This window comes from Nisaea sp., assembly GCF_039990255.1.
Lineage (GTDB): Bacteria > Pseudomonadota > Alphaproteobacteria > Thalassobaculales > Thalassobaculaceae > Nisaea.
Map to the genome: position 1 here is coordinate 113,244 of NZ_JBDXGG010000016.1, position 48,038 is coordinate 161,281.

The window sequence follows — 48,038 nt, forward strand, 5'->3', positions numbered from 1 at the left end:
CCTGCTTGCCGTCATGGCGGCGGCCTATGCCTGCTATCACGGGCCGGTCGGCCTGATGAAAATCGGCCGCCGGGTGCACCGCCGGACTGCGATCCTGGCGCAGGGCCTGCGCGAGCTTGGCTACACAATTGCGCACGAGAATTTCTTCGACACCATTATCGTGCAGACCGACGACTGGACCGGCTCCGTCATCGAGGCCGCCCGCATCGAAGGCGTCAATCTGCGCATTTTCGAGAACAGTGTCGGCATCTCTCTGGACGAGACCTGCACCCGTGAGCTGGTCGAGCGTCTCTGGGCCATGATGGCCTTCGACAGCATGAAGGAACTGACCTACGAGGCCGTCGCCGAACGCACCCCTGACGCCATTCCGTCGAAGCTGGAACGCAGCTCCGAGTTTCTGACCCACCCCGCCTTCAACAGCTATCACTCCGAGACCGAAATGCTGCGCTACCTGCGCCGTCTTGCGGACAAGGACGTGGCTCTGGACCGGTCCATGATCCCGCTCGGCTCCTGCACCATGAAGCTGAACGCGACCACGGAAATGATCCCGGTTACCTGGGCATCCTTCTCCGATATCCATCCGTTTGCGCCGCGCGATCAGGTCGAAGGCTATCACCTGATGATTGCCGAGCTGGAGCGTATGCTGGCGGAAATCACCGGCTACGCCGCCGTCTCCCTGCAACCGAATGCAGGCTCACAGGGTGAATATGCCGGTCTTCTGGTAATCAGCGCCTATCATGAGAGCCGGGGCGAGGGGCATCGCAATATCTGCCTGATTCCAAGTTCCGCGCACGGCACCAATCCAGCTTCCGCCGCGATGGCTGGCATGAAAGTCGTGGTCGTGAAATGCGACGATGACGGCAATATCGATATGGGCGACCTGAAAGCCAAGGTAGAGCAGCACAGCGACACTCTCGCCGCTCTGATGATCACCTATCCCTCAACCCACGGTGTGTTCGAAGAGACCGTGACCGAGATCTGCGATCTGATTCACGAGCATGGTGGTCAGGTCTATATGGACGGCGCCAATCTCAATGCCATGGTCGGCATCTGCAAACCGGGCCAGTTCGGCTCCGACGTCAGCCACCTCAACCTGCACAAGACCTTCTGCATTCCGCATGGCGGCGGCGGCCCCGGCGTCGGCCCGATTGGCGTCGGCGCGCATCTGGCGCCGTTCCTGCCCGGCCACCGGAACATGAACGCCCAGGAAACCGCCATCGGGCCGGTCAGCGCCGCGCCATATGGCAGTGCCGGAATCCTGCCGATCTCCTGGAGCTATATTGAGCTGATGGGGGCGAACGGACTGAAGCAGGCAACCGAGGTCGCGATCCTGTCGGCCAACTATCTGGCCCACCGCCTCGAAGACCATTTCCCGGTGCTCTACAAGGGCAAGAACGGCTTGGTGGCGCATGAATGCATCATCGACCTGCGCCCGCTGAAGGACGAAACCGGCGTTACCGTCGACGATGTCGCCAAGCGCCTGATGGATTACGGTTTCCACGCACCGACCATGTCCTTCCCGGTGCCCGGCACGCTGATGATCGAGCCGACCGAAAGCGAGCCGCTGGCCGAGCTGGAACGGTTCTGCGCAGCGATGATCGCCATCCGGCAGGAGGTACGGGAGATCGAGCAAGGCAAACTAACCCGCGATGAAAGCCCGCTGGCCCATGCCCCGCATACGGCAGGCGATCTCATGGCGGATGACTGGGACCGGAAATATTCCCGCGCCCAGGGCGCCTTCCCGGTCGACAGCCTGCGGGCCAACAAATACTGGCCACCGGTCGCCCGCATCGATCAGGCCTACGGCGACAAGCACCTGATCTGCTCCTGCCCGCCACTGGAGGATTATCAAGAAGCGGCGGAGTAGTGAGCAAGAGCGTCAACCGGGTCAAAGCTGCGGCCGAAGCGGCCGGGTTGAGCGTCGAGATCCTGCGCATGCCGGACTCGACACGGACCGCCGCCGAAGCCACGGCCGCCTGTGGCTGCGATGTGACACAGATCGTCAAATCGCTGATCTTCAAGGGTGGCGAGACAGGCGCGCTGAAACTGCTGCTGGTCTCCGGCGCCAATCAGGTGGATCTGGAAAAGGCGGCCGCGCTGGTTGGCGAGCCGCTGGAGCGTGCCGACCTGAAGGAGGTTCGCAAGATCACCGGCTTTGCGATCGGCGGTGTCTCGCCGCTCGGGCATCTGACTCCGGTTGAGACATGGATGGACGAGAGCTTGCTCAGCTTCGAAACGGTCTGGGCGGCAGCGGGTGCGCCCAACGCGGTCTTTGAGACTACCGGTGACGCACTTAAGAATGCTGCCGGTGCGACTGTGGCTGCTCTCAGCTAACGACGAAACCTGCGTCCACCATGCGCTGACAGCTCAGAGCTTAAGGCCCTTGGCGTCTCCATCGTCTCCGCCCTGCTTGCCCGCAGCTCCATTCTTCGGATTGACCCGGCGGATGATGATGTCCCCGTTCGGCAGGACTTCAGGTGCTTCATATTGCGGGATTGAGGAGAAGAAAGCGCGCAGGCCGTCGAGCACCATCTGCGCCCCGCGTTCAATGGTATCCGCAGGCGGCTCTTCGGCAGCTCTGGCAGGACTTGTGGCAACAGCCAGGGACAAGGACAGGCCAAGCAGTGCAGATAAAGGCAGTTTGGTCTTCATGTACGACTCCTTTGTCAGGACGTCCTATCATAGACATGATTTAGCCGACAAAAAGGCGGGCACAGGCTCGGCTTACCGCCCGGCAACAACCGCGCTGGTCACGCCGTTCACTTCCGTGACCAGCGCGCGAAGCTCCTCCCGTGTCATACCGACGGTATCGAACAGGCAAGCAGAGACATCTCTAGACTTTTTACGCAGCGTTCGCCCCGCCTCGGTCAGGGTCACCTGAACCTGCCGCTCGTCATTGGCGGCCCGGCGGCGCTGCACGAGCCCCGCCTGCTCAAGCCGTTTCAGCAGCGGTGTCAGGGTGTTAGATTCCAGATGCAGAAGCTCTCCGAGCTGACCGACATTCTGATTGTCATGCTCCCACAGAGCCATCAGCACGAGATATTGCGGATAGGTTAGCCCGAGTTCTCCCAGCAGCGGTTTGTAGAACCGGTTCATGGCGTGATGCGCCTTGTAGAGAGCGAAGCACAGGAGCTCGTTCAGCTGCGGTTGGCCGGCAAGTTCGTCTGACACAAATAGTCTCCCATACGACACCGCCCACAACATGCGAGGAAATTTAATCGCACGCGATAAAATCGCAAGCCCTTGACAGTTTATTACGGGTGATTACTTATGTCGCACACGATTTAATCGTCTACATCAAATCAATCAAGGAACTATTTTATGTCAGTCAATGTTCTCTACACCATCGGTGCGACCGCAACCGGCGGCCGGGACGGCAGCGCCAAGACCAGCGACGGCGCACTCGACGTCACCCTCTCGACGCCGAAGGAACTCGGCGGGGCCGGCGGCGCCGGAAACAATCCGGAACAACTTTTCGCGGCGGGCTATGCAGCCTGTTTCCTCGGCGCGATGAAGTTTGTCGCTTCCCAGGGGGAGTCTTCGGTCGAGATCACCCCGGAAACCACCGTCTCCTCCGAAGTCGGCATCGGCCCACGCTCTGAAGGTGGCTTCGGTCTTGAGGTGTCGCTCACTGTTTCCGTTCCCGGCGCGGACAAGGACGCTGTGCAGGACCTGATCGAGAAAGCCCACCAGGTCTGCCCGTACTCGAACGCCACGCGGAACAATATCGACGTGAAACTGTCGGTCGACTAAGGCTAAGCCGGAACATCAACGAAAACGGGCCGCCCAATTGGCGGCCCGCTGCATTTGAGTTTCTATTCCGCTGCCATGATCCGGGCCTGCCCCGACACTCGGATCGAACTTCCCGGCTCGGACGAAAATTCGGCGTGCAGACGCGAGAGCATACCCATGTCTTCGCCCTGAATGACCTCAATAGCCCCTGAATGCGGCCAGCCGATATCCCGGAGATAGCCTGCGAAGGCAGCTGTCGCTGCACCCGTGGCCGGGTCTTCATAAACACCACCCGAAGCAAACGGGTTCCGTGTGTGAAACAATTGCGGGCTTTCCGGAAAGACCAGCAGGATTGTCACCAGACCGTGCCGCCTCATCAGCGCCTGACCCTCACCCAGATCATATTTCATATCGGCAAGGGCCTGACGCGAATTGAGCGCCAGCACGAAATGATCTGCCCCGCCATGGATCAGTGCGGGCGGGATGTCCTTATGCAGATCGTCCGTTGAATAGCCGAACAGATCCATCACCTCGGATAAGAGCGCGGCTGATGCTTTTTCGCTGCGGGTCGGAGGCGACTGCAATGCGGCCGTCAACGCTCCAGCTTTGTTCGTCCCTTCAACGGTGATGTTCGCATTGTTGAGTGTGAGGCCAAAAACGCCGTCTCCCTCTTTCAGGGCAAGCGCGGCCCCGAGGGCGATCGTAGCGTGGCCGCAGAACGGAACCTCCGACTCGGGGGAGAAATAACGCACCCGCCAGCTCTCACCTTCAGGCGCGGCAAAAGCGGTTTCCGAGAAACCCACTTCGGCGGCGATGCGCCGCATGTCTTCCACCGTGGGTAAGCTATCCGCAATCAGGACACCTGCGGGATTGCCACCTGCATCCGCATGCGAAAATGCCGCTATTCGTTCCACATTTACTTTATTCATGTTTTTTCCACATCATTGACGAAAAATCGAAACTAATGTGACTAGAAATGGGCGCAACAGCGTAGCCTCACAACGGAAGTTTTCAGGCACGGTGGAAATTGATCTGTTCTGAAAGGTCACCAGTATTGCCGGACAATGAAAGCTGCTTCCGGACACGTGGGAGCAGCATAACCCACGCGCCAGAGAACACCGGTCACCTTGCAATCTTTATGAGAAGGGACTTGCAGGTTATCCGGCCCCGGCGCCCTTCTCACAGCCTCATTCGTTCCTGAGCAGCGGAGCGGCTTTCTGTGACAAGGCGCTCCAGGTGCCGATCAGCCCCAGTGTGATGGTGATCATCGTCGAGAAAGCAGCCGTCAGCACCACCGATGGCGCGTCGAAGGCAAAGTCGCCCCGCATCAGCTGGGTGATGACGACATAGCCGATGATCGTGCCGATAAGGGCGGCGACCAGCGACGTTGCAAGACCGAGCAGGCCATATTCCAATATATAGGCAGCCAGCACCTTACGCCGGGTTGCTCCCAGTACCTTCAGCACAACCGCATCGTAGATCCGCCTCTGGTGGCCGGAGATCACCGCCCCGGCCAAAACGAGGACACCCGCGAGCAGCGTCACTGACGCAGTTATCCGGATGGCGATGCCGACCGCGTCCATGATGCGCCCGGCATTGTCGAGCGCGTCCTTCACCCGGATGGCGGAGACATTGGCGAACCGGTCCGTGACCGCCCGCTGCACAGCCTCTTCCCCATCCGGGCTATCAGCATAGACCGTGGAAATAATGCTGTGCGGTGCCGCCTCAAGCGTGCCGGGAGCAAAGACGAAGACGAAATTCATCCCCAGCGACTGCCACTCGATGTTCCGCAGATTATGAACTGTCGCGGTGATCTCCCGGCCGAGAACATTCAGGGTGATGGTATCCCCGATGCCGATTCCGTAACCACGCGCGATTTCCGCATCGAAAGAGAGCAGCGGTGGCCCGCTGTAATCCTCCGGCCACCAGTCGCCTTCAACCAGGTCGGTGCCGGGCGGTGGCGTCGCGGCGTAAGTCAGGCCGCGATCCCCGTTTATGGTCCATTGCACGTCCGGGTCGACCTTGCGCTCCGACGCAGGCACCCCGGCGATCTTGACGATCCGGCCTCGCACGAGCGGCGTGCGCTCCATCTTGGTGATACCGGGCACGCTTTCCACAGTCTCAATGAAGCCCTCGACCTGGTGCGGTTGGATATCGATGAAGAAATAGGACGGTGCGATCTCCGGGATCTGTTCTTTCAGTTGGCGAGACAGGTTGGCCTCGATCAGGGCAATAGCGACCAGCACGGTGAGGCCAAGTCCAAGAGATAGGATCACGCTCGCCGTCGGCGCGCCGGGCCTGTGCAGATTGGCCACGGCAAGCCGCAGGTCCGGGCGCTTTGGCGTCGGGACCATACGGGCGCCCCGGACAATAAGCTGGGCTCCACCGCCGAAGAGTAACAGAACACCCACCGCCCCAGCGATGAAGCCGCCCGCCAATTTCGGATCATCCGTCGCGACCACGGCAAGGCCAGCCAGGATCAGAGCGCTGACCGCACTGGCGATAATGTACTTTCCGGCAGGCCGTCCGGACGGCGGCACGATCAGGGCGCGGAAAAGCTGCGCCGCGCGTACCCCCCCTGCCCGCCCTAGCGGCCAGAGCGAGAAGGCGATGGTGGTGAGATAGCCGAACGCCCCGGCAGTCAGCAGGGGTTTCCAGTAAAGTCCACCCGGCACCTCGAAAGGCAGCATGCCGCTGATCAGCGTACCCGCAATCAACGGCGCCAGCGCGCCGATGGCAAGCCCGGCACCGATGCCGACGGTGGCAACCGCCAGGATCTGCACAAAATAGGCGGTGAAAACGGTCCCGGTCGTGGCGCCGAGGCATTTCAGAGTTGCGATGGTTGCCATCCGGCGATCAAGGAAAGCCCGTACCGCATTGGCGATACCAACACCGCCAACCAGGAGTGCCGTCAGCCCAACAAGGGTCAGGAATTGTGTCACCCGGTTGATGAACCGGTCGAAGCCTGGCGCGGCACGATCCACCCCGCGCAGCCGCCAACCCGCATCCGGGAATTTCTCATTCGCTTGTTCGATCCAGTCAGCCCCTACGAGACCCTGCTTCAAACCAATCAGGTAATGAAAGCGGATCATGCTGCCGCGCTGGACCAGACCCGTTTCCGGCAGGGAAGCTGCCGGGATCATCACGCGAGGGCCGAAGGAGGCAAAACTGACGGAGCGATCCGGCTCTTTCACGATAACATCGCGCACTTCAAAGGTGGCCTCGCCGATCTTCAGCGTGTCTCCCGGCACAAGTTCGAGCCGGGTTGCGAGAGCAGCATCCACCACAGCGCCGAAGATGCCGTCGCGCAGTGCCAGTTCGGTCTGAATGTCGTCGCCTTTTTCCAGATCGAGGGAGCCGAACAACGGATAGACATCGCTTACCGCTTTCAGTTCGACCAGGGTGCGCCGGTCCGCGTCGGTCTTGCGAGCCATAGCCCGCATCTCGACGGTTTCAGCCACAGTGCCGGACTGTCGGAACCAATCCACCTGCTCAGGTGCTGCCTCGCGATGAGTGTAGCGAATCTCGATATCACCGCCGAGGATCTCCCGTGCGTCCCGCTCGACCCCCGCCATCATGGCTGAAGAAACGGAGCCGACACCGGCCATCGCCGCCACGCCAAGGGCAAGGCAGGCTAAAAACACGCGGAAAGAGGAGACCGCGCCGCGCAGCTCCCGGCGGGCGATCGTCAGGGCAATGAGAAAATTTTGCATCAAGCGTGCTGCCGTTCAGCTGCCGCATTATCATCAGGTTCGGCTGGTGCACTCGGTGCCGCGCGCCGGAGATCACTCACAATCTTGCCGTCAGCCATGGAAATCACCCGGCTGCTATGCTCGGCCAACGCCATGTCATGGGTGATCAGCACTAGGGTAGTGCCGTGCGTCTCGCTCAACTCGAAAAGCAGTTCCATGATATTGTCGCCGGTAGCACCGTCGAGATTCCCCGTCGGCTCGTCCGCCAGCAACAGTTTCGGCCGGGTGACGAAAGCACGGGCAATGGCCACGCGCTGCTGCTCACCACCGGAAAGCTGGTCCGGGTAGTGCGTCACTCGGTGTGCCAGTCCTACCCGTCCTAGGCTCTCCTCGGCGAGGGCGAAGGCATCGCGTGACCCTGCCAACTCGAGCGGTATGGCCACGTTCTCGAGCGCCGTCATGGTCGGCACCAGACGGAAGGCCTGAAAGACGATCCCCACAGTGTCTCGCCGAAATATGGCAAGTGCATCCTCGCTCATAGCAGAGAGGTTGTGATCCGCAACGGAGACACCGCCGGAGCTGGCTTGCTCCAACCCGCCCATCACCATCATCAGGGTCGACTTGCCGGCGCCGGACGGTCCGACGATGCTGACCGTCTCACCGGCTGTTACTTCAAGATCAATCCCGCGGAGGATATTGACCTCGCCCGCCCCGCTCCTCAGGTTAAGGTGCAAGTCAGACAACCGGATCAATGCCATGAGTGAGTCTTCCCAGATTAAACAGCGGTGGAGCCCGGCGACGCCAGACGCCTCGGAATTGTGCGCACCTCCGCCATATAGGGTTACCATAGTGCATTGCAACGCTGTCAGACGTGCTTTCCGTCGTTGTGCCGCGGTTGTTCTCTCCGCATTATTATTGATTTTCCTCGCGTTCAGCACTTCCGCAGAAGCCGAACTCCGGATTCTCGGCCTCGGAGACAGCCTGATGGCCGGGTATGGCCTCCCGCCGGGAGATAGCTTTCCTGACCAGCTACAGGAAGTCCTTCGGGCAACAGGGATCGACGCCACCGTGACCAACGCCGGTGTCTCCGGAGATACCAGCGCCGGCGGGCGGGCCCGGCTGGACTGGGCCCTGGCCTCCGATCCCCACGCGGTGATCCTGGAGCTCGGAGCCAATGACGGGCTGCGCGGGTTGGAGCCGTCGGAAACGAGGCGCAACCTTGATGCCATCCTGACCGTCCTCGGCGAGAAAGGCCTCCCAGTCCTGCTCGCGGGCATGCTGGCGCCGCCCAATCTTGGTCAGGAATATGGCGTCGAGTTCGAAGCCGTATATCGCGACCTCGCCGAAAAACACGGTGTGTTGTTCTATCCGTTTTTCCTCGACGGTGTCGTCGGAGACCCGGCACTCAATCAACAGGACGGAATCCATCCGACAAAAGAGGGCGTCGCCATCATCGTCGAGCGCATTCTGCCGAAGGTGCGGGAACTCATCGATCACCAGACCAACTGATCCGCACCTTTCCGCAAACCGGATATCGGACGCGCCTTCACCCGGCATGACGCATCATGCATATCGACATTTTATCTTGTTTTACACTTTTTACGTGTATATATTTTGAATATCATATTACTCAACCCGCTTTGCCGTTCCGGAAAAGGAGATTTGGCATGCTGGACTGGATTTCAGAGAGAAAACATCCACTCGCCTGCATCATCGGCGGACTCTTTGCAGTAGCAATCTTGTTGATCTCAACCCTCCCTGTACTTGCCCAGGACACCTCTACCCACCCACGCCTCAAGATCATCAACGGATGCAGCAAAGCCATCTCCATCAATCACGTCGTCGGCGCCGGCGGGGGGACATTGACCGCCCCGAATCCGGCCATTCTGCAACCAAGCGGCCAGACCGGGGATTCCGTAACATTCAACATTCCGGACAAGGGTCTTGCCGGTACGCGGTTCTGGCCGAGCATGAAGGTACAATGCGCCGACGGCAGCTCGGGCTGCTCTATCGGGGAAAGCGGCGGCCCCGGTCTCGCATGTCCCGGCGGGATCGGCTGCGCGCCTCCGGTCGACTCAAAATTCGAGGGAACCTTCGGCTGCTTCGCGGCGGAAGCGGCTAAAGGCAATTGCCAGGTCAACCCGTCCGGAAACGGCGCCCCTCTTCCGGAGACGGATGGCTGGGACACCAGCATGGTCGATGGATATACGCTGCCCTACAAGGTCGAGATCAAGGGAAGCTGTCCGAACGGCCCGAAGAAAAACAAGATCGATTGCAGCGGCCTCAGCCTCTCCCAATGCCCTGTGAATGAAGATCTCAGCACCAACGGAGCCTATCCTGCACTCGCCAACGAGGATCTGACCCTCACCTTCCCAACATCGAGCGGCGGCGCGACCGACACCCAGACAGGCTGCTACTCCCCGTGCTCCAAGCTCACTACCGGGAACTGGCAGAACATCCCGAACCCACCATTCTCCGACGGGCCGACCACTTACCAACCCTCCGATCCCCAGGCCGACTATTACTGCTGCGGCGGGTCGGTCGGCGTTGAAGCCTGCCGGAACGGCCCGGTGGTGAAGACCAGCTACGTGAAGATGATTCACGAGGTCTGCCCGCAGACCTACGCCTACGCCTATGACGACGGAACCGGCAATTTCTCCTGCCCGGCCACCGCCGAGACGATCTACGAAGTCACGTTCTTCTGCCCGCTGCAAGACAGTTAGACCGCCCGGACGGGATACCCTGCTCGTCCGATGCTCCCCACTCAGGATCAGGCCCCTCTCCGGGTCCTGATCCTTCTTTCCGTTCCTCCCCGTTGATCCCGGACGCGCGCCGCGCTTAAACTCCGCGCCTTCGGGCCTCATGGCTCGAAACCTATCGCCCATCTGCTAATCAACGGAAGAGAGTTGCCAATGGAATATCGCCCGCTAGGACGAACGGACCTGCGCGTCAGCGTCATCTGCCTCGGAACCATGACCTATGGCGAGCAGAACAGCGAAGCCGAAGGCCACGAGCAGATGGATTACGCGCTGGAGCGCGGCGTGAACTTCTTCGACACGGCGGAGATGTATTCCGTGCCGCCACGGGCCGAGACTTACGGTCGTACAGAGGAAGTCATCGGCACCTGGGTCAAGGCTAGCGGCAAGCGGGACAAGGTGATCCTGGCGACCAAGGTGGTCGGCCCGGGAGAGCGCTTCGCCCATGTCCGCGACGGCAATCCGAAATTCAACCGCGAACACATCACGGCCGCTGTCGATGCCAGCCTGAAGCGGCTGCAGACGGACTATATCGACCTCTATCAGCTACACTGGCCGGAGCGCTCCACGAACACTTTTGGCAAGCTCAACTATGTGCATGCTGAGGAACAGGACTGGACCCCGCTGGAAGAGACCTTCGCCGTGCTGGCCGACCTGATCAAGGAAGGCAAGATCCGGCATGTCGGCCTCTCGAACGAGACGCCGTGGGGCACGATGAAATGCATCGCGCTGTCCGACGCCATGGGCCTGCCGCGTCCGGTCTCCGTTCAGAACCCGTACAACCTGCTGAACCGGAGCTTCGAGGTCGGTCTGGCCGAAGTGGCAATCCGCGAGGATTGTGGTCTGCTGGCCTACTCGCCCATCGCCGGCGGCGTGCTCAGCGGCAAGTATCTTGATGGTGCCCAGCCGGAAGGCGCCCGGATGACTCTCTTCCCGGGCAATTTCTCGCGCTATCTGAAGCCGAACGCCGAGGAAGCCACGATCGCCTATGCAAAGCTCGCCAAGGAGTACGGATTCGCGCCCGCAGACCTCGCCAACACCTTCGTTAACACCCGCCAGTTCACCACCTCGAACATCATTGGCGCAACGACGATGAAGCAGCTCGAAAGCAATATAGACACTGCCGAAATGGTGCTTCCGGAAGTCCTTCTGGAAGAGATCGAGAAGGTTAACCAACTGTACTCAAATCCCTGTCCTTGACAGCCTGCGCGAGCGTGATAGCCAATTATGTATGAACAGGTTGTTCGTCGCGCTCGCGCTACCCGACCATGTCCGCGCCGCACTCTCCCGGCTGCGCTGCGGTTTTCCCGGCGCCCGTTGGGTCGCGGAAGAAAACTTTCACCTGACATTGAGATTCATCGGCGCCGTCGATAACCGTGCGATGGACGACATCGCCGCGCAGCTTGATCGCGTCCGGGAGCCAGGTTTCGACCTTGAACTTGACGGTTTTGGATGCTTCGAGACCAAGGGCCGGGCCCGCGCGCTCTGGGCCCGGGTCCTGGCCAGCGAAGAATTGCTCCATCTCCAGCGCAAGGTCGATACCGCTCTCGATGCCGCCGGCGTTGAGCGGGAAACACGCAGGTTCAAGCCTCATGTCACACTGGCCCGCTTCAAGGATGCGCCACTCGGCCCGGTGAACGACTTCATCTGCGAAGCAAGCCCTTTCGGCACCGGACTGTTTCCCGTCGGCTCCTTCACGCTTTATCGCAGTTTTCTGCACCGGGACGGACCGATATACCGCCCGGAAGTGGTCTATCCTCTGGATGGCGACGCCTTTTCCGATCCCTATTTTGACGAATTCAGGGACGAGGAGGATTACGAAATCACGGACGGCGTCACCATTCCGTCGCATTGAGGCGGCATCGACACGGTTTTTTCACAAAGACCTGCAAGGATAGCTGCCCGTCAGGAAGGCTTTGGTGAACCATGCTACGTCTCGTTTGTTTTATCCTCGTGTTCGTCTGTTCAATTCCGCGCAGCGGTGCGGCCGACATCCCGGTCGATATGGAGCTGGTCCTTGCGATCGACTGTTCCTCCAGCGTGGATGACGAGGAATTCGCCCTGCAGGTATCCGGCATGGCCAACGCATTCCGCGACCCGATGATCCAGGACGCCATCCAGAACGGTGTTGAGGGCGCCGTCGGAATCTCCATCATCCAGTGGTCCAGCGAGCGCTTCCAGAATGTGGCTGTCCGCTGGCGCCTGCTGACCGGCCCCGCCGATGCGGACAATCTGGCGAACGAGATCGAGGCGATGCCGCGCACCATCGGCACCGGCGCAACGTCGATTGCCAATGCCCTGCTTTTCTCCGCGAACAGCTTCAACGGGAACGGCATGGAGGGATACCGCCGGGTTATCGACATGTCGGCGGACGGCGAGAACAATCAGGGCCTCGATATTCATATCGCACGGGCGCAGGTTCTGGCTCGCGGCATCACCATCAACGGACTGGCAATCCGGAATGAGTTCCCCAATCTCGACATGTATTTCGAGGACCGGGTGATCGGGGGCGAGAGAGCTTTTACCGAAGTGGCGAAAGATTACGAAGACTACCGAAACGCCATCTTCAGAAAACTTTTCCGCGAATTACGGGACGTCCCGGTTGCAGATGGGTCCGGCCTTGACCCATCATGGAAAGAGGCACTGCTGATGCAGCAGCCTGAGGAGCGGCTTCAAACGCGGTAATCAGGGTGATGGTTTGAAAATTCTGAAAACGGTTCTGGGCCTGCTCCTGCTCTGCGTCGGGCCATCTTCCGTTGCCCAGAGTGAATATCCCGTAGATGTCGAACTGGTGCTCGCCATCGATTCTTCCGCCAGCGTCGACCGCGATGAATTCGATCTGCAACTGCGCGGCCTCGCTCTCGCTTTCAACGACCCAGAAGTGCAGCAAGCCATCCGGGACGGCGCCTTTCAGGCCATCGCGGTAACCTTGGTCGAATGGTCAAGCGTCGACCGTCAGGCGGTCAACATTCCTTGGCGCCTGATCAATAGCACCGAAAGCGCAGAAGCCTTCGCTGCGGATGTCGCCGCCTCGGCCCGCATGGTCGATACCGGCGCCACCTCGATCTCGGCCGCTATCGCCTACAGTGTGCCCATGTTCGCCGTGAACGGTTTCGCCGGCCAGCGCCAGGTGATCGATATTTCTGGCGACGGCTTTAACAATTCCGGCCGGTTGATGCAGGAAGGCCGCGAGATCGCAAGCAATGCCCGCGTCACCGTCAACGGGCTGGCTATCCAGAATCAGGTGCTGGATCTCGGCGGCTATTTCGAGGAAACCGTCATCACCGGCCCCGGCGCCTTCGTCATCACGGCCGAGGACTACGAGGATTACATCAAGGCGATCCGGCAGAAATTACTGCGGGAAATCAAGGCGGCGCCGATTTCCTAACGGCATACGTTGTTATAGACAACGCCTCCGCCCTGCACCAATAGATATTGAAATTGCAAGCCTCTCATTCTATTAGTGTATTTTTACCTTAACAAGATTGCCAAAAATGTCCGAAATGACAAAGACGCATTACGACATAATCGTTATTATCCCACTAGAAGAGGAACTAGTTTCTTTCTTAGAGGTTTTTCCGTCAATTAGAAATTTAAGCACTGAAATAGAATTTCGACATGAAGTAGATTCTAGAGAATCTGGACTTCGGATACTTGCAGTGCAGCAATTAGATATGGGCCGAACAAGCGCAATGACAGCAACAATTGGAGCCCTTACTGATTTTACAACTGATCTAATAGTAAATATTGGGATCGCCGGCGGAATAACAAATGATTATGTTCTTGGCGATATTTGCTACAGTGGAAACATAATTGACTTATATGATAACTCAAAAATATCTGATACTGATACTGGCGAACAAGTCACAGAATATTCCCCAAACAATTTTGAGACCCCACAATGCATAACATCCGCGCTTAATTTTTCTAGGGTTCAGCCAGATTTCTTGGCTAAATATAAAGAATGGCAATCTGAGAGAGAAGTTTTTGTAAAATCGTTAGTAAGTACGAAAATTACAAATAGAGATGGCGACGATATTGAAATTGGGAAACCCACTACGAAAAACGGTAAAATAACATGCGGCATCGTCAGCAAGAGCGACTTCTACAATAATAAAATCAAAGGAATTGATAGGCGCTCGCTCGCAATTGACACTGAATCTGGCGGAATATTTGAAATTGCAAAAAAATATAAAGTATCATGCCTAGCTATAAGAGGAATTTCTGACTACGCAGATAAATCAAAAAACAAACTGGAAAAAGCAACGGGTGGACAAATTCGTCGTATTGCGGCAACGAATGCCGCGTCGTTTTTCCGACTTCAGTTAATTAATCCATATTTTTTAAATGCCATTCATATCGTCCACACACAGAATCACCCAGAACACTCTCTTAATTCATATGAACAAAAAAATGACCCGCTCATCAATCTAATCGCGTCGTCGAGCCAAGAAATTAAGAACCACCTGGAAAGAACATGCCCCGAGTATAGGTTACATGAAAAAGGGTACAGCCTACCTGTACCGCGCGTCATTCCAATGAACTTAAAAACGAAGGAAGAAAAAAGCAGCTCTCCTATCGAATTAAAGAAAACATTACAAACAAACGATCGTGTAATTATTAAAATACCTCATACATTTCCAGAAAAAAGCTTACCCTGGATTATAGCTGATTCACTAATTTCGAGCGAAATTGACGAACGACAAACCGTTCCCATCATCATTAATGCAGACAACATTAGAGGAGCCTCTGATACCATTGAGAAACTCTCATCAAAAGAAGCTATTGAATTAGCGGAAAGTAAAAAAATAACTTTAGTCGTTGTTTTGTACGACTTTAATCCAAAAACAAAACACAGAGCCAATCTTGTTATCGATCAAATTAATAAATTTTCAAATATAAAATTTATTATAATATCAAGTGGGGAAGGCGATATTTATACTGAATCAAATTTTGAAGATTTAATCAATGCTAAACCATTCAAAATGTGTGGAATTTCCTTCAATGAAGTGACATTTTTTGTCGAAAAGCATTTCGATATGTCGATCAACGAGGCAGAAGTTGTAGCACTTCGACTTCGAGATACATTTAGAAAATATGCACTTGATGCTCATCCAACATATTTCGCGGGCATTTCTCGAGAAACACTTGCAACATTATTACAAGCAAACCGTCGTTCTGAACTTATCGAGCTCGCCGTTGCTGGATATCTATCTTTTGTTGTTGCTGGAGACAAAGAAAGCATACGATTAAGTCGCACGACTCGCGCTCGTTTTTTGACAAATCTGCTGATTAAAATGAAAGTAAACGGGGAGACGTTCACACACTCTGAGCTAGTAAAATTTGCAGAAGATTTCGCTGTGGAAAGTGACTTCAACATAAATCCACTTCAATTCATAAAATCATTTGAAGATTTCGGCATATTACACTTTAATGGAAATGGAGTACAGATATCACTTCCATTTATTGAATCATATTTATTAGCAAATGCCCTTAGTAAAGATAGCACTCTTTCTGCCAGATATATAAAATTTGATAATAGCTTCGTTGATTACGCGACACTTGATATATACTCAGAAATAGGACCTTCAACAGAGATAATAGAAAAACTGGTTACAGCAGTTGATGGATGTATTAGTAAGCTTACAACGAACACTCCGGATAACGATTACTTATTGAGTGACGAAGCAACCGCAGCAGGATTAAAACACCCCAAGCGTCTAGAGGCACTGCAAAACAACCTAGAGGCGGCCTCTAAGTCTGTCCTAAGTGGTGCTAGAAACGCCGAAGAAAAACAGAAAATACTTGATGCTCAAGATTTCGTACGCCGCTCCGTATCTCATTCATCTCACGAAAAACAAGATAATTATGATGATGACGGGTTCGAAGCAGAAGCCGCTGAATTTGTCGAATGTGTCACAATTTGGGGAATTTCAGTAGTTGTACTAGGTGCTGGGGCCGAACACCTAAAAGCACCGATTAAAAGAAAATTAGGAAAAAAATAATAGAACTTTCCGCACGCATAATAGATAAATGGACCTCATATTCTTTGAGAATAAATTTCGACCGTTTTAGGGAAGAATTTTCAGACGAGGCTTTTCTACAGAAACTCCCCGGAGATGAAAGCATTGAGCAAAAGAGAAAATTCACGCTAAATTTGGTTGACCTTATGGAGATCGAGTCAAAGTCCTATCCGTTTAAAAAAATCTTAGGCTATGTATGTGAGCAGGCTCGACAAAATGTCCTAGCCGAGAGCCTTAGAAAAATTGACGTCTCCGGCAAAGTCGAAAAAATTATTCACGGGTCTTGGCTTACTGATATTGAAGCAGATCAAGGAAAACACTTACTAAAAGATGCGATAAAAAATCTCCCACATGCAGCCCTTCTTCGAATGACTTTATGTTCTCTTTATCTACATCGTATCTATTGGTCGCATTGGAAAAAAGACCATAAAATAACATTACTTGAAGCAGCAAACGATGCGATTCGACCGCTCGGGCGAGAAATTAGTGCTTCAGAAATGAAAAAATTGATTAAAAGCGAACCTTCAGAAGATGATTAACTTCTATAATTCCACATGCAGAAAACGTTTAACTCTCTGATCCCATACTTCAACCGCGCACGCCTTCGAACCCATCCAGAAATGCCGCCAGATTATCCCCGAGCTGATCGGAGATATAACCGCCCTCCTGCACCAGCAGGCTCGGATACCCGGCCTCCGAGATCGTACGGCCCATGCGGCGGAAGCCTTCCGTGGTGATCTTGCAGAAAGCCAACGGGTCTGCCTCTGAAGCGTCGAGGCCGAGGGCGACGACCAGCACGTCCGGCTTGAAGGCGGCCACGCTTTCCAGCGCGTCGGCGAGAATTTCGATATAGGCATCGTCGCCGGTGCCCTGGGGCAGTGGGTAATTCACGTTGCACCCGGCCCCCTCGCCTTCGCCCGTCTCGTGGCCGAAGCCGGTGAAGAAAGGATAATAGGTTGCCGGATCGCCATGCAGGGAGACGGTCTGCACGTCGCCGCGCTCATAGAAGATGCCTTGCGTGCCGTTGCCGTGATGCACATCCACATCGAGGATCGCGACCTTTGCCGCTCCCTTGTCCCGCAAGCGCTGGGCCGCGATGGCGGAATTGTTCAGGAAGCAGAAGCCGCCGGCCTGGTCCGCATAGGCATGGTGCCCCGGAGGACGGCAAAGAGCGTAGAGATAGGCTCCCCTGTTCCCACCGTCGATATCCTGCACCAAAATGTCAGCAGCGGTTACCGCGACATCTGACGAGGCCAGAGCGCCTTTCCAGGTCCCCTCTCCGATCGGGCAAGCCGTGTCCGCCTGATAATGGCCTGACTGGGCGACGATATGCTGAGGCGGCTGCGCCATGTTGCGGCCGGAATGCACGTTCGGGATAATCTCGTCCGCATGGTCCGGCAGCGCGCACCAGCGCTCCCAGGCATTCTCCAGAAAGTCGAGATAACCCGCATCGTGAATCCGGGCCACCGGGCTGGCGCCGTGCGTGCTGGCCGGGGTCAGATCATGGCCGGCATCCGTCGCCGCCTTGAAGAGGATCTCCGCCCGTTCCGGACGCTCCGGACTCTGCACGATGGCGCCCCGCGTTATGAAGCGTTTCGGGGCATGCACCACATGCCCGTCTGTATAAATCACTCGCATCTTGTCTACTGCCGCCAGAAAGGAACGTTAGAGAGGGATGTTGTCGTGCTTCTTCCAGGGATTTTCGAGCTGCTTGTTCTTCAGCATCGAGAGCCCCCGGCAAATCCGCCGACGCGTGTTATGCGGCAGGATCACGTCGTCGATATATCCGCGCGCACCGGCAACGAAAGGATTGGCGAATTTTTGCCGGTATTCCTCAGTCCGCTCAGCGATTTTCTCCTCATCCCCGAGATCTGCCCGAAAGATGATCTCAACCGCGCCCTTTGGCCCCATTACGGCAATTTCCGCCGTCGGCCAGGCGAAGTTCAGGTCGCCCCGCAGATGCTTGGAGCTCATTACGTCATAGGCGCCGCCATAGGCCTTGCGGGTGATCACCGTGATCTTCGGCACCGTGGCTTCCGCATAGGCATAGAGCAACTTGGCACCATGCTTGATGATGCCGTTGTACTCCTGCGAGGTTCCCGGCAGGAAGCCAGGCACGTCGACGAAAGTGACGATCGGAATATTGAAGCAGTCACAGAATCGCACGAAACGCGCCGCCTTCTTCGAGCTTTCGATATCGAGGCACCCAGCCAGCACCATCGGCTGGTTGGCGACAATGCCCACCGTCGAGCCCATCATGCGCGCGAAACCAACGATGATATTGCCCGCATAATTCGGCTGGATCTCGAAGAAATCGCCCTCGTCGACGACCTTCTCGATCAGCTCTTTCATATCGTAAGGCTTGTTCGGGTTGGCCGGGATCAGTGTATCGAGGGAAATCTCCGGACGGTCCATCGTGTCGGCGGTTGGCCGTACCGGCGGTTTTTCACGATTGTTCAACGGCAGAAAATCAATGAAGCGGCGGAGCTGCAGCAGCGCCTCGACATCGTTTTCGAACGCCATGTCGGCGACGCCAGACTTGGTGGAATGCGTGATTGCGCCACCCAGTTCTTCCTGGGTGACCGTCTCATGCGTCACGGTCTTGACCACGTCCGGGCCGGTGACGAACATGTAGGAGCTGTCCTTCACCATAAAGATGAAGTCTGTCATGGCCGGAGAATAAACGGCGCCGCCGGCGCACGGGCCCATGATCATGGAAATCTGCGGTACCACGCCCGACGCCAGCACGTTGCGCTGGAAAACTTCGGCATAACCGCCGAGGGAAGCGACGCCTTCCTGGATGCGGGCGCCGCCACTGTCATTCAGCCCAATGACCGGCGCGCCGACCTTCATGGCCTGATCCATCAGCTTGCAGATCTTTTCCGCGTGGGCTTCCGAAAGAGAGCCGCCGAAAACGGTAAAGTCCTGGCTGAAGACGAAAATCATGCGGCCGTTAACGGTGCCGTATCCGGTCACTACGCCATCGCCCGGCACCTTGTTCTCGGCCATGCCGAAATCGGTGCAGCGATGCTCGACGAACATGTCCCATTCCTCGAACGAGCCTTCGTCGAGCAACAGTTCTATCCGTTCCCGCGCTGTCAACTTGCCTTTGGCATGCTGCGCCGCGACCCGCTTCTCTCCACCGCCCGCACGCGCGCCGTCGCGCATTTCACCGAGCCGCTGAATGATTTCCTGCATTCGTCTAATCTCCCTGAACCGCGCCACGATAGGCGCAGCCCGCGCGGCGCGTCAAACCCGGCAGAAAGTAATGAAACGGGCGGCGTTCGTCATGTCCGCCGCCATGCCTTTACGGCGGGCCAGCGCTTCACTGTCTTCGCCCCAGCGCTCAGCCTGGAACAACTCGTCAAGCAACGCGTATTCAATGCCTTTTTCGACCTCAATACGGCCTTCCAGAACCGCTAGCGCGATCACCAGAGAGCCGAATCCGGTTGTCAGCTGGTAGAGCCCGGACAGAACCAGATCATTGTGTTCAGCGATCCCAACACGCAGCGCGGCAAGCGATTCCTGGCTCTGGGTCAAGGGCATGATTCCGGCGGTGACGGCAAGTTCTGCGCCGAATCGCTCCCGGCACCAATCCAGCAGCGGCTGCCAGGATTTGGCCTGCCGGATCACCAGATCGTCCGGATCTTCTGCCCGGTAGCACAACAGATCTGAGCCACCGTAAGCGACGATCTGGTCGATCACGTCATCTCGCTGCGGCGTTACCCGGTCGATCCCGGTAGCAGACAGCGACATGAAGGGCATTGAGTCCGGGAGGATTTTCTCTCCCTGAGCATTCCATTCGGCGGCGATTTTCGCCGCCAGCTCTTCAACCGGCAACAGCAGCGGCGCTTTCGCCGGAGTGCGGACGGGACGATCATCGAGTAAAACCTGATAGCCGCCGTCCGCCTTCTCAACCGAAGCCGCCTCATAGAACCGTTTCACACACTCACTCCAAGACTTTCTTGATCCCGCCGAACAGACCGTCCACCGCTTTACCCGGCAACTTCAGAACATCCTTGCCGGTCTCGATGGCGCCGTCGGTCTTGCTGGAGTTCTTATTCGCTGCCTGCCCTATTTCGGCCGCTTCTTCAGGGCTTTTGCCTTCTGCCAGTGCGAGCGCCGCCGGGCAAGGATCTTCCGTCTCTCCGGCAGAAACCAGCGGCAAAACGAGCGCTAGCGGGTTGATGGCTGTCAAGGCAACGGCACCGGCGCCAATCACCGCCGTCTTCGCCGCCCCCGCTGCATCAGGAAGGATAGAGGGATCGGATAGCGGGCCCGAAATTCTGATCGGCGTTGCCAAGCTGACAAAGCTGAAATCCTTGGGCTTCGGATGCAGCAAAAAATCCACCTGCTCGTCCCTCAGGTCCACTGTGCCGGCACCGCCAACTGTTACCCGTGCACTGTCGACAAGAAACACCGTGGAGTTCGCCATGCCGTCAGCGATATCGAACCGGGTCGCCATGCAGTTCAGACGTGCTTCCTCTTCGGCTGTCTTGCCGATGGACGGTAACAGGCTGCTGACAAGATCAGCCGCGATCAACTCCCAATAAGTATTCGAGACCATACCGTCTTTCAGATAGAGCGCGGCATGGCCATTGACCGTGTCCATCGCCTCGCGAGGGGTGCGGCCGCTGGCGGTCAACTTGACCGACGAGCTGCCATATCCACTGAATACATCAGTCTGGAAATACTCTCGAAGAACGAGACCGAAATGAGCGTCGGTCCAGGTGCCGTCGATTGCGAAATCGGAAAGCGGGGCTTTACGACCATCAATCTTGGCCTTCAACTTAACCAAACCTTCGTTGAAGACTCCCTCGGAAGGAAGGACGGAGAGGACCCGGTCCTGCAAGGTCGCATTCAGATGCATGTCATCAACGGCGAGACCCGGCAGACGAAGTGCGGCAACCGTGAGTTTGATCGAGCCATCGGCACGGTCCAGCACGTCCACCGGAAAGGGCTTGTCTAGCGCCTCTTCCGACGGAGCATCCGCCTTCACCTTCTCTGCCGGCTTGTCCGTGGAAACCCCGTTCCCATCATCGAGATAAGGCTCTAGATCAAGAAGCGTACTAACCAGATCAATTGACGCATTCGGCCGATCGCCTTCCAGACCGAGCCTAACGGAACCGGTCAGATCCGAGCGCCCGATATGAGCATCGAGGCCTGTGAGCATGACGCTGGTGAACCGGTCACCCACCTGAACCAATGTCAGAGCGCCCTTGATCGCAACTGTCTCACCGACCGCTGTCCCACTAAAATCGAAGGGCAGAGCTTGACCTTGTTCAACCAGAGCCTTGATCGATGGAAACCGGCCCACAATGTCGAGGCCGCGTTCGCCGAGACGCCCGACGATGCGACCTTCGAACGGCTCTGCCATGGACACGGCTTTCAGGGAAAGCGTGTCGATTTCTACCCGCTCGTCATGACCGGAAGAGGCCGAAGTGTAACGGACATTATCTAGTTTGATGCCGAAAGTGCCATCGACCGAAGACAGCATGGAGGCAAGGGTCCGCCCCTCGCCGACCAGGTCAACGTCTATATCCGCCCGTCCGGATGCATCACCGTCAATACCGAAACGTTCCGCAGCAACTCCGACATCAATGTCATTCCAGGCCAGCCGGGAGGAAATCTTGGTCTGAGCGCCAAGTGCCTCGACCCGAGCCGAGGCAGAAAGTTTTGCCTTTGCCAGCATCATTTCCGGGACGGAGAGCGACAGCACCTCGTCCTGCAGGCTCAGCGCAATATCTAGATCCTTTACCTTGTCCTGTGCCGTTGTCACTTCGGCGGCCCGAATGTGGGCCTCACCGGAAATGCCCTTAAGAACAAGTCTCTTCAACGGCGTATCGAGACGGATACCGGCAACATTCTCGACCAGTTCCAAGACGGCTTCCGGGTCGGTGCCGCTAGCATCAAGCTGGATGTCGAGTTTCGAGACGGAGAAATCCCGCCCCGCGGCCGAGCCAGCCGGGGCGTTGTAACGTACCAGCGGCAACGCCGCCTTCGCATTAACGGTGGCGCCTGCCATCAGCTCGCCGATAGTCTTGCCTGCTGTCTTTACGGAAACGCTCAGATTACCTCCAGCCTCAAGCCCCGTCGTTTCGACGGCTATCCCGGCAAGTCTGTCGAAATCCGCGCCTTTAATGGAAAGGTCAGCTGCAACCAAAAGGGCGCGGCCGTCTTTCTCTACTTCCGCCTGCAATTTGATCGGCGAACCTGCATAGACTGCCCAGAACGGAGAGACCGACAGCTTGCCGTTCTTCATCGAGAGGGTCAGCGCGATGTCTGAGGCCTCGGTGGCGCTTGACTTGAGGGCCTTCACGTTCAGCGATAGATCCACATCGGCCTGCTCCAGCCAATCCGTGGAGATACGCACGTCTAGAATGTCACGGACATCGCCCGCCCGAGAATTGCTGCCTTTACTCTTCGAGGAACCGACGGCGCTCGTCAGCGCCTCAATCTGGCGCAAATCCATGAGCTGGGATTTGAGAGTACCGGAAAGACTGGGAACGCGGCCGGCTGTATCGAGTTTCAGATCGCCCGCTATATCGGAGGAAAACAACCGGGCCTCCAGCCCCTGAACGGCAACATTGGCGGGAACGCCATCCTCATAAGCGAAGAGTAATTTGCCCGCGACGCGGAACGGCTGCCCCAAGGCCTCGCCACTGATATCGAAGGGCTGCGGCGCGCTGGCATCGCCGAGCGCCACGGCGGGCGGCAACGTACCGGCGATGTCGATGCGCTTGCCGTTAATGGACATTTTAACGATCGCCTCGACCGGATTTTCGAAATCCGGCGCGTCCAGATCGATGGAGTCGATTTCGACGAGGTGTTGCTGCCCCTCAACCTCGTCGCTGTAAACCACATCGACGTTGATCAGGGTGACGCTTTCGATGATCGGGAAAATGCTGCTGTGGGACGGCCCGGATTCATCGCCCTTTTCCTCATCCGTCTTACCGGAATCAAACAGCCAGTTCGCTCGGCCGTCGGCTTCCCGGTGCAGGTTCAGCCTGGCATGTTCGATGAACAGATTCTCGACAACCAGAATGCCGTCGAACACCCGGTTGAGATCAAGTTTCAGCTCCAGTGCCCCGAGCGAGACCATGTCCTCATCGCCTGCCCAGATCGCGTTCTGGAAACGGACATCCTCGACCCGGACCCTCGGATTCCAGGACAGCTCATAGGTCAGCGGCCCAGCGATGGTCAGGGTGCGGCCTGTGGCTTTCTGGACCTGTTCAGCGATGATCTGCTTCACATCCTCCTCATCGAGGGAGGCCAGATAGACCGAAAGGCCAACCCCAAGGACAACGAGCAGTCCAAGGAGTGACAACAGGGAAATCTTCAGAATGCGCATAATGCCGCTCCTATCAGGATGCGAGAAGCCGCGCGACCTCCACATCCAGATCATCGAAATGATCGATCACCGCACCGGGACCGAAATTCTCAAGGTCCGCACGCTCGTGATAGCCCCAAGTTACCACGACCGATGCCACCGAGGCGTTCCGAGCTGTTTCCAGATCATACACCGTATCGCCGACCATGATTGTGGCAGATGCCTCAACTCCGGCTTCATTCATCGCCTGAATAATCATCCCGGGATGTGGCTTTCCCGGCGCTGTGTCAGATGTCTGGATACTGACGAAGCGATCAATCAGCCCATGCACTTCCAAAGCATGTCTTGCGCCCCGGCTTCCTTTTCCAGTCGCCAGCGCGATCAAATATCCCGCCGCGTCCAGCCGCTCCACCACTTCCCGCGCGCCGGGCATCAAGGGTTCGTGCCGCTCTCCGCGATCCTGGGTGGCACGGACATCTTCGCGATAATCCTGTGCCAGCTGCACGCAGCGCTCCGGTAAAAGGTCCGGCAACAGCGATGCGATAATGACTTCCAGCGGCAAACCGACCCCGGCCCGCACGGATGCCGGGTCAGGAGCGGCAAACCCGTTTCTCTCAAAAGACCGGGTCATTGAGGCGACAATAAGGTGCTGGCTGTCGATCAGCGTTCCGTCCATGTCGAAAACGACCAGCTTCAATGGATCGGATGACGGCATCAGACGTCCTCTCGCAACGCGTCCGCACCACCTTCCGGATCGAAGCCGAAGAAATCCCAAGCCTTCAGCATATGCTCCGGCAAGGGCGCTGTGACTTTCAAAAACTTGCCGTTCGGCCGCTTCACCTCGATCTCGCGGGCGTGCAGATGCAGTTTGCGGGACAGGCCTTCGGCCACCAGGAAGGCTTCCTGGCCGCCATACTTTCCGTCGCCAAGGATCGGCGCCCGCCGTTCCATCATGTGAACGCGGAGCTGGTGAGTCCGGCCCGTGATCGGGCTGAGCGCAACCCAGGCGACGCGTTTGCCGAGCTGCTCGACCACCTCGTAGTCCGTCTGGGCCTTTTGACCCGTTTCGTAATCAACCGCCATCTTCTCGCCAGCCTTGCCGGGCAACTTGGAGATGGGAATGTCGATCCGGGCCACCCTGGGCTTCACCTCGCCGAGCACCAGCGCCCAGTAGATCTTGCGCGTGGTCTTTTCCCGAAACGCCGCTGTCAGCCAGCGGGCCGCCGGGGTCGAGCGGGCGATCAGCAGAATGCCGGAAGTATCCTTATCGAGCCGGTGCACCAGCTTCGGCCGTTCGGAACGGCCAAAGCGGAAACCGTCCAGCATACCGTCGACATGTACCTTCTGACCGGTTCCGCCTTGGGTGGCGATGCCGGCCGGCTTGTCCAGCACGATCACATCGTCATCCATGAACAGGATCCGCTCGCGCATTTCCTCCAGAAGGGCCTCGTCGATCCGGGATTCCTTGCCGGGCCGGCTCTCGGCTGTCGGCGGACTGGTTTCCTTCTCGCCGAGCGGCGGCAGGCGCAGATACTGGCCTGCTTCAAGGCGCTGGTTCGCCTTCACCCGCTTGCCGTCGACCCGGACCTGACCGGTCCGCAGCAGCTTTTCCAACCGGCCATGGCCGAGGCCCGGATAATGTTTCTTGAACCAGCGGTCGACGCGGATATCCGCATCGTCGCTCTTTACCTGAATTGTCTGAACGCCGCTCATGCGAAGAGTCCTCTCATCACGGCGAGACCGCCGAACATAGCAAGAATGGCACCGGCTACCGACAGTGCGACATAGAAGCCCGCGAGCATCAGATTGCCGCGTTCCGTCAGAGTCGCAAAATCAAGCGCAAATGTGGAGAAAGTGGTGAAAGCGCCGCAAAAACCAACCATCAGAAAGGCACGCGCTTCCAGCGGTAAACTGAACCTGAAGGCCAACCCGCCAGCCAGCAGGCCGAGCAGGAAAGAGCCCACAATATTCACCGCGATTGTGCCGTAAGGAAACCCGGTGCCAAACAGATGCATGGCAACGGAACCGACTTTATGGCGGGCGAGCGCGCCGAGCGCGCCACCGCACGCAATGGCAAGGAGCAGTTTCATCAGCGCTTGCTAGCCTAAGCCGCGCCGAATATCCAGCCCTCCTTGGAGGCACCAGCCCTGCGTGCCTGTTTCCAGAGCGCGGCTTCGGCCTGCAACTCCCGTAATGCAGCCGCCGATATCAGGGCGTCAGCCTCATCTTCTGCGCGGATTTCAGGAATCTCGCCAAGGGTGACACCGAAGTGACGACAGACAGAACCAAGATTCCCTTGATCCCCCCAGGCCCGGGGATCTCCACCGGCTAGCTTGTAGTAAAACCTGGGAAAGATCTCGACGACAGTGAGTGCCCCGCCCGGCTCCGGATCGAACGGCCAGATCCGGATATCCTGATCCAGCCCGCGCAGCCTGTGCAGCAAACGCATACCGGCAAGCGAGCCAGTGCCGACATTGGCCGCGCCGATGCATTTGAAGACCGGGTGCGGCGTGGTCACGGAAGCGGCCGCCTGTTCCACCAACCTCTGCCGGTATCGGTACTTCTCCCCGCGCCAGCCCGGCGCCATGAAATAATCCCTGTAGGGCAAGTCCGCGCGCTTGTAGAGGGCGGCGCCGTATAAATCGGGATCATCCTGAGCCGTCTGCTCAACAAGCGCCCAGACAGCCTCCGGAGAGGATGGAGCGTCCGGCAGGCCCGGGAAATAGGCTGCTTCGTCCTCGAAGGCGTAGCAAAAGGCAAAGTCAAAGCCTGCCAGCACACGGCAGCCTTCATCGACTTTGGCGACCAGAAAAGACAGCACGTCCGGCCGAGACCAAATGCCATGCTCTCGATAGGGATTGGCGATCAGAAGGGGCAGCGCCCCACCCGGCCGGGTGGCAGCAACCTGAATGCCTCTAGTGCGCGCGCCCTTTGCCCCGGACCAGTCGATGCCGAGGAAAAGATCGAAGCCGGGATCAGCTGTCACCGTCCGGACCGCCTGTCGCGCGCTGCCGGCGCAGCTTGTCCCAATAAGCGAGACGCTTCTGGATATCCCGCTCGAAACCACGCTCGACCGGCTGATAGAATTGCTCCCGGCGCATGTCTTCGGGGAAATAATCGGCTCCGCTGAAGCCGTCCGGCGCGTCGTGATCGTAGGCATAGCCCTTGCCGTAACCGAGATCCTTCATCAGGTTCGTCGGCGCATTCAGGATATGCGCGGGCGGGGCCAGCGAGCCGGTCGTCTTGGCGGCACGCGCAGCCGCCTTACTGGCCTTGTAGGCGGCGTTCGATTTCGGCGCTGTGGCGAGATAGATGACGCATTGCGCCAACATCAGATCGCCCTCGGGAGAGCCAATGCGCTCATAAGCATCCCAGCAAGCCAAAGCCTGCGGAAGTGCGGCCGGATCGGCCAAGCCGATATCCTCCGCCGCGAACCGGGTCAGGCGGCGCATGATGTAGCCGGCATCCTCCCCGCCGACCAACATCCGCGAAAGCCAATAGAGTGCGGCATCCGCGTCCGAGCCCCGCAGGGACTTATGCAAGGCACTGATCAGATTGTAATGCTCTTCCCGGTTCTTGTCGTAGACCGGCGCCCGATGCTGCACCGTCTTGGCCAGTCCGGCACCGTCCAGCAACGGCTCCGATGGCAGCAGGAAAATCTCCTCGGTCAGATTGAGCAGATAGCGCCCATCCCCGTCCGCCATCGCTTTCAGCGCTTCGCGGCCGTCCGGCGTCAATGGCAGGGCACGGCCCTCGATTTCCTCCGCGCGGGTCAGCAACAGATCCAGCGCTGTATCGTCCAGCCGCCGCAGCACCAGCACCTGACACCGGGAGAGCAACGCCGCGTTCAGCTCGAATGACGGGTTCTCCGTCGTCGCGCCGACCAGCACGACCGTGCCGTCCTCCACATAGGGCAGAAAGCCGTCCTGCTGGGCCCGGTTGAAACGGTGGATCTCGTCGATGAACAGCAGCGTGCCGCACCCCATCTGCCGCCGTTCCTTGGCCTTCTCGAAGACCTTGCGCAGGTCGGCAACACCTGAGAACACCGCAGACAGCGGCTCGAACTCCATGTCCGTGCCGTCCGCCAGCAGTCGGGCGATAGTGGTCTTGCCGCAGCCCGGCGGTCCCCAGAGCAGGATCGAAGCAACCCGCTGACGCGCCAGCATCCGGCCTAGCGGCGCTTCCGGTCCGAGCAGATGATCCTGCCCGACCACTTCGGAGAGGGTTTTCGGGCGCAGACGGTCTGCCAGCGGCCTCGGTGCGTCGGCTTCAAACAGACTTGCCACCGTTCAGCCCTTGATTTCCGTGGTCAGTACCTGGCCTTCGCGGCGGATTGAAATGCGCCAGGCATTCTTCGCTGACATCAGCGCAGGCTCGAGCTTTGAGACCATATCGATCGTGTCATCATTGATCTTCAGCACAACATCGCCCGGCCTGAGTCCCACACGGGCAGCAGGGGATCGCCGCGCAACCTTGAGCACTACGACTCCCCGCGACATATCGTCGAGCCCGTGCTCAAGGGCGAAAGCCGGCGACAGGTTTGCAACCTGGGCTCCCAACATCGGGTGCTGGCCGCGCATATCCGTCAGATCAGGTTCCGGCTGGGTAAGAGGGGCTCGCATAGGGACATCTATCGTTTGATGCGTTCCTCCCCGCAGAATCTCGATCTGCGCCTCACTACCGAGCGGACGCGTAGCCACACGGTATCGCAGAGCCTGCTCGTCCACGATCTCCCTGTCGCTGACCTTCAGGATAACATCGCCAATCCGTATCCCTGCATTGGCTGCCGGCCCATCAGGATAGACATCCGTCACAGCAACACCGACCGGCCGAGGCAAGCCGAACTGCTCCGCCAAATCAGGTGTCATGGTCTGACCGGACACACCGATCCAGGGCCGCACCACATTGCCCTTCTCCACTCCATCAAGAATGGTGCTGACCATATTTGACGGTACGGCAAAGCCGATTCCGACTGACCCGCCGCTGCCTTTCTGGTTGCTGTAGATCGCTGTATTCACGCCCACCAGTCGACCATCCATGGAAATCAGCGCACCGCCCGAATTCCCCGGGTTGATGGCCGCGTCGGTCTGGATAAAAAAACTGTAATCGGTGATGCCGAGGGCGGTTCGGGCGAGAGCAGAGACAATCCCGCTGGTCACCGTCTGGCCGACCCCGAACGGATTGCCGATGGCCAGAACGAGATCGCCAACCTCCAGCTCGTCGCTGTCGCGGATCGCAAGATATGGAAGGTTCTCTCCTTCCGTTTCGATTTTCAGTACGGCAAGGTCGGTGCGCTCCTCCTCGAGCAGGATCTTCGCATCGAACTCACGTCGGTCTGACAATACAACGGTGATCTCATCCGCGCCCTTGATGACGTGATAATTGGTCACGACCAACCCGTCCTCACGCATGATGACCCCGGAGCCGAGAGACTGAGCCGTACGCTTGCGCGCTTCCCCCGGAAACACATCACCGAAGAACCGGCGGAAGAAGGGATCGTCGAACAATGGCGATGCCCGGCGCTCGGTGACTTCTGCCCGGGCATAAATATTCACCACGGCAGGACCGACTTTCCGCACCAGAGGAGCGAAGGAATACTGGATCTCTGCCCGCGACCCAGGCACCTCTTTCACGGCTTGCGCTGTCGCCGACCCCGCCACAGCAAACACCAGCAGAAACCCGCCAAGACACCCCATCACCACCATATGGCGAATCGTGTCAGCGACTGGCAGAGAGAAAAACCGAGAAGAATCAGGGCGCCGCATCGGTTGCTTTTCCGTTTGTTGTCACAAAATTAAGTCGAAGGTAGGCTATCCTATATGGGTTGGCGGTGCATGGGGCAAAAGGGACGCACCAACAACACCGGACCGGAAATGGAGGGGTCAATGCCAGGCGCCCAGAACACCGGGAAAGCCACGATTTCCAGAGCCGGGGAGTTGGCCGATACGATCAGCTCACTCGGCGACAGCGACGGCGAGATCAAACGTGCCCGCGCCTGCTACGATTCCCTCTACACGCTCGCCAGCACCCATGCCAACTCCGCAGACATACGAGATCGCTTGATATGCGGTGCCCTCAGGCTCGCTGCCTGCCATGCCCGGCGCAGCGAGCTGAATGCGATCCATGACGTGCGCACCCATCTGGAGCGCTATGCTCTGGGCCATCCGGAGGATCCCGGCATGCGGCGAGGCTATTGCGAATTATCGGTTACTCTTTGCCTGGAATATTCCCGTCAGGGAAAGAGTGCCGAGGCTGACGCCACCTTCGAGGAAATCCAGGCCATAGCCACCCGTCACCCGACGGACCGCCTGTTGCGCTCCACCCTAGCCAAAGCCATTGCGAACAGGATCGCCACCCATTGCGACGCGGGCCGAACCCGCGAGGCCCATCATCTGCACCGTTCGCTCTGCGCCTTGGCCGAGGTATCGAACAGCCAGCCGGATACGATGCAGCATAGAGCGAATGGCAGCTTCAATCTGGCGACACATCTGGCCCAGACCGGTGCATCCCAAAAGGCCATCGACCTCTATTTCAGTCTGGCGATCTTCGTGGATAGCAGAAGCCAGACTGCAGGCCTTCTTGATGCGCTGGCCGATGCGGGTTTCGGTCTCATTACCGTGTTCGGCGACAAGGGCAAGTTGGCCGAAGCCGAAACCATCTATGTCGATTTAAACCGGCGCGCAGCAATTGACGAAGAGATGCGCGAGAAGGCCATGCTTGCAGCCTTTAACCTGATGACCGACTTCTGCCGCGACGGTGCTATCGGAAAAGCTCGTCACATTTATGACGACATTCTTGCCCTTTCAGCCGCGCGTCCGGAAAGCAGGACAGCAGCGTTGCTCCATGCCAAGGCTTGCACCAATCTTCTACTGACAGCCGAGGCCTTGGAAGACGCGGCACATGCGGACTTGCTAAGTCAGGAACTCGACCAACTCGTCGCCGCCTGGCCTGATGACGAGCAAATCTGGAGTATTGCCGCAAGTTTGATGCCGCTTGGTTCCGATTGATATCATGCGCTGCTCAAAGCGGTTTCGGGTCCCGAAATTCGCGGAGATCGCTCAGCTTGACCACGGGCTTTTTGAATGTATTGTCGAAACTGATGGTTTTCCTTAGGCGAGCGCCAAAGGAAATGAAAAGAGAACATGGTGCGGTGTACCCATTAGGGGCCAAATCCATGGCTGCCCCCGCAACTGTAGGCGGATAGCGGACGTCGACGACACCACTGACTGGAAACAGTCGGGAAGGTAGACGAACTGCTGATATCCGTGAGCCAGGAGACCTGCCATCGCAAGAACTTGCAACCGGACGGGGTGCTTCGGGCGACGCAATGAAAGACATCACAGTTTTTCATTACGAAAGCGGTGGCGGAAATACGCCACGCTGTCCCAGCGCCTCGGCAGTGGAGATGGGACATGGACGTGCGTCTGCCGGACGAGTTGGCCGCAACTCCAGAGAAGCTTATCGTTGAAGCCAATGGCCTCAGCTATTCCGGTGACAACGGACAGGCAATTCTGAGTGGGGTATCGCTGACGATTCGCTCCGGCGAGACGGTTGCCATAGCAGGACCCAATGGTGCCGGAAAATCCACACTTGCCCGAATCCTCGCAGGCATTGAGCAGCCGTCTTCCGGTGAAATTCGCCTCGGTGCAGTCCCGATCTCCGGAATTTCCTCTTCAGAACGCTCGCGACGGATCGCATATGTCGGGCAACTCTCCGAGCCGGACAGGCGGCTCAGTGTCCGAGACTATGTCGGTCTCGGACGCATTCCACATGCAGGGCTCTCCAGTGCGGCTAAAGACATCGCCGTGGTCGCGGAGGTTTTAGAGCGCACCGGGCTCCAACGGCTCGCGGATGGGCCGTTGAAGTGGCTCTCGGGGGGCGAGCTTCAGAGAGCTTCGATAGCGCGCGCTCTCGCGCAGGAAGCGGAGCTTCTAATCCTCGACGAGCCGACCAATCATCTCGATGCACGGGCGAAAGGCGAAGTACTCTCTCTTGTCGCTTCTCTTGGAGTTGCCTGCCTCTGCGTGCTCCACGAATTGACCCTCATTCCACAATTCGCCGATCGGACGCTTCTTCTCAAAGAAGGTCGATCCGCTGCCTTCGGACCGACAGCGGTCGCTCTAAGCAAAGAGATCGTTAGCGATGTCTTCGGAGTCGACTTGTTGATCCTTCAGCATCCGACCGAAAACCGAGACCTGTCGGTACTCGACATTCCATTCCCAAAATTCTTACCCACGACGGGAACTTAAAATCATGAAGCGATTTATCATCGCGGTATCCGCTCTTCTTTTTGCGACTCCCGCCGCCGCGTTTCCGGTTACCGTCGAGAGTTGCGGCGTCCCCGTGACATTTGAGCGCCCCCCCGAACGCTTGGTCGTTCATGACATCAATATGGTCGAGATGGCCTTATCCCTTGGACTTCAAGACCGGATGATTGGCGTTACTGGAATCACGGGCTGGTACAAGACCAGCAAAGCTTTCAATGCAAAGCTGGGGGACATCCCAGAACTCGCGCCGAAGTACCCAAGCCTCGAGGTCCTGGTCTCGGCAGCACCGGACCTTTTCTTCGCCGGATGGTATTATGGAATGAAGCCAGGCGGCGAAGTGACCCCGGAGAGCCTCACAGCGCATGGCGTAAAAACGCTCGTACTATCAGAGAGCTGTTCACATCTACATAAGAACAGCAAACCGGCATCCATGGACTTGCTCTTCGACGACGTCCTGCGTCTCGGCAAGGTTTTTGCCAGGGAGACGGCCGCTGAGACACTTGTTGATGGCTGGACGAAAGAACTCGACACAATCCGGCAAATGGTCGGAAACCGCGCGGGCACCAGGGTGTTTCTCTACGATTCTGGTCAGGAAAAACCCTTCACTGCCGGACGCAAGGCAATTGCCAACGCAATGATCGAAGCCGCAGGCGGTATCAATGTTATGAATGACATGGATGTAAGCTGGGGCCGAACATCCTGGGAAACCGTCGCTCTACGCGATCCCGAATTCCTCATTCTGCTTGATTACAGCAACGGCGGCGGCGCCACGGATCTTCTCGAATTCCTCAGGACCCACCCCGCCATGAAGGAGACCCAAGCGGTCCGGAACGAACGCTTCGTCCCGCTGCGCTACGAAGAGCTGACACCCGGGCCCGCCAACATTGCCGCCATCGCCAAAATCACCAAAGCGATGTTCCCGGGCGACTCGTAAGTTAACGCCACTCGAAATTAATACATGAAACTCGCTCCCGCCCTATTCCTCGGCGCCGCAGTTACTGCGGCGCTGGCATTTCTTTCGGTGCTATTCGGCACCACGCCTATTTCACCGGTCGACGTCTTCACCGCAATCGGAGATGCCATGTCTTCGGACGACCGGCCATCGAGCCCCCTGGAGCGCGTCGTCGTCGATCTGCGTTTGCCGCGGGTTGTGGTCGCCGTTTGTGCGGGTGCTGGTCTCGGCATGGTCGGCGCGATGCTGCAAACCGTCACGCGCAACGATTTGGCGGACCCGTTCCTGTTCGGGCTATCTTCCGGCGCCGCCGCCGGCGCTGTATTGGTAATCACCACCACAGGTGATCGACTCGGGTTCTGGACCCTGCCGCTCGCGGCCTTCGCAGGTGGCATTTTGGCTGCCCTTATCGTCGTTACGCTCCTGCGTCAGCTCGGCACACATGCACCCGAGAAACTGATCCTCGCCGGCCTCGCCGTTTCGTTCGTGTTTTCCGCCATTACGAACTACTTGATCTTCGCGGGTGACCAGCGAGCGGCGCATTCAATCCTCTTCTGGAGCTTGGGCGGACTCGGCTTGTCGCGATGGGAAACAGTCCCGTTAACTGTTCTGGGCCTGATGAGCCTGATCGCCTTCGCATTTGCCCGCCATCGCCATCTCGACGCGCTTCTTGGCGGAAACGACACTGCGCGCAGTCTCGGCATTGAGATCGAAAGCCTGCACCTCCGAATTATCCTCGTCTGTTCCTTTGCAACCGCGATCTTCGTCTCGGTAACAGGGGTAATAGGGTTTCTGGGGCTGGTCGTCCCCCATATCGCGAGGGCAATCGGCGGGCCGCTTCACCTACCTTGCCTTTCACTCTCCGCAGTCACTGGCGCCGCCATGCTACTCGCCAGCGACGTTCTCGCACGGGTTCTTCTCGCCCCCCAAGAGCTTCCTGTCGGTATCGTCACAACCGCCATTGGCGCGGCATTCGTCGCACTATTACTGCTCAAAGCCCGGCGCTGAGCATTGCAAAAAAGAAAAGGCGGCCCGGAGGCCGCCTTTTCTTAATACGTCGGATAACGAGTGGCGCGATCAGATCGCGGCCGGCATCGCCCCTTCGAGAGCTTCTTCTTCCTCGACCTGAACCGGACCGGAATTCTGGCCGCGGGCCTCTTCATCACGATCAACAAGCTCAATCACTGCCATCGGCGCGGAGTCGCCATAGCGGAAACCGGCTTTGAGGACGCGGGTATAACCACCCTGACGTTCCTTGTAGCGCTCGGCCAGGACGTCAAACAACTTGCGAACCATGATCGGGTCCTGCAACGCCGACGTCGCCTGACGACGGGAATGCAGGTCCTGGCGTTTGCCGAGGGTGATCAGCTTCTCAACAACACTGCGAAGGTCTTTCGCCTTCGGCAGGGTCGTAATGATCTGCTCATGTTTGATCAACGCATTGGCCATGTTTTTGAACATGGCTTTGCGGTGGCTGGACGACCGGTTGAACCGACGGCCCTTAAAACGATGTCGCATCGCGAAAACTCCAGTTTCGTATTCGTCAGCGCCTCACGGCACAAACAGTATTCAATTGCGCTCAGCCGATCAGAACGGCTCTTCGAGCCGCTTGGCGAGCTCTTCAATATTGTCCGGCGGCCAGTTCTGAATATCCATGCCCAGCGCCAGCCCCATCTGACCAAGAACTTCCTTGATCTCGTTGAGGCTCTTCCGGCCGAAGTTCGGCGTGCGGAGCATTTCCGGCTCTGTCTTCTGAACGAGATCACCGATATAGACGATGTTGTCGTTCTTCAAGCAGTTCGCCGAACGGACGGAGAGTTCCAGCTCATCAACCTTGCGGAGCAGGTTCTTGTTGAACGGCAGCTCGGTCTTCTCTTCGGTCTCAACGACCTGCTGCGGCTCTTCGAAGTTGATGAAGAGCTGAAGCTGATCCTGAAGGATGCGAGAGGCATAAGCCACGGCATCTTCCGGAGTAAGAGAGCCATCGGTTTCAACAAGCACGGAGAGCTTGTCGTAATCTGTGACCTGGCCAACGCGGGTGTTATCCACCTTGTAGGTGACCTGCCGTACCGGGCTGAAGATCGCGTCAACCGGGATCAGGCCGATCGGGGCGTCTTCCGGACGGTTTGCACTGGCCGGGACATATCCCTTGCCGGTCTCCACCGTGAATTCCATGGACAGGCTTGCACCGTTATCGAGGGTGCAGATCACCAGATCGGGGTTCATCACCTCGATATCGGATCCAGCTTCGATCATGCCGGCCTTGACTTCGCCTGGACCCTCAGCCTTAAGCCGCATCTTGCGCGGGCCTTCGCTGTGAGCCCGCAGCGCGATCGCCTTGATGTTGAGGACCATGTCGGTCACGTCCTCACGGACGCCGGCGACGGAGGAGAATTCATGCAGCACGCCGTCGATCTGTACAGCCGTCACCGCCGCGCCCTGAAGGGACGACAGCAGGATACGGCGCAGCGCGTTGCCTAGGGTCAGACCGAATCCACGTTCCAGCGGCTCGGCCACGATCGTTGCCTTGCGGGCGGGATCCGAGCCCAGTTGCACATCGAGCTTGTTCGGCTTGATAAGAGCCTGCCAGTTGTTCTGAATCACGGGGGTGACCTCATCGCTAACGAGACCCGCGGGCCTCTAACTTATGCTTTCGGCCCCAAAACCGTTCGTTTCGGGGCCACGGGCTGTACCGGTCGGACGGCCTAAGCCGCCCTAGCAGCTTAAACCCGACGCCGCTTCGGCGGACGGCAACCGTTGTGCGGGATCGGCGTGACATCGCGAATGGAAGTCACGGCAAAACCGACAGCCTGCAGTGCGCGCAGAGCGGATTCACGTCCCGAACCCGGGCCGCTGATTTGGATTTCGAGAGTCTTCATGCCATGCTCGGCAGCTTTCTTGCCTGCATCCTCAGCCGCGACCTGAGCCGCGTACGGGGTGGACTTACGGGACCCCTTGAAGCCCATCGTACCGGCGGAGGACCAGGAAATCGCATTGCCCTGGGCGTCGGTGATGGTGATCATGGTGTTGTTGAAGGATGCGTTCACATGCGCGACACCGGAAGTGATGTTCTTCCGTTCGCGGCGCTTCACGCGTCCCTGGGTCGGTTGTTTTGCCATTAAATTGCCGCTCCGGCTTGTCGGGTCAGACCCGAATTATTTCTTCTTACCCGCGATAGCCTTCGCCGGGCCCTTGCGGGTCCGCGCGTTGGTATGAGTCCGCTGTCCGCGCACCGGCAGGCCTTTACGATGGCGCAGGCCACGGTAGCAACCCAGGTCCATCAGACGTTTGATATCCATCGCGATCTTGCGGCGAAGATCACCCTCAACCACCTGATCGCGGTCAATGACCTCACGCAGCCGCGCGACTTCGTCTTCGGTCAATTCATGCACACGGCGTTCGCGCGGGATACCGACGTTCTCACAGATCTTCGTGGAAGTGGTCCGGCCGATACCATGTATATAAGTCAAAGCAATCTCGACACGCTTTTGCGTCGGGATATTCACGCCTGCGATGCGCGCCACGGGCAAACTCCTCAGTACAACGCTTGTCAGCGTCCAACAAAAATACGGGTCATTCGACCCAGGCACCGAACTCGGAAAATCCGCACGAGCAAGTGCGCACGGTTTCACTGAAACCGAGGGCGCGGATTATACGCAACCGGATTGCCGAGTCAACCGGTTTACCCACACCTTTAAACAGCTCGATCAGGCCGCCACAATCGCGTCGATCTGACCACTTACTTCAGTAATGGACGCCATGCCGTCCACACTCTTCAACGCACCGCGATCCGCATAATACGGAATGATCGGTGCGGTCTGTTCCTTGAACACCTGAAGGCGCGTACGGAGCGTCTCTTCGGTATCGTCACTGCGTCGATCGGCTTCCGGGGTCTCCGCAATACGGGACCGGATCCGGTCGAACAGAATGCTTTCATCGACCTTCAGCTCGATCACATGATCGATCTTCAGCCCCTTCTCGCTTAACATGACGTCCAGCGCTTCCGCCTGAGCCACCGTGCGCGGAAAACCATCGAGAATAAAACCGTTCTTGCAGTCATCCTGATCGACGCGCTCGGAAATCATCTGAACCATTATATCGTCGGAAACCAATCCGCCGGAATCGATAATGCTCTTTGCCTTGAGGCCCACGTCACTGCCGGAAGAGATCGCAGCCCGCAGCATGTCGCCTGTAGAGAGCTGGATAATCTTGAATTGTTCTTCCAGACGTTTAGCCTGGGTACCCTTTCCAGCGCCCGGAGGGCCGAGCAGTATCAAATTCATCGACGTTTCCCCCTCAGTTTCGATTTCTTAATTAACCCCTCATACTGATGCGCCAGCAAATGCGACTGAATCTGGCTCACGGTGTCCATTGTCACCGTCACCACAATGAGCAGGCTCGTTCCCCCGAAATAGAATGGCACCTGGTACTGACTGATCAAAATCTCCGGCAAAATACAAATCGCCGCGAGATAGGCAGCCCCCACCACGGTCAGCCTCGTCAGGACAAAGTCCAGATAGTCGGCCGTGTTCTTGCCTGGACGTATACCAGGCACGAAACCGCCATACTTACGGAGATTGTCTGCCGTATCAGCCGGATTGAAGACGATCGCTGTGTAAAAGAAAGCGAAGAACACAATCAGGCTGACAAAAATCGCTAGGTAGAGCGGCTGACCGCGACCAACCATCGCTGTGAAGGTGCTCAGCCACTCCGGGCCGCCACCGCTCGCCGCTGTCATCTGCGCGACCGTTACCGGCATAAGCAGCAGAGAGCTGGCGAAAATCGGAGGGATAACACCTGCAACGTTGATCTTCAGCGGTAGGTGCGAGCTCTCTCCACCGAACATCCGATTGCCCTGCTGGCGCTTCGGATACTGGACCGTTATCCGACGCTGGGAGCGCTCAATGAACACAATGCCGGCGATGACTGCAACGGCCATGATCATGATCAGTACGATCACCACAGCGGAAAGCGCGCCGGTGCGGCCAAGCTCAAGCATCCCGACCAACGCGGTAGGCAACTGCGCCACAATGCCGGCAAAGATGATCAGCGAGATACCGTTACCAACGCCGCGCGCAGTAATCTGCTCGCCAAGCCACATCAGGAAGACTGTGCCGCCGACCAGCGTGATTACCGCAGTCGCCCGGAAGAAGTATCCAGGATTACCGACAGCGGTCCCGTCCGCCATAGATTCCAGGCCGGAGGCGATGCCGTAGGCTTGTACTGCCGCCAGCAGAACCGTCAGGTAGCGCGTATACTGGTTGATCTTCTTCCGTCCGGCCTCGCCTTCCTTCTTCAGGGTCTCGAGGCTCGGGGAAACCGCGGTCATCAGCTGCATGATGATGGCCGCAGAGATGTAGGGCATGATGTTCAGCGCAAAGATCGTCATCCGCCCGAGGGCACCGCCCGCGAACATGTCGAACATGCCGAGGATGCCGCCTGAGTTCTGCTGAAAGATCTGCTCCAGCACCGCAGGATCGATTCCCGGGATCGGGATATAGGTCCCGAGGCGATAAATGATCAACGCACCCAGTGTGAACCAGATGCGTTTCTTGAGTTCCGTCGCTTTCGCGAAGGCCCCAAAATTGATCGATGACGCGTATTGCTCGGCGCTGGAAGCCATTTCACTGAACCCAATCAGTCGGTGGAGGAGTCGCCCGCCTCTTTAGCCGGCTTCGCAGCAGAAACTGCAACCGTCACGGAGCCGCCGGCCTTTTCAACAGCTGCAATCGCAGCAGCAGACGCACCGGAGACTTCCACCTTTACTTTGGCTTTCAGCTCACCCGTTGCAAGCAGACGCACACCATCGCGCACCCGACCGACAAGACCGGCAGCCGACAGAGCAGCCGCATCGATCGTCTTCTTGCCATCGAGCTTGCCGGCATCAATCGCCGCCTGGATCGAGCCAATATTGACCGGTGCGAATTCCTTGCGGAACGGGTTCTTGAAGCCACGCTTCGGCAGACGCCGGTGGATCGGCATCTGGCCACCTTCGAAGCCATTAATGGCCACGCCGGAGCGCGCGCTCTGACCCTTGTGACCTTTACCGGCAGTTTTGCCAAGGCCGGAACCGGCGCCACGACCCACCCGTTTGGCGGGCTTGTGCGCGCCCGGATTGTCGCGAAGTTCGTTGAGTTTCATCGTTCTTGCCCTCGTTCCGGCATCGACCGGATCGCTTAATGTTCTGCCCGATTGCCTTAGGACGCGTCTACGACGCGCACCAGATGAGCAACCTTGCCGATCATGCCGCGAACCGCCGGGGTGTCTTCCAGCGTACGCGTGCGGTGCATTTTGTTAAGGCCCAGGCCGACAAGAGTCTGCTCCTGGTCCTTGGTACGGCCGATCGGGCTGCCGGTCTGGGTGACCGTAACCGTCGTCTTGGCCGCTTTCTTCTTCGTTGCCGCCATGGCTCTTCTCCGTCCTTAGGCCTGAGCCGCTTCGGCTTCGCCAGGAGCCCGGCCGAAGATCTCAGCGACCTTCTTGCCACGCTTGGCTGCAACCGCGCGCGGAGACCTGACGTTCTTCAGCGCTTCAAAAGTGGCCTTGATCATGTTGTGCGGGTTGGACGTACCGGTGGATTTCGCCACCACGTCCTGCATACCCAGAGCCTCGAAGATGGCGCGCATTGGGCCACCTGCGATGATACCGGTACCCGCAGGAGCCGACCGCAGGATCACGCGGCCAGCACCGAAACGCCCGCCGATATCGTGGTGCAGTGTACGACCTTCGCGCAGCGGAACGCGGACCATTCCACGCTTCGCCTGCTCGGTTGCCTTGCGGATTGCTTCCGGCACTTCACGGGCTTTACCCGCGCCGTAACCGACGCGACCGCGACCGTCACCGACGATCACGATGGCGGCGAAGCCGAACCGGCGGCCACCCTTCACAACCTTCGCGACGCGGTTGATGCCGACTAGCTTTTCAACCAGTTCCGGATCTTCGCGTTGGTCGCGATCTCTTCTTTCGCCTCGTGCCATGTTTCGGCCCCTTCTAGAACTTCAGTCCGGCTTCACGAGCAGCGTCGGCAAGTGCCTTGACGCGTCCGTGATACCGGTAGCCGCCACGGTCGAACACGACGTCGGTAACGCCTTTGCTCACCGCACGCTCGCCGATCAGCTTGCCGATCTCCGCAGCCGCGGACTTGTCCGCGCCCGTCTTGAGCTGCTCGCGCTGTGCCTTCTCGAGAGAAGACGCGCTCGCCAGGGTCTCGCCCTTCAGATCGTCGATGATCTGAGCATAGATGTTCTTGGAAGACCGGAACACGGAGAGCCGGGCCTTGCCGTTTGTCTTGGCGCGCAGCGCGGCACGGGTCCGCTGGCGGCGACGCTGGAAAAGTTGTTTTGATGTCAGCATGCCACGAATCCTTACTTCTTCTTGCCTTCCTTGCGGAGGATGGTCTCGGTCTCGTACTTAACACCCTTGCCCTTGAAGGGCTCCGGCGGACGATACCCGCGGATCTCAGCCGCGATCTGACCAACCTTCTGCTTGTCGGCACCATGGATCGAAATCGCCGTCGGACGCTCACACTTCATGGTGATGCCTTCCGGGATCGGGTAGTTCACCGGGTGACTGAAACCGAGGGCAAGAACCAGGTTCTTGCCTTCGACAGCAGCACGATAACCGACGCCGTTGATTTCCAGGTTGATCGTGAAACCGTCCGACACACCCGTTACAGCGTTCTGGACGCGAGCACGCATGGTGCCCCACATCGCCCGGGAACGCTTGGAGGCATTCTTCGGCTTCACGGTGACCAGGTTGTCCTCGATCACGATGTCTACAGCATCGCTGAGCGGAACAGAAAGCTGGCCGAGTTTGCCCTTCGCGGAGAAGACGTCAGCGCCGATTTCGGCGGTAACGCCGCTCGGAAGAGCGACTGGGTTTTTACCAATACGTGACATTCGCCCGGCTCCGATCAGAATACCTTGCAGAGGACTTCGCCGCCAACATTGGCAACGCGGGCCTCATTGTCGGAAAGAATGCCGCGCGGCGTCGACAGGATCTGAATACCCAGACCGTTGTAGCACCTCGGCAGGTCCTTGATCTTTGAGTACACCCGGCGGCCGGGACGGGAAACGCGATGAATCTCGCGAATGACCGGCTCACCGTCATGGTACTTCAATTCGATCTGCAGCTCGCCAATGCCCTTGCGCACTTCAGCGCTGGAATAGCCGCGAATGAAACCTTCGCGCATCAGCACTTCGAGCACATTGCTCCGCATTTTCGATGCCGGGCTAACCACAACGCTTTTACCAGCGGTCTGGCCGTTCCGGATTCGGGTCAGCATGTCCCCGAGAGGATCACTCATCGTCATTGTAAGACTCCTCTCTTACCAGCTTGACTTAACCATGCCCGGGATCTGGCCAATAGAACCAAGATCACGCAGGGCAATACGGGACATCTTCAGCTTGCGATAATAACCGCGCGGGCGGCCACTGACCTCGCAGCGGTTACGAAGACGGATCTTCGCACCATCGCGCGGCAGCTCGTTCAGCTTCAGACGGGCTTTAAACTGCTCTTCCAACGGGAGGTCCTTATCGCAGGCAATCGCCTTCAGACGCGCCCGCTTTCCGGCATCCCGCTGGACAATCTTCCCGCGGCTCTTGTTCTTTTCAATCGCGCTTTTCTTCGCCATGACTCTTCTCCAGCCCGATCAGTTTACGAACGGGAAGTTAAAGCGACGCAGCAGTTCGCGCGCCTCATCATCGGTTTTGGCCGTCGTCACCACGACGATTTCCATGCCCCGGATATGATCGACTTGATCGTAGTCGATTTCCGGAAACACGATCTGCTCTTTCAGGCCCATCGAATAATTGCCGCGTCCGTCAAAGCTCTTCGGGCTAAGACCACGGAAGTCACGCACGCGCGGCAGGGCGATGTTCACCAGACGATCCAGGAACTCGAACATCCGTTCGCTGCGGAGGGTGACTTTACAGCCAATCGGCATACCCTCGCGGAGTTTGAAGCCTGCAATAGACTTCTTCGCGCGGGTCACAATCGGACGCTGACCGGTGATGATGGCAAGCTCTTCCGCAGCGGCTTTAACCCGCTTGGAATCCTGCACCGCCTCACCGACGCCGATATTGACGACAACTTTCTCGATCGAAGGGCACATCATCGGGTTCGCGTACTTGAACTCCGACAGCATTCCCGGTTTGATCTCGGCTTCGTAAACTTCTTTTAATCGCGACATGTCTAGCCTCGTTTCGAGCGCGCTTAAGCGTCGAGCACTTCGCCGGACCGTTTCGCGAAGCGGACCTTGCGGCCATCCTCGAGAATACGGATCCCGACGCGCGTCGGCTCGTTGGATTTCGGGTCGATATGCGCAACGTTCGAAACATGAACGGGCGCTTCTTTCTCAATAATACCGCCGGCGCTGGTCTGGGTAGCGCGAGTGTGGCGCTTAACCATGTTCACACCCTGGACCAGGACACGGTTCTCATCCGTGATGACGCGCAGAATTTCGCCCGTCTTTCCCTTGTCCCTGCCGGTGGTGACGACAACTTTATCGCCCTTTTTCACCTTAAACTTCGTTGCCATCACAGCACCTCCGGTGCAAGCGAGACGATCTTCATGAACTTCTTGGCACGAAGTTCACGGGTCACCGGACCAAAAATACGCGTCCCGATCGGCTCGTTCTGCTTGTTGATGAGCACCGCAGCGTTGTTATCGAACCGGATCGTAGAGCCGTCATTCCGACGGATCTCCTTGGCGGTCCGGACAATAACGGCCCGAAGCACTTCACCCTTTTTAACGCGGCCCCGCGGAATTGCTTCCTTGACGGAGACCACAATCACGTCACCAACGGCAGCGACTTTGCGCTTGGAGCCGCCGAGAACCTTAATGCACTGAACACGGCGCGCGCCGGAATTGTCTGCGACATCAAGGTTGGACTGCATCTGGATCATGTCGTCGCTCCCTGCCGCTTAGGCGTTGCTACCAGCATCATCGGTGACAACGGTCCAGTTCTTGCGCTTCGAAATCGGAGCACATTCCTGGATCCGCACAATGTCACCGACCTTGTACTGGTTTTGCTCGTCATGTGCCGCGAATTTCTTCGAGCGCTTGATGAACTTCTTGTAGATCGGATGCATGACGCGGCGTTCGACGCGAACGACGATTGATTTCTCGCCCTTATCGCTTACCACGGTGCCCTGCAAAATTCGCCTCGGCATTTCTCGTCTCCTAAATCCAACGCTGCTTAAGCGCTGGCCTGCCCGTGCAGGATCGTCTTGATGCGCGCGATCTCACGGCGCACCTGCCGCATCCGCGCAGTGTTCTCCAGCTGACCGTTGGCACGCTGAAAACGAAGGTTGAAAGCCTCCTTCTTCAGGTCCACCAGGCTGGTTTTCAGCTCATCGCCCGTCTTGGCACGAAGATCTGTTGCTGCGTTGTTTGCCATCATTCTCTCCCGCGGCCTATTCGCCAAGCCGGGCTATGAAGCGCGTATCAAGCGGAAGCTTGGCTGCGGCAAGCGTAAACGCTTCCTCTGCCAGATCCCGCGGAACGCCTTCGAGCTCGAACATGATCCGACCGGGCTTGACACGGGCGACCCAGAATTCCGGGGTGCCCTTACCTTTACCCATACGTACTTCCGCCGGCTTCGACGACACCGGAACATCCGGGAAAATCCGGATCCACACCCGGCCTGAACGGCGGATGTGACGGGTGATCGCACGACGTGCGGCCTCAATCTGACGGGCAGTAACACGCGCGGGTGTCAGTGCCTTCAGACCGAAAGAACCGAAATTCAACGTCGTACCGCCTTTTGCATTTCCGTGGATCCGGCCTTTGTGGGCCTTACGGAATTTTGTGCGCTTCGGACTAAGCATCTATCTAACCTCTATCCTATCCGCCGGCTCAGCGCTGATGACCAGGCTGGTCGGTCAGCCGCTTTTCGTGGGCGAGCGGATCGTGTTCAAGAATCTCGCCCTTGAAGACCCAGACCTTGACGCCGCAGGCGCCATATGTGGTCTGCGCGGTGGACTCGCCATAATCGATATCCGCACGCAGCGTGTGCAGCGGAACGCGGCCTTCGCGGTACCATTCGGTCCGAGCGATTTCCGCGCCGCCAAGACGGCCGGCACAGTTGATCCGGATGCCCTGGGCGCCAAGACGCATTGCCGACTGAACGGCCCGCTTCATGGCACGACGGAATGCAACCCGGCGCTCCAGCTGCTGCGCGATATTATCCGCGACCAGCTTGGCGTCGATTTCCGGCTTCCGGATCTCGAGGATGTTCAGGCTCACTTCGGTGCCGACCATCTTGGAGAGATCCTGGCGGAGCTTCTCGATATCCTGGCCCTTCTTGCCGATCACAACGCCCGGACGAGCGGTGTAGATAGCAACGCGGCAACGCTTCGCCGGACGTTCGATGACGACACGGGAAACACCGGCCTGCGCCAGGCGCTTGTGCAAATAGCGACGGAGACGAATGTCTTCGTGCAGCAGGTCGCCATAATCCTTGGCAGCGAACCAACGGGAATCCCAGGTCCGGTTGATGCCGAGGCGAAGCCCGATCGGATTAACTTTATGACCCATTATTCGGTCTCCCCGCGCTCACGCACAACAACGGTCAGGTGCGAAAACGGCTTCATGATTTTGCCGACACGCCCCCGCGCCCGCGGACGGAAGCGCTTCATGACGATGCTCTTGCCGACCGAAGCTTCCTTAATGAAAAGCCGGTCAACATCAAGCTGATGATTGTTCTCAGCATTCGCGATTGCGGACTGCAGGAGCTTCTTCACATCGTCGGAGATGCGACGGCGGGAGAAGGTCAGGGCCGCGAGGGCCTTGTCCACATCCATACCGCGGATCATCTGCGCGACGACATTAAGCTTCTGCGGGCTCACGCGCACATTGCGGAGCACCGCTTTCGCCTCGGTATCGTCCAGTCGACGTTCGACCGCACTCTTGCCCATGGTCTCTGCTCCAGTCCTAGCGCCGCGACTTCTTATCGGCCGTATGGCCGTAATAAGTCCGGGTCGGCGCGAATTCGCCGAGTTTGTGTCCGACCATGTTCTCGGTCACGAGGACCGGAATGAACTTCTGGCCATTATGAACCCCAAAGGTCAGTCCGACGAACTGCGGCAGAACGGTCGACCGGCGTGACCAGGTCTTAATGACCTCGTTACGACCAGACGCGCGCGACGCATCGGACTTCTTCAGGAGATACCCGTCTACAAACGGGCCTTTCCAAACAGAACGTGACAACGTCTATCTCCTCTTACTTCCGGCGCCGACGCACAATAAGGCGATCGGTTTTCTTGTTGCTGCGCGTACGCTTACCTTTGGTCGGCTTACCCCATGGTGTCACCGGATGGCGACCACCAGAGGTCCGGCCTTCACCACCACCATGTGGGTGGTCGACCGGGTTCATAACGACACCACGAACATGCGGGCGTTTACCGAGCCAGCGGGAGCGGCCCGCCTTGCCAAGCTTGACGTTCTGCTGGTCCGGATTGGATACCGCACCGACAGTTGCCATACATTCACCGCGGACCATCCGGACTTCACCCGACGTCAGACGAAGCAGGGCATAACCCTGGTCGCGACCGACGATCTGAACATAAGCACCGGCGGAGCGCGCGATCTGACCGCCCTTGCCTGCCTTGAACTCCACGTTATGGACGATCGTGCCCACCGGGATGCTCTTCAGCGGCATAGCATTGCCTGGCTTGATGTCAGCGCGCTCACCGGCGATGACCTTGTCACCAGCCTTGAGACGCTGCGGCGCCAGAATGTAGGCCAGTTCACCATCGTCATATTTGATCAGCGCAATGAAGGCGGTCCGGTTCGGATCGTATTCGAGCCGCTCGACCGTTCCCGCCACGTCGAATTTGCGGCGCTTGAAGTCGATGATGCGGTATTTACGCTTATGTCCGCCGCCGCGCCAGAAAGACGTGGTGCGGCCCGTATTATTCCGTCCGCCGGACTTGGTCAGACCACGGGTCAATGCTTTGACCGGCTTGCCTTTCCAGAGTTCCGAGCGGTCGACGATCACCAGTTCACGCTGGGACGGCGTCGTCGGATTGAATGTCTTCAACGCCATGGATCAGACCCCCTGCGTAACATCGATGTCCTGACCGTCCTCGAAAGTAACGATCGCTTTCTTATAGTCCGACCGCTTGCCGAGCTTGCCACGGAAGCGCTTCACCTTGCCTTTGGTCAGCACGGTGTTGACGGCTTTAACCTTGCGATCGAACAGTCGCTCAACGGCCACTTTGATTTCCGGCTTGGTCGCGTCGAGCGTGACTTCGAAAGTCACCTGACCGAACTGCGATCCAAGGCTGGATTTCTCGGTGATGATCGGGCGCACGATGATGTCGTACGCGCGCTCGTCGCTCAGCCGGACTTGGCTGGTATTGTAAGGACGCATGCTCATTTCAGGCGAGCCTCCAGGCTTTCCACCGCTGCCTTGGTCAGCACCAGAGTGTCCCGGCGGAGGATGTCATAGACGTTCGCGCCCTGCTCCGGCAGCACATCCACATTCGGAATGTTGCGGGCAGCCCGGGCGAAGCCCTCATCAAGCGCAGTGCCACCGATGAACAGAACCGAGTTCCAACCGAGAGCCGTAAGCTTCTTGGCCAGTTCCTTGGTCTTGGTCTCGCCGGCCGCATCGTCGATAACGATCAGCTTGCCTTCGGCCTGCTTGGCCGACAGTGCCGAGCGCATACCCAGCTTGCGAACCTTCTTCGGCAGAGCAAACCCATGGTCACGAGAGATCGGACCATGAGAGATGCCGCCACCGCGATACTGAGTAGCCCGCAGCGAGCCCGCACGGGCCCGGCCGGTACCTTTTTGCTTGAACGGCTTCTTTGTCGTGCCGCTGACCTGGGAAATCGTCTTGGTCGCGTGGGTACCAGCACGGCGCTTAGCCAGCTGCCAATTTACCACACGGGCAAGGATATCCCGGCGCGGCTCGACGGCGAACACGGAGTCCGCGACTTCAATGTCGCCGGACTTCTTGTTGTCGAGTGTCGTAACAGGAAGCTTCATGACCCTCAGTCCTTATTCTCGGCGTTATCGTCAGCCGAGGTTTCGGCTTCGGCCGGGGCGTCAGCAGCGGCTTCGACAACTTCCGGCTCAGCAACCTCTTCCACGGTCGGCATGCGCACAGCAGCCGGGAACGGGAGATTTTCAGGCTGTTTCACCTTGATGGCATCGGAGATCAGAACCCAGCCGCCCTTAGCGCCCGGAACCGATCCCTTGACCAGGATCAGACCTCGATCGACGTCAAGCTGAACCACTTCGAGGTTCTGCGTCGTCACCCGTGCGTCGCCCATGTGGCCGGCCATCTTCTTGCCCTTCCACACACGTCCCGGATCCTGGGAGTTACCCGTGGAACCGTGTGCGCGGTGGGAGATGGAGACACCATGGGAGGCGCGCATGCCGCCGAAATTATGCCGTTTCATGGCACCGGCGAAACCTTTACCGATCGAGGTGCCGACAACGTCGACCTTCTGACCTGCAACGAAATGGTCCGCGGTGATTTCCGCGCCAATTTCGATGAGAGCATCGGGGCTGACACGGAATTCGGCCAGCTTCCGCTTCGGCTCGACTTTCGCTTTCGCAAAATGTCCACGCATCTGCTTGCTGACGCGCTTGACCTTGGCTGCGCCAACGCCGAGCTGAACGGCGCTGTAGCCGTCATTCTCTTCGGTTCGAACACCCACCACCTGGCAGCTGTCCATCTTCAGGACCGTGACCGGAACGTGATCACCTGTATCGGTGAACACCCGGGTCATGCCCATCTTCTGTGCGATTACTCCGGAACGCATGAATCTAATCCTTCAGCGTTAGAGCTTAATCTCGACGTCAACACCGGACGCGAGATCAAGCTTCATCAGAGCGTCGACCGTCTGCGGGGTCGGGTCGACGATGTCCAGAACCCGCTTATGAGTGCGGATTTCGAATTGCTCACGGCTCTTCTTGTCGATGTGCGGACCGCGAAGAACGGTAAAGCGCTCGATACGGGTCGGCAGCGGGATCGGGCCCTTGACCTGCGCGCCAGTGCGCTTCGCCGTGTTCACGATTTCGCCGGTCGACTGATCAAGGATCCGATGATCGAATGCCTTGAGGCGAATTCTAATGTTTTGACTGTCCATATTCTTCTATCTCCGGCCCGGTAACCGAGCCCAATGTCCAGCTTTACTCGACGATTTTGGCGACGACGCCTGCGCCGACGGTGCGGCCACCTTCGCGGATAGCGAAGCGCAGGCCTTCATCCATGGCGATCGGCGCGATCAGGTTGACCGTCATCGCGATGTTGTCGCCCGGCATAACCATC

General features: G+C 58.1%; 57 protein-coding genes, 1 pseudogene and 1 riboswitch (1 of these 59 only partly in view). Of the genes and pseudogenes, 15 read left to right on the plus strand and 43 right to left on the minus strand.

Going from position 1 to position 48,038, the window contains the following annotated elements; translation table 11 throughout:
• Together gcvP and ABJ076_RS09875 are read left to right on the plus strand one after the other, a co-directional pair.
• Positions 1–1,867: the 3' portion of an aminomethyl-transferring glycine dehydrogenase gene (gene gcvP, locus ABJ076_RS09870; protein ID WP_348193811.1), read on the plus strand. The gene continues 1,019 nt to the left of window position 1, outside the view; only the last 1,867 of its 2,886 coding nucleotides appear in the window; its start codon lies off the left edge, out of view; its stop codon occupies positions 1,865–1,867.
• A complete protein-coding gene (locus ABJ076_RS09875; protein WP_348193809.1) occupies positions 1,867–2,334 on the plus strand; it encodes a YbaK/EbsC family protein in 468 nt (155 codons plus the stop codon). Before gcvP ends, ABJ076_RS09875 begins: the two co-directional genes overlap by 1 nt.
• Before the next feature lie 33 nt (positions 2,335–2,367).
• Here the strand turns inward: ABJ076_RS09875 and ABJ076_RS09880 are convergent, their stop codons facing one another.
• Complete coding sequence (locus ABJ076_RS09880; protein WP_348193807.1) at positions 2,368–2,652, minus strand: hypothetical protein; 285 nt, start codon at positions 2,650–2,652, stop codon at positions 2,368–2,370.
• Between the two features lie 72 nt (positions 2,653–2,724).
• Complete coding sequence (locus ABJ076_RS09885) at positions 2,725–3,171, minus strand: MarR family transcriptional regulator (protein WP_348193805.1); 447 nt, start codon at positions 3,169–3,171, stop codon at positions 2,725–2,727.
• Between the two features lie 150 nt (positions 3,172–3,321).
• Between ABJ076_RS09885 and ABJ076_RS09890 the strand changes: the two genes are divergently transcribed.
• Positions 3,322–3,753 carry an organic hydroperoxide resistance protein gene (locus ABJ076_RS09890; RefSeq protein ID WP_348193803.1) on the plus strand — a complete coding sequence of 144 codons (432 nt, stop codon included), beginning with the start codon at positions 3,322–3,324 and terminating at the stop codon, positions 3,751–3,753.
• Between the two features lie 62 nt (positions 3,754–3,815).
• Here the strand turns inward: ABJ076_RS09890 and ABJ076_RS09895 are convergent, their stop codons facing one another.
• The 3 genes from ABJ076_RS09895 to ABJ076_RS09905 form a co-directional block, all read right to left on the minus strand.
• Positions 3,816–4,661, minus strand: coding sequence for a PhzF family phenazine biosynthesis protein (locus ABJ076_RS09895; RefSeq protein WP_348193801.1), 846 nt, complete (start codon positions 4,659–4,661; stop codon positions 3,816–3,818).
• Positions 4,662–4,919: 258 nt separating this feature from the next.
• Positions 4,920–7,445: an FtsX-like permease family protein gene (locus ABJ076_RS09900; RefSeq protein WP_348193799.1), complete on the minus strand. Its 2,526-nt coding sequence runs from the start codon at positions 7,443–7,445 to the stop codon at positions 4,920–4,922.
• Positions 7,445–8,182, minus strand: coding sequence for an ABC transporter ATP-binding protein (locus ABJ076_RS09905; RefSeq protein ID WP_348193797.1), 738 nt, complete (start codon positions 8,180–8,182; stop codon positions 7,445–7,447). The genes ABJ076_RS09900 and ABJ076_RS09905 overlap by 1 nt, the downstream gene beginning before the upstream one ends.
• Positions 8,183–8,339: 157 nt before the next feature.
• Between ABJ076_RS09905 and ABJ076_RS09910 the strand changes: the two genes are divergently transcribed.
• The 8 genes from ABJ076_RS09910 to ABJ076_RS09945 all read left to right on the plus strand — a co-directional run bounded on the left by ABJ076_RS09910 (position 8,340) and on the right by ABJ076_RS09945 (position 16,742).
• On the plus strand, positions 8,340–8,933 hold the full coding sequence (locus tag ABJ076_RS09910) for an arylesterase (protein ID WP_348193795.1): 594 nt from the start codon (positions 8,340–8,342) through the stop codon (positions 8,931–8,933).
• A gap of 158 nt (positions 8,934–9,091) precedes the next feature.
• On the plus strand, positions 9,092–10,147 hold the full coding sequence (locus tag ABJ076_RS09915) for a thaumatin family protein (RefSeq protein WP_348193793.1): 1,056 nt from the start codon (positions 9,092–9,094) through the stop codon (positions 10,145–10,147).
• Positions 10,148–10,336: 189 nt separating this feature from the next.
• On the plus strand, positions 10,337–11,380 hold the full coding sequence (locus ABJ076_RS09920) for an NADP(H)-dependent aldo-keto reductase (RefSeq protein WP_348193791.1): 1,044 nt from the start codon (positions 10,337–10,339) through the stop codon (positions 11,378–11,380).
• A 31-nt stretch (positions 11,381–11,411) separates the two neighbouring features.
• The gene (gene thpR, locus ABJ076_RS09925; RefSeq protein WP_348193789.1) at positions 11,412–12,035 is read left to right on the plus strand and encodes an RNA 2',3'-cyclic phosphodiesterase; all 624 of its coding nucleotides are present in this window, start codon (positions 11,412–11,414) and stop codon (positions 12,033–12,035) included.
• 71 nt (positions 12,036–12,106) lie between these two features.
• A complete protein-coding gene (locus tag ABJ076_RS09930; protein ID WP_348193787.1) occupies positions 12,107–12,865 on the plus strand; it encodes a DUF1194 domain-containing protein in 759 nt (252 codons plus the stop codon).
• 13 nt (positions 12,866–12,878) lie between these two features.
• Positions 12,879–13,568 (plus strand): DUF1194 domain-containing protein, encoded by a 690-nt coding sequence (locus ABJ076_RS09935; RefSeq protein WP_348193785.1) that lies wholly within the window; start codon positions 12,879–12,881, stop codon positions 13,566–13,568.
• A 106-nt stretch (positions 13,569–13,674) separates the two neighbouring features.
• Entirely contained in the window at positions 13,675–16,185 is a 2,511-nt protein-coding gene (locus tag ABJ076_RS09940; RefSeq protein WP_348193783.1) for a hypothetical protein, read from the plus strand.
• Positions 16,186–16,229: 44 nt separating this feature from the next.
• Complete coding sequence (locus ABJ076_RS09945; protein WP_348193782.1) at positions 16,230–16,742, plus strand: hypothetical protein; 513 nt, start codon at positions 16,230–16,232, stop codon at positions 16,740–16,742.
• Between the two features lie 49 nt (positions 16,743–16,791).
• Here ABJ076_RS09945 and ABJ076_RS09950 read toward each other — a convergent pair whose 3' ends face one another.
• From ABJ076_RS09950 to ABJ076_RS09995, 10 genes are read right to left on the minus strand one after another with little or no spacing between them, the layout of a single operon-like run.
• Positions 16,792–17,841 (minus strand): histone deacetylase family protein, encoded by a 1,050-nt coding sequence (locus ABJ076_RS09950; RefSeq protein ID WP_348193780.1) that lies wholly within the window; start codon positions 17,839–17,841, stop codon positions 16,792–16,794.
• A gap of 27 nt (positions 17,842–17,868) precedes the next feature.
• Positions 17,869–19,401 carry an acyl-CoA carboxylase subunit beta gene (locus ABJ076_RS09955; protein ID WP_348193778.1) on the minus strand — a complete coding sequence of 511 codons (1,533 nt, stop codon included), beginning with the start codon at positions 19,399–19,401 and terminating at the stop codon, positions 17,869–17,871.
• A gap of 51 nt (positions 19,402–19,452) precedes the next feature.
• Positions 19,453–20,148 carry an ATP12 family protein gene (locus tag ABJ076_RS09960; RefSeq protein ID WP_348193777.1) on the minus strand — a complete coding sequence of 232 codons (696 nt, stop codon included), beginning with the start codon at positions 20,146–20,148 and terminating at the stop codon, positions 19,453–19,455.
• Between the two features lie 4 nt (positions 20,149–20,152).
• A complete protein-coding gene (locus ABJ076_RS09965; protein WP_348193775.1) occupies positions 20,153–23,554 on the minus strand; it encodes an AsmA family protein in 3,402 nt (1,133 codons plus the stop codon).
• 13 nt (positions 23,555–23,567) lie between these two features.
• Positions 23,568–24,248, minus strand: a complete 681-nt coding sequence (locus tag ABJ076_RS09970) for an HAD-IA family hydrolase (RefSeq protein WP_348193774.1) — start codon at positions 24,246–24,248, stop codon at positions 23,568–23,570.
• Positions 24,248–25,246 carry an RluA family pseudouridine synthase gene (locus ABJ076_RS09975; protein WP_348193772.1) on the minus strand — a complete coding sequence of 333 codons (999 nt, stop codon included), beginning with the start codon at positions 25,244–25,246 and terminating at the stop codon, positions 24,248–24,250. Before ABJ076_RS09975 ends, ABJ076_RS09970 begins: the two co-directional genes overlap by 1 nt.
• Positions 25,243–25,623, minus strand: coding sequence for a fluoride efflux transporter CrcB (gene crcB, locus ABJ076_RS09980; RefSeq protein WP_348193771.1), 381 nt, complete (start codon positions 25,621–25,623; stop codon positions 25,243–25,245). The genes ABJ076_RS09975 and crcB overlap by 4 nt, the downstream gene beginning before the upstream one ends.
• A 14-nt stretch (positions 25,624–25,637) precedes the next feature.
• The gene (locus tag ABJ076_RS09985; RefSeq protein ID WP_348193770.1) at positions 25,638–26,519 is read right to left on the minus strand and encodes a hypothetical protein; all 882 of its coding nucleotides are present in this window, start codon (positions 26,517–26,519) and stop codon (positions 25,638–25,640) included.
• Positions 26,509–27,819, minus strand: a complete 1,311-nt coding sequence (locus ABJ076_RS09990) for a replication-associated recombination protein A (protein WP_348193768.1) — start codon at positions 27,817–27,819, stop codon at positions 26,509–26,511. Before ABJ076_RS09990 ends, ABJ076_RS09985 begins: the two co-directional genes overlap by 11 nt.
• Before the next feature lie 3 nt (positions 27,820–27,822).
• A complete protein-coding gene (locus tag ABJ076_RS09995; RefSeq protein WP_348193766.1) occupies positions 27,823–29,298 on the minus strand; it encodes a Do family serine endopeptidase in 1,476 nt (491 codons plus the stop codon).
• A gap of 120 nt (positions 29,299–29,418) precedes the next feature.
• Between ABJ076_RS09995 and ABJ076_RS10000 the strand changes: the two genes are divergently transcribed.
• The 4 genes from ABJ076_RS10000 (at position 29,419) to ABJ076_RS10015 (ending at position 33,760) form a co-directional block, all read left to right on the plus strand.
• Positions 29,419–30,540 carry a hypothetical protein gene (locus ABJ076_RS10000; RefSeq protein WP_348193765.1) on the plus strand — a complete coding sequence of 374 codons (1,122 nt, stop codon included), beginning with the start codon at positions 29,419–29,421 and terminating at the stop codon, positions 30,538–30,540.
• A 76-nt stretch (positions 30,541–30,616) separates the two neighbouring features.
• Positions 30,617–30,835, plus strand: a riboswitch (cobalamin riboswitch).
• A gap of 110 nt (positions 30,836–30,945) precedes the next feature.
• Positions 30,946–31,782, plus strand: a complete 837-nt coding sequence (locus tag ABJ076_RS10005; RefSeq protein ID WP_348193763.1) for an ABC transporter ATP-binding protein — start codon at positions 30,946–30,948, stop codon at positions 31,780–31,782.
• A 4-nt stretch (positions 31,783–31,786) separates the two neighbouring features.
• Complete coding sequence (locus tag ABJ076_RS10010; RefSeq protein ID WP_348193761.1) at positions 31,787–32,734, plus strand: ABC transporter substrate-binding protein; 948 nt, start codon at positions 31,787–31,789, stop codon at positions 32,732–32,734.
• A gap of 24 nt (positions 32,735–32,758) precedes the next feature.
• The gene (locus ABJ076_RS10015; protein ID WP_348193760.1) at positions 32,759–33,760 is read left to right on the plus strand and encodes an iron ABC transporter permease; all 1,002 of its coding nucleotides are present in this window, start codon (positions 32,759–32,761) and stop codon (positions 33,758–33,760) included.
• Between the two features lie 69 nt (positions 33,761–33,829).
• On the opposite strand, the gene rplQ is transcribed toward ABJ076_RS10015, so the two are convergent.
• The 28 genes and pseudogenes from rplQ to tuf all read right to left on the minus strand — a co-directional run.
• Positions 33,830–34,270 carry a 50S ribosomal protein L17 gene (gene rplQ, locus ABJ076_RS10020; protein ID WP_348193758.1) on the minus strand — a complete coding sequence of 147 codons (441 nt, stop codon included), beginning with the start codon at positions 34,268–34,270 and terminating at the stop codon, positions 33,830–33,832.
• A gap of 69 nt (positions 34,271–34,339) precedes the next feature.
• A complete protein-coding gene (locus ABJ076_RS10025; protein ID WP_348193756.1) occupies positions 34,340–35,356 on the minus strand; it encodes a DNA-directed RNA polymerase subunit alpha in 1,017 nt (338 codons plus the stop codon).
• Positions 35,357–35,475: 119 nt separating this feature from the next.
• Complete coding sequence (gene rpsK, locus ABJ076_RS10030; RefSeq protein WP_348193755.1) at positions 35,476–35,871, minus strand: 30S ribosomal protein S11; 396 nt, start codon at positions 35,869–35,871, stop codon at positions 35,476–35,478.
• Between the two features lie 36 nt (positions 35,872–35,907).
• A complete protein-coding gene (gene rpsM, locus ABJ076_RS10035; protein WP_348193753.1) occupies positions 35,908–36,276 on the minus strand; it encodes a 30S ribosomal protein S13 in 369 nt (122 codons plus the stop codon).
• 183 nt (positions 36,277–36,459) lie between these two features.
• A complete protein-coding gene (locus ABJ076_RS10040) occupies positions 36,460–37,035 on the minus strand; it encodes an adenylate kinase (RefSeq protein ID WP_348193752.1) in 576 nt (191 codons plus the stop codon).
• A complete protein-coding gene (secY, locus tag ABJ076_RS10045) occupies positions 37,032–38,375 on the minus strand; it encodes a preprotein translocase subunit SecY (protein WP_348193751.1) in 1,344 nt (447 codons plus the stop codon). The genes ABJ076_RS10040 and secY overlap by 4 nt, the downstream gene beginning before the upstream one ends.
• A 14-nt stretch (positions 38,376–38,389) precedes the next feature.
• Positions 38,390–38,893: a 50S ribosomal protein L15 gene (rplO, locus tag ABJ076_RS10050; RefSeq protein WP_348193749.1), complete on the minus strand. Its 504-nt coding sequence runs from the start codon at positions 38,891–38,893 to the stop codon at positions 38,390–38,392.
• A gap of 56 nt (positions 38,894–38,949) precedes the next feature.
• Positions 38,950–39,159, minus strand: a complete 210-nt coding sequence (gene rpmD, locus ABJ076_RS10055) for a 50S ribosomal protein L30 (protein ID WP_348193747.1) — start codon at positions 39,157–39,159, stop codon at positions 38,950–38,952.
• A gap of 15 nt (positions 39,160–39,174) precedes the next feature.
• Entirely contained in the window at positions 39,175–39,729 is a 555-nt protein-coding gene (gene rpsE, locus ABJ076_RS10060) for a 30S ribosomal protein S5 (protein WP_028466794.1), read from the minus strand.
• 13 nt (positions 39,730–39,742) lie between these two features.
• Positions 39,743–40,105, minus strand: a complete 363-nt coding sequence (gene rplR / locus ABJ076_RS10065; protein ID WP_348193745.1) for a 50S ribosomal protein L18 — start codon at positions 40,103–40,105, stop codon at positions 39,743–39,745.
• A gap of 11 nt (positions 40,106–40,116) precedes the next feature.
• Complete coding sequence (rplF, locus tag ABJ076_RS10070) at positions 40,117–40,650, minus strand: 50S ribosomal protein L6 (RefSeq protein ID WP_348193743.1); 534 nt, start codon at positions 40,648–40,650, stop codon at positions 40,117–40,119.
• 14 nt (positions 40,651–40,664) lie between these two features.
• Positions 40,665–41,063, minus strand: a complete 399-nt coding sequence (gene rpsH / locus ABJ076_RS10075) for a 30S ribosomal protein S8 (protein WP_028466791.1) — start codon at positions 41,061–41,063, stop codon at positions 40,665–40,667.
• Between the two features lie 15 nt (positions 41,064–41,078).
• A complete protein-coding gene (rpsN, locus tag ABJ076_RS10080; protein WP_028466790.1) occupies positions 41,079–41,384 on the minus strand; it encodes a 30S ribosomal protein S14 in 306 nt (101 codons plus the stop codon).
• An 18-nt stretch (positions 41,385–41,402) separates the two neighbouring features.
• Positions 41,403–41,942: a 50S ribosomal protein L5 gene (rplE, locus tag ABJ076_RS10085; RefSeq protein ID WP_348193740.1), complete on the minus strand. Its 540-nt coding sequence runs from the start codon at positions 41,940–41,942 to the stop codon at positions 41,403–41,405.
• Positions 41,943–41,965: 23 nt separating this feature from the next.
• Positions 41,966–42,289, minus strand: coding sequence for a 50S ribosomal protein L24 (gene rplX / locus ABJ076_RS10090; RefSeq protein WP_348193738.1), 324 nt, complete (start codon positions 42,287–42,289; stop codon positions 41,966–41,968).
• The gene (gene rplN / locus ABJ076_RS10095; protein WP_348193737.1) at positions 42,289–42,657 is read right to left on the minus strand and encodes a 50S ribosomal protein L14; all 369 of its coding nucleotides are present in this window, start codon (positions 42,655–42,657) and stop codon (positions 42,289–42,291) included. Before rplN ends, rplX begins: the two co-directional genes overlap by 1 nt.
• A gap of 18 nt (positions 42,658–42,675) precedes the next feature.
• Entirely contained in the window at positions 42,676–42,924 is a 249-nt protein-coding gene (rpsQ, locus tag ABJ076_RS10100) for a 30S ribosomal protein S17 (RefSeq protein ID WP_348193735.1), read from the minus strand.
• A 26-nt stretch (positions 42,925–42,950) separates the two neighbouring features.
• The gene (gene rpmC / locus ABJ076_RS10105) at positions 42,951–43,151 is read right to left on the minus strand and encodes a 50S ribosomal protein L29 (RefSeq protein WP_348193734.1); all 201 of its coding nucleotides are present in this window, start codon (positions 43,149–43,151) and stop codon (positions 42,951–42,953) included.
• Positions 43,152–43,167: 16 nt separating this feature from the next.
• Complete coding sequence (gene rplP, locus ABJ076_RS10110) at positions 43,168–43,581, minus strand: 50S ribosomal protein L16 (protein WP_028466784.1); 414 nt, start codon at positions 43,579–43,581, stop codon at positions 43,168–43,170.
• A 28-nt stretch (positions 43,582–43,609) separates the two neighbouring features.
• The gene (gene rpsC, locus ABJ076_RS10115; protein ID WP_348193732.1) at positions 43,610–44,290 is read right to left on the minus strand and encodes a 30S ribosomal protein S3; all 681 of its coding nucleotides are present in this window, start codon (positions 44,288–44,290) and stop codon (positions 43,610–43,612) included.
• Positions 44,290–44,670, minus strand: coding sequence for a 50S ribosomal protein L22 (rplV, locus tag ABJ076_RS10120; RefSeq protein ID WP_348193730.1), 381 nt, complete (start codon positions 44,668–44,670; stop codon positions 44,290–44,292). Before rplV ends, rpsC begins: the two co-directional genes overlap by 1 nt.
• 16 nt (positions 44,671–44,686) lie before the next feature.
• Positions 44,687–44,962 (minus strand): 30S ribosomal protein S19, encoded by a 276-nt coding sequence (rpsS, locus tag ABJ076_RS10125; RefSeq protein ID WP_028466781.1) that lies wholly within the window; start codon positions 44,960–44,962, stop codon positions 44,687–44,689.
• Between the two features lie 13 nt (positions 44,963–44,975).
• Positions 44,976–45,800 carry a 50S ribosomal protein L2 gene (gene rplB / locus ABJ076_RS10130; RefSeq protein ID WP_348193728.1) on the minus strand — a complete coding sequence of 275 codons (825 nt, stop codon included), beginning with the start codon at positions 45,798–45,800 and terminating at the stop codon, positions 44,976–44,978.
• Between the two features lie 3 nt (positions 45,801–45,803).
• Positions 45,804–46,127 carry a 50S ribosomal protein L23 gene (locus tag ABJ076_RS10135; RefSeq protein ID WP_348193951.1) on the minus strand — a complete coding sequence of 108 codons (324 nt, stop codon included), beginning with the start codon at positions 46,125–46,127 and terminating at the stop codon, positions 45,804–45,806.
• Between the two features lie 2 nt (positions 46,128–46,129).
• Positions 46,130–46,747, minus strand: coding sequence for a 50S ribosomal protein L4 (gene rplD, locus ABJ076_RS10140; protein WP_348193726.1), 618 nt, complete (start codon positions 46,745–46,747; stop codon positions 46,130–46,132).
• Between the two features lie 5 nt (positions 46,748–46,752).
• Entirely contained in the window at positions 46,753–47,529 is a 777-nt protein-coding gene (gene rplC / locus ABJ076_RS10145; protein WP_348193725.1) for a 50S ribosomal protein L3, read from the minus strand.
• 18 nt (positions 47,530–47,547) lie between these two features.
• Complete coding sequence (rpsJ, locus tag ABJ076_RS10150) at positions 47,548–47,856, minus strand: 30S ribosomal protein S10 (RefSeq protein ID WP_028466776.1); 309 nt, start codon at positions 47,854–47,856, stop codon at positions 47,548–47,550.
• Between the two features lie 43 nt (positions 47,857–47,899).
• Positions 47,900–48,038, minus strand: a pseudogene (gene tuf, locus ABJ076_RS10155) (elongation factor Tu); the annotation flags it as partial.

Coding starts and splice junctions, on each gene's coding strand:
- ABJ076_RS09880 (WP_348193807.1), bottom strand. CDS start 2,652: ATGAAGACCAAACTGCCTTTATCTGCACTGCTTGGCCTGTCCTTGTCC.
- ABJ076_RS09890 (WP_348193803.1), top strand. CDS start 3,322: ATGTCAGTCAATGTTCTCTACACCATCGGTGCGACCGCAACCGGCGGC.
- ABJ076_RS09895 (WP_348193801.1), bottom strand. CDS start 4,661: ATGAATAAAGTAAATGTGGAACGAATAGCGGCATTTTCGCATGCGGAT.
- ABJ076_RS09900 (WP_348193799.1), bottom strand. CDS start 7,445: ATGCAAAATTTTCTCATTGCCCTGACGATCGCCCGCCGGGAGCTGCGC.
- ABJ076_RS09905 (WP_348193797.1), bottom strand. CDS start 8,182: ATGGCATTGATCCGGTTGTCTGACTTGCACCTTAACCTGAGGAGCGGG.
- ABJ076_RS09915 (WP_348193793.1), top strand. CDS start 9,092: ATGCTGGACTGGATTTCAGAGAGAAAACATCCACTCGCCTGCATCATC.
- ABJ076_RS09920 (WP_348193791.1), top strand. CDS start 10,337: ATGGAATATCGCCCGCTAGGACGAACGGACCTGCGCGTCAGCGTCATC.
- thpR (WP_348193789.1), top strand. CDS start 11,412: ATGAACAGGTTGTTCGTCGCGCTCGCGCTACCCGACCATGTCCGCGCC.
- ABJ076_RS09930 (WP_348193787.1), top strand. CDS start 12,107: ATGCTACGTCTCGTTTGTTTTATCCTCGTGTTCGTCTGTTCAATTCCG.
- ABJ076_RS09940 (WP_348193783.1), top strand. CDS start 13,675: ATGTCCGAAATGACAAAGACGCATTACGACATAATCGTTATTATCCCA.
- ABJ076_RS09950 (WP_348193780.1), bottom strand. CDS start 17,841: ATGCGAGTGATTTATACAGACGGGCATGTGGTGCATGCCCCGAAACGC.
- ABJ076_RS09955 (WP_348193778.1), bottom strand. CDS start 19,401: ATGCAGGAAATCATTCAGCGGCTCGGTGAAATGCGCGACGGCGCGCGT.
- ABJ076_RS09965 (WP_348193775.1), bottom strand. CDS start 23,554: ATGCGCATTCTGAAGATTTCCCTGTTGTCACTCCTTGGACTGCTCGTT.
- ABJ076_RS09970 (WP_348193774.1), bottom strand. CDS start 24,248: ATGCCGTCATCCGATCCATTGAAGCTGGTCGTTTTCGACATGGACGGA.
- ABJ076_RS09975 (WP_348193772.1), bottom strand. CDS start 25,246: ATGAGCGGCGTTCAGACAATTCAGGTAAAGAGCGACGATGCGGATATC.
- crcB (WP_348193771.1), bottom strand. CDS start 25,623: ATGAAACTGCTCCTTGCCATTGCGTGCGGTGGCGCGCTCGGCGCGCTC.
- ABJ076_RS09995 (WP_348193766.1), bottom strand. CDS start 29,298: ATGCGGCGCCCTGATTCTTCTCGGTTTTTCTCTCTGCCAGTCGCTGAC.
- ABJ076_RS10000 (WP_348193765.1), top strand. CDS start 29,419: ATGCCAGGCGCCCAGAACACCGGGAAAGCCACGATTTCCAGAGCCGGG.
- ABJ076_RS10005 (WP_348193763.1), top strand. CDS start 30,946: ATGGACGTGCGTCTGCCGGACGAGTTGGCCGCAACTCCAGAGAAGCTT.
- ABJ076_RS10010 (WP_348193761.1), top strand. CDS start 31,787: ATGAAGCGATTTATCATCGCGGTATCCGCTCTTCTTTTTGCGACTCCC.
- ABJ076_RS10015 (WP_348193760.1), top strand. CDS start 32,759: ATGAAACTCGCTCCCGCCCTATTCCTCGGCGCCGCAGTTACTGCGGCG.
- rplQ (WP_348193758.1), bottom strand. CDS start 34,270: ATGCGACATCGTTTTAAGGGCCGTCGGTTCAACCGGTCGTCCAGCCAC.
- rpsK (WP_348193755.1), bottom strand. CDS start 35,871: ATGGCAAAACAACCGACCCAGGGACGCGTGAAGCGCCGCGAACGGAAG.
- ABJ076_RS10040 (WP_348193752.1), bottom strand. CDS start 37,035: ATGAATTTGATACTGCTCGGCCCTCCGGGCGCTGGAAAGGGTACCCAG.
- secY (WP_348193751.1), bottom strand. CDS start 38,375: ATGGCTTCCAGCGCCGAGCAATACGCGTCATCGATCAATTTTGGGGCC.
- rplO (WP_348193749.1), bottom strand. CDS start 38,893: ATGAAACTCAACGAACTTCGCGACAATCCGGGCGCGCACAAGCCCGCC.
- rpmD (WP_348193747.1), bottom strand. CDS start 39,159: ATGGCGGCAACGAAGAAGAAAGCGGCCAAGACGACGGTTACGGTCACC.
- rpsE (WP_028466794.1), bottom strand. CDS start 39,729: ATGGCACGAGGCGAAAGAAGAGATCGCGACCAACGCGAAGATCCGGAA.
- rplR (WP_348193745.1), bottom strand. CDS start 40,105: ATGCTGACATCAAAACAACTTTTCCAGCGTCGCCGCCAGCGGACCCGT.
- rplF (WP_348193743.1), bottom strand. CDS start 40,650: ATGTCACGTATTGGTAAAAACCCAGTCGCTCTTCCGAGCGGCGTTACC.
- rpsH (WP_028466791.1), bottom strand. CDS start 41,063: ATGACGATGAGTGATCCTCTCGGGGACATGCTGACCCGAATCCGGAAC.
- rpsN (WP_028466790.1), bottom strand. CDS start 41,384: ATGGCGAAGAAAAGCGCGATTGAAAAGAACAAGAGCCGCGGGAAGATT.
- rplE (WP_348193740.1), bottom strand. CDS start 41,942: ATGTCGCGATTAAAAGAAGTTTACGAAGCCGAGATCAAACCGGGAATG.
- rplX (WP_348193738.1), bottom strand. CDS start 42,289: ATGGCAACGAAGTTTAAGGTGAAAAAGGGCGATAAAGTTGTCGTCACC.
- rplN (WP_348193737.1), bottom strand. CDS start 42,657: ATGATCCAGATGCAGTCCAACCTTGATGTCGCAGACAATTCCGGCGCG.
- rpsQ (WP_348193735.1), bottom strand. CDS start 42,924: ATGCCGAGGCGAATTTTGCAGGGCACCGTGGTAAGCGATAAGGGCGAG.
- rpmC (WP_348193734.1), bottom strand. CDS start 43,151: ATGGCAAACAACGCAGCAACAGATCTTCGTGCCAAGACGGGCGATGAG.
- rplP (WP_028466784.1), bottom strand. CDS start 43,581: ATGCTTAGTCCGAAGCGCACAAAATTCCGTAAGGCCCACAAAGGCCGG.
- rpsC (WP_348193732.1), bottom strand. CDS start 44,290: ATGGGTCATAAAGTTAATCCGATCGGGCTTCGCCTCGGCATCAACCGG.
- rplV (WP_348193730.1), bottom strand. CDS start 44,670: ATGGGCAAGAGTGCGGTCGAACGTCGACTGGACGATACCGAGGCGAAA.
- rplB (WP_348193728.1), bottom strand. CDS start 45,800: ATGGCGTTGAAGACATTCAATCCGACGACGCCGTCCCAGCGTGAACTG.
- ABJ076_RS10135 (WP_348193951.1), bottom strand. CDS start 46,127: ATGCGTCCTTACAATACCAGCCAAGTCCGGCTGAGCGACGAGCGCGCG.
- rplD (WP_348193726.1), bottom strand. CDS start 46,747: ATGAAGCTTCCTGTTACGACACTCGACAACAAGAAGTCCGGCGACATT.
- rplC (WP_348193725.1), bottom strand. CDS start 47,529: ATGCGTTCCGGAGTAATCGCACAGAAGATGGGCATGACCCGGGTGTTC.
- rpsJ (WP_028466776.1), bottom strand. CDS start 47,856: ATGGACAGTCAAAACATTAGAATTCGCCTCAAGGCATTCGATCATCGG.